Source organism: Delftia sp., from assembly GCF_059499305.1.
On the sequence record NZ_JCABYI010000031.1, the window covers coordinates 1 to 55,782 of the forward strand.

General features: G+C 65.4%; 55 protein-coding genes (1 of these 55 only partly in view). 29 read left to right on the plus strand and 26 right to left on the minus strand.

Annotated features, from left to right (window positions below):
- Positions 1–169 precede the first annotated feature (169 nt).
- The 17 genes from AC5I49_RS21100 to AC5I49_RS21180 form a co-directional block, all read right to left on the minus strand.
- Positions 170–1,102: a TadE/TadG family type IV pilus assembly protein gene (locus tag AC5I49_RS21100; RefSeq protein ID WP_277848877.1), complete on the minus strand. Its 933-nt coding sequence runs from the start codon at positions 1,100–1,102 to the stop codon at positions 170–172.
- A 59-nt stretch (positions 1,103–1,161) separates the two neighbouring features.
- Positions 1,162–2,325, minus strand: coding sequence for a hypothetical protein (locus tag AC5I49_RS21105; RefSeq protein ID WP_392450005.1), 1,164 nt, complete (start codon positions 2,323–2,325; stop codon positions 1,162–1,164).
- Between the two features lie 157 nt (positions 2,326–2,482).
- Positions 2,483–2,863 (minus strand): DUF192 domain-containing protein, encoded by a 381-nt coding sequence (locus tag AC5I49_RS21110; protein WP_227468440.1) that lies wholly within the window; start codon positions 2,861–2,863, stop codon positions 2,483–2,485.
- Positions 2,864–2,868: 5 nt separating this feature from the next.
- Complete coding sequence (locus AC5I49_RS21115; protein ID WP_495789847.1) at positions 2,869–3,801, minus strand: type II secretion system F family protein; 933 nt, start codon at positions 3,799–3,801, stop codon at positions 2,869–2,871.
- Between the two features lie 10 nt (positions 3,802–3,811).
- Positions 3,812–4,681, minus strand: coding sequence for a type II secretion system F family protein (locus AC5I49_RS21120; protein WP_016451158.1), 870 nt, complete (start codon positions 4,679–4,681; stop codon positions 3,812–3,814).
- Positions 4,678–6,435 (minus strand): TadA family conjugal transfer-associated ATPase, encoded by a 1,758-nt coding sequence (locus tag AC5I49_RS21125; protein ID WP_495789848.1) that lies wholly within the window; start codon positions 6,433–6,435, stop codon positions 4,678–4,680. Before AC5I49_RS21125 ends, AC5I49_RS21120 begins: the two co-directional genes overlap by 4 nt.
- A complete protein-coding gene (locus tag AC5I49_RS21130) occupies positions 6,432–8,471 on the minus strand; it encodes a secretin GspD/PilQ domain-containing protein (protein ID WP_495789849.1) in 2,040 nt (679 codons plus the stop codon). The genes AC5I49_RS21125 and AC5I49_RS21130 overlap by 4 nt, the downstream gene beginning before the upstream one ends.
- Positions 8,472–8,711: 240 nt before the next feature.
- Positions 8,712–9,728: a Flp pilus assembly protein CpaB gene (gene cpaB, locus AC5I49_RS21135; protein ID WP_495789850.1), complete on the minus strand. Its 1,017-nt coding sequence runs from the start codon at positions 9,726–9,728 to the stop codon at positions 8,712–8,714.
- Between the two features lie 10 nt (positions 9,729–9,738).
- The gene (locus AC5I49_RS21140) at positions 9,739–9,918 is read right to left on the minus strand and encodes a hypothetical protein (RefSeq protein WP_016447814.1); all 180 of its coding nucleotides are present in this window, start codon (positions 9,916–9,918) and stop codon (positions 9,739–9,741) included.
- A complete protein-coding gene (locus tag AC5I49_RS21145) occupies positions 9,915–10,646 on the minus strand; it encodes a hypothetical protein (protein ID WP_254787843.1) in 732 nt (243 codons plus the stop codon). The genes AC5I49_RS21140 and AC5I49_RS21145 overlap by 4 nt, the downstream gene beginning before the upstream one ends.
- 14 nt (positions 10,647–10,660) lie before the next feature.
- Entirely contained in the window at positions 10,661–11,473 is an 813-nt protein-coding gene (locus AC5I49_RS21150; RefSeq protein ID WP_479931596.1) for a TadE/TadG family type IV pilus assembly protein, read from the minus strand.
- Positions 11,470–12,951 carry a pilus assembly protein TadG-related protein gene (locus tag AC5I49_RS21155; RefSeq protein ID WP_495789851.1) on the minus strand — a complete coding sequence of 494 codons (1,482 nt, stop codon included), beginning with the start codon at positions 12,949–12,951 and terminating at the stop codon, positions 11,470–11,472. Before AC5I49_RS21155 ends, AC5I49_RS21150 begins: the two co-directional genes overlap by 4 nt.
- 12 nt (positions 12,952–12,963) lie before the next feature.
- Positions 12,964–13,230 carry a Flp family type IVb pilin gene (locus tag AC5I49_RS21160; protein WP_016447810.1) on the minus strand — a complete coding sequence of 89 codons (267 nt, stop codon included), beginning with the start codon at positions 13,228–13,230 and terminating at the stop codon, positions 12,964–12,966.
- A 748-nt stretch (positions 13,231–13,978) separates the two neighbouring features.
- Complete coding sequence (gene queF, locus AC5I49_RS21165; RefSeq protein ID WP_495789852.1) at positions 13,979–14,827, minus strand: NADPH-dependent 7-cyano-7-deazaguanine reductase QueF; 849 nt, start codon at positions 14,825–14,827, stop codon at positions 13,979–13,981.
- A 155-nt stretch (positions 14,828–14,982) separates the two neighbouring features.
- Positions 14,983–15,867, minus strand: a complete 885-nt coding sequence (locus AC5I49_RS21170; protein WP_016447807.1) for a 2OG-Fe(II) oxygenase — start codon at positions 15,865–15,867, stop codon at positions 14,983–14,985.
- Between the two features lie 78 nt (positions 15,868–15,945).
- Complete coding sequence (gene yaaA, locus AC5I49_RS21175) at positions 15,946–16,731, minus strand: peroxide stress protein YaaA (protein WP_016447806.1); 786 nt, start codon at positions 16,729–16,731, stop codon at positions 15,946–15,948.
- A 107-nt stretch (positions 16,732–16,838) separates the two neighbouring features.
- Positions 16,839–19,970 carry an Rne/Rng family ribonuclease gene (locus AC5I49_RS21180; protein ID WP_495789853.1) on the minus strand — a complete coding sequence of 1,044 codons (3,132 nt, stop codon included), beginning with the start codon at positions 19,968–19,970 and terminating at the stop codon, positions 16,839–16,841.
- 535 nt (positions 19,971–20,505) lie between these two features.
- On the opposite strand from AC5I49_RS21180, the gene AC5I49_RS21185 reads away from it, so the two are divergent.
- From AC5I49_RS21185 to AC5I49_RS21200, 4 genes are read left to right on the plus strand one after another with little or no spacing between them, the layout of a single operon-like run.
- Positions 20,506–21,567 carry an RluA family pseudouridine synthase gene (locus tag AC5I49_RS21185; protein WP_016447804.1) on the plus strand — a complete coding sequence of 354 codons (1,062 nt, stop codon included), beginning with the start codon at positions 20,506–20,508 and terminating at the stop codon, positions 21,565–21,567.
- A gap of 24 nt (positions 21,568–21,591) precedes the next feature.
- The gene (locus AC5I49_RS21190) at positions 21,592–22,278 is read left to right on the plus strand and encodes an HAD family hydrolase (protein ID WP_016451169.1); all 687 of its coding nucleotides are present in this window, start codon (positions 21,592–21,594) and stop codon (positions 22,276–22,278) included.
- Between the two features lie 49 nt (positions 22,279–22,327).
- The gene (locus AC5I49_RS21195) at positions 22,328–22,696 is read left to right on the plus strand and encodes a Rieske (2Fe-2S) protein (protein WP_495789854.1); all 369 of its coding nucleotides are present in this window, start codon (positions 22,328–22,330) and stop codon (positions 22,694–22,696) included.
- A gap of 1 nt (position 22,697) precedes the next feature.
- Positions 22,698–23,744, plus strand: coding sequence for a S49 family peptidase (locus tag AC5I49_RS21200; protein ID WP_016451171.1), 1,047 nt, complete (start codon positions 22,698–22,700; stop codon positions 23,742–23,744).
- 81 nt (positions 23,745–23,825) lie between these two features.
- Here the strand turns inward: AC5I49_RS21200 and AC5I49_RS21205 are convergent, their stop codons facing one another.
- On the minus strand, positions 23,826–24,617 hold the full coding sequence (locus AC5I49_RS21205; RefSeq protein ID WP_046985932.1) for an SAM-dependent methyltransferase: 792 nt from the start codon (positions 24,615–24,617) through the stop codon (positions 23,826–23,828).
- On the minus strand, positions 24,614–25,234 hold the full coding sequence (locus AC5I49_RS21210; RefSeq protein ID WP_046985931.1) for a Maf family nucleotide pyrophosphatase: 621 nt from the start codon (positions 25,232–25,234) through the stop codon (positions 24,614–24,616). Before AC5I49_RS21210 ends, AC5I49_RS21205 begins: the two co-directional genes overlap by 4 nt.
- 25 nt (positions 25,235–25,259) lie before the next feature.
- On the opposite strand from AC5I49_RS21210, the gene AC5I49_RS21215 reads away from it, so the two are divergent.
- The 24 genes from AC5I49_RS21215 to purT all read left to right on the plus strand — a co-directional run bounded on the left by AC5I49_RS21215 (position 25,260) and on the right by purT (position 47,897).
- Positions 25,260–25,817: a YceD family protein gene (locus AC5I49_RS21215; protein WP_495789855.1), complete on the plus strand. Its 558-nt coding sequence runs from the start codon at positions 25,260–25,262 to the stop codon at positions 25,815–25,817.
- A gap of 137 nt (positions 25,818–25,954) precedes the next feature.
- Complete coding sequence (gene rpmF, locus AC5I49_RS21220) at positions 25,955–26,137, plus strand: 50S ribosomal protein L32 (protein ID WP_012207072.1); 183 nt, start codon at positions 25,955–25,957, stop codon at positions 26,135–26,137.
- A 113-nt stretch (positions 26,138–26,250) separates the two neighbouring features.
- Positions 26,251–27,291, plus strand: coding sequence for a phosphate acyltransferase PlsX (gene plsX / locus AC5I49_RS21225; RefSeq protein ID WP_016447797.1), 1,041 nt, complete (start codon positions 26,251–26,253; stop codon positions 27,289–27,291).
- A gap of 5 nt (positions 27,292–27,296) precedes the next feature.
- Positions 27,297–28,274: a beta-ketoacyl-ACP synthase III gene (locus AC5I49_RS21230; RefSeq protein ID WP_016447796.1), complete on the plus strand. Its 978-nt coding sequence runs from the start codon at positions 27,297–27,299 to the stop codon at positions 28,272–28,274.
- 57 nt (positions 28,275–28,331) lie between these two features.
- Positions 28,332–29,276 carry an ACP S-malonyltransferase gene (gene fabD, locus AC5I49_RS21235; RefSeq protein ID WP_026062373.1) on the plus strand — a complete coding sequence of 315 codons (945 nt, stop codon included), beginning with the start codon at positions 28,332–28,334 and terminating at the stop codon, positions 29,274–29,276.
- Positions 29,273–30,019, plus strand: coding sequence for a 3-oxoacyl-ACP reductase FabG (gene fabG, locus AC5I49_RS21240; RefSeq protein ID WP_016447794.1), 747 nt, complete (start codon positions 29,273–29,275; stop codon positions 30,017–30,019). The genes fabD and fabG overlap by 4 nt, the downstream gene beginning before the upstream one ends.
- A gap of 149 nt (positions 30,020–30,168) precedes the next feature.
- Positions 30,169–30,408, plus strand: a complete 240-nt coding sequence (gene acpP / locus AC5I49_RS21245) for an acyl carrier protein (RefSeq protein WP_003058049.1) — start codon at positions 30,169–30,171, stop codon at positions 30,406–30,408.
- Positions 30,409–30,447: 39 nt separating this feature from the next.
- Positions 30,448–31,692 carry a beta-ketoacyl-ACP synthase II gene (gene fabF, locus AC5I49_RS21250; protein ID WP_016447793.1) on the plus strand — a complete coding sequence of 415 codons (1,245 nt, stop codon included), beginning with the start codon at positions 30,448–30,450 and terminating at the stop codon, positions 31,690–31,692.
- Positions 31,693–32,336: 644 nt separating this feature from the next.
- A complete protein-coding gene (rpoE, locus tag AC5I49_RS21255) occupies positions 32,337–32,966 on the plus strand; it encodes an RNA polymerase sigma factor RpoE (RefSeq protein WP_016447792.1) in 630 nt (209 codons plus the stop codon).
- 73 nt (positions 32,967–33,039) lie between these two features.
- Complete coding sequence (locus tag AC5I49_RS21260) at positions 33,040–33,753, plus strand: sigma-E factor negative regulatory protein (RefSeq protein WP_495789856.1); 714 nt, start codon at positions 33,040–33,042, stop codon at positions 33,751–33,753.
- 305 nt (positions 33,754–34,058) lie between these two features.
- A complete protein-coding gene (locus AC5I49_RS21265) occupies positions 34,059–35,528 on the plus strand; it encodes a DegQ family serine endoprotease (RefSeq protein WP_016447790.1) in 1,470 nt (489 codons plus the stop codon).
- 429 nt (positions 35,529–35,957) lie between these two features.
- On the plus strand, positions 35,958–37,766 hold the full coding sequence (lepA, locus tag AC5I49_RS21270) for a translation elongation factor 4 (RefSeq protein WP_016447789.1): 1,809 nt from the start codon (positions 35,958–35,960) through the stop codon (positions 37,764–37,766).
- Positions 37,766–38,743: a signal peptidase I gene (gene lepB / locus AC5I49_RS21275; protein WP_495789857.1), complete on the plus strand. Its 978-nt coding sequence runs from the start codon at positions 37,766–37,768 to the stop codon at positions 38,741–38,743. Before lepA ends, lepB begins: the two co-directional genes overlap by 1 nt.
- A gap of 68 nt (positions 38,744–38,811) precedes the next feature.
- Positions 38,812–39,174, plus strand: coding sequence for a DUF4845 domain-containing protein (locus AC5I49_RS21280; RefSeq protein WP_209672512.1), 363 nt, complete (start codon positions 38,812–38,814; stop codon positions 39,172–39,174).
- Positions 39,175–39,858, plus strand: a complete 684-nt coding sequence (gene rnc, locus AC5I49_RS21285) for a ribonuclease III (RefSeq protein ID WP_012207060.1) — start codon at positions 39,175–39,177, stop codon at positions 39,856–39,858. It begins immediately after the preceding gene.
- On the plus strand, positions 39,855–40,889 hold the full coding sequence (gene era, locus AC5I49_RS21290) for a GTPase Era (RefSeq protein WP_495789858.1): 1,035 nt from the start codon (positions 39,855–39,857) through the stop codon (positions 40,887–40,889). Before rnc ends, era begins: the two co-directional genes overlap by 4 nt.
- A 27-nt stretch (positions 40,890–40,916) precedes the next feature.
- Complete coding sequence (recO, locus tag AC5I49_RS21295) at positions 40,917–41,687, plus strand: DNA repair protein RecO (protein WP_016451180.1); 771 nt, start codon at positions 40,917–40,919, stop codon at positions 41,685–41,687.
- Positions 41,684–42,457, plus strand: a complete 774-nt coding sequence (locus AC5I49_RS21300) for a pyridoxine 5'-phosphate synthase (protein WP_016447784.1) — start codon at positions 41,684–41,686, stop codon at positions 42,455–42,457. The genes recO and AC5I49_RS21300 overlap by 4 nt, the downstream gene beginning before the upstream one ends.
- Positions 42,458–42,477: 20 nt before the next feature.
- Positions 42,478–42,873: a holo-ACP synthase gene (acpS, locus tag AC5I49_RS21305; protein ID WP_016447783.1), complete on the plus strand. Its 396-nt coding sequence runs from the start codon at positions 42,478–42,480 to the stop codon at positions 42,871–42,873.
- Positions 42,874–42,922: 49 nt separating this feature from the next.
- Complete coding sequence (gene nagZ / locus AC5I49_RS21310) at positions 42,923–44,014, plus strand: beta-N-acetylhexosaminidase (RefSeq protein ID WP_495789859.1); 1,092 nt, start codon at positions 42,923–42,925, stop codon at positions 44,012–44,014.
- Between the two features lie 109 nt (positions 44,015–44,123).
- The gene (locus tag AC5I49_RS21315; RefSeq protein WP_252651906.1) at positions 44,124–45,221 is read left to right on the plus strand and encodes a 6-phosphofructokinase; all 1,098 of its coding nucleotides are present in this window, start codon (positions 44,124–44,126) and stop codon (positions 45,219–45,221) included.
- Between the two features lie 7 nt (positions 45,222–45,228).
- Entirely contained in the window at positions 45,229–45,888 is a 660-nt protein-coding gene (locus AC5I49_RS21320; RefSeq protein WP_016451183.1) for a DUF1294 domain-containing protein, read from the plus strand.
- A gap of 18 nt (positions 45,889–45,906) precedes the next feature.
- Positions 45,907–46,569 (plus strand): HD domain-containing protein, encoded by a 663-nt coding sequence (locus AC5I49_RS21325; RefSeq protein ID WP_495789860.1) that lies wholly within the window; start codon positions 45,907–45,909, stop codon positions 46,567–46,569.
- Between the two features lie 110 nt (positions 46,570–46,679).
- Complete coding sequence (gene purT / locus AC5I49_RS21330; protein WP_495789861.1) at positions 46,680–47,897, plus strand: formate-dependent phosphoribosylglycinamide formyltransferase; 1,218 nt, start codon at positions 46,680–46,682, stop codon at positions 47,895–47,897.
- Between the two features lie 66 nt (positions 47,898–47,963).
- Here the strand turns inward: purT and AC5I49_RS21335 are convergent, their stop codons facing one another.
- The 5 genes from AC5I49_RS21335 to AC5I49_RS21355 all read right to left on the minus strand — a co-directional run bounded on the left by AC5I49_RS21335 (position 47,964) and on the right by AC5I49_RS21355 (position 53,521).
- Positions 47,964–48,632 carry a mechanosensitive ion channel family protein gene (locus AC5I49_RS21335; RefSeq protein ID WP_392414755.1) on the minus strand — a complete coding sequence of 223 codons (669 nt, stop codon included), beginning with the start codon at positions 48,630–48,632 and terminating at the stop codon, positions 47,964–47,966.
- A 108-nt stretch (positions 48,633–48,740) separates the two neighbouring features.
- Entirely contained in the window at positions 48,741–49,814 is a 1,074-nt protein-coding gene (locus AC5I49_RS21340) for a GGDEF domain-containing response regulator (protein ID WP_016447776.1), read from the minus strand.
- A 119-nt stretch (positions 49,815–49,933) separates the two neighbouring features.
- Positions 49,934–50,950, minus strand: coding sequence for a hypothetical protein (locus AC5I49_RS21345; RefSeq protein WP_126310807.1), 1,017 nt, complete (start codon positions 50,948–50,950; stop codon positions 49,934–49,936).
- A 91-nt stretch (positions 50,951–51,041) separates the two neighbouring features.
- A complete protein-coding gene (gene lysS / locus AC5I49_RS21350) occupies positions 51,042–52,601 on the minus strand; it encodes a lysine--tRNA ligase (protein WP_016447774.1) in 1,560 nt (519 codons plus the stop codon).
- Between the two features lie 245 nt (positions 52,602–52,846).
- A complete protein-coding gene (locus AC5I49_RS21355) occupies positions 52,847–53,521 on the minus strand; it encodes an LON peptidase substrate-binding domain-containing protein (protein ID WP_495789862.1) in 675 nt (224 codons plus the stop codon).
- A gap of 90 nt (positions 53,522–53,611) precedes the next feature.
- Between AC5I49_RS21355 and AC5I49_RS21360 the strand changes: the two genes are divergently transcribed.
- On the plus strand, positions 53,612–54,169 hold the full coding sequence (locus tag AC5I49_RS21360; RefSeq protein ID WP_016451188.1) for a YggT family protein: 558 nt from the start codon (positions 53,612–53,614) through the stop codon (positions 54,167–54,169).
- A gap of 77 nt (positions 54,170–54,246) precedes the next feature.
- Here AC5I49_RS21360 and accD read toward each other — a convergent pair whose 3' ends face one another.
- Positions 54,247–55,122 (minus strand): acetyl-CoA carboxylase, carboxyltransferase subunit beta, encoded by an 876-nt coding sequence (accD, locus tag AC5I49_RS21365; RefSeq protein ID WP_016447771.1) that lies wholly within the window; start codon positions 55,120–55,122, stop codon positions 54,247–54,249.
- Positions 55,123–55,187: 65 nt separating this feature from the next.
- On the minus strand, positions 55,188–55,782 hold the 3' portion of the coding sequence (trpA, locus tag AC5I49_RS21370; protein WP_016447770.1) for a tryptophan synthase subunit alpha. 215 nt of this gene lie beyond the right edge of the window; 595 of the gene's 810 nt are visible here — the last part of the coding sequence; its start codon lies off the right edge, out of view; its stop codon occupies positions 55,188–55,190.

The following is a 55,782-nucleotide window of genomic DNA, read 5'->3' on the forward strand; positions in this document are numbered from 1 at the left end:
TCGATGCCGCCGCCCGCGCCGGGGGCGCAGCTTTGCACGGTGGGGTCGCATTTGCTGGAGCCGCCGCCCAGGTTGGGGGCGGCGGCTGCGGGGGAGGCCTGGGCCAGCAGTGAGGCGATGCACAGCAGGGCGCTGCCCAGCAGGGGGGTGAGATGGGGTCTATTCAACATCATGCGTCTCCCGTGCAGTTGGGGCAGTCAGCCCCTTTACAGTCGTTGTCGTTTCCATCTCCATTGCCTCCATCTCCATTTCCATCTCCTCCATCTCCGGTGCCATCGCCGCCGTCGTCTTCATCGCCCTCATCGCCCGGCCCCGGCGGCCCGACCGTGGTGCAGCCCACGGTTTCGCAATCGGGCGGTTCACCGGGTTCCGATGTATCGGGCTGGCCTGGGTCCTGCGGATTGCCCTTGTTGCCTGTGTCGGGGATGGATACCGTGGCATCGCTTTCCATAGCGTCGCTTTGCATGTGCAAGGTGGCCTGCGCGACGATGGGCAGTCGACCGTGCTGGATGAGTTCGGTGTGGAAGGGGTCGCTGCCGTCGTCCAGCCAGCGCAGGTAGTGCTGGTAGATGCCGCGCACCAGCGGGATCTTGAGTTCGTAGCCGTGGGTGACGCGGATCTTGAGCAGGTTGGCGTCCTGCACGCTCTGGCCCGACTTGCTGCCAATGTCTTTTTTGTCCCGGTGCGCCAGGCCGGCGTTGGGGATGGCGGGCACGCCATATTTCTCTTTCAGGTGGGGCTCGCTCCAGTCCTCGAAGCTCTCGCGCGTGGGGTTGATGAGGTCGATGCGCAGGTGGTCTTTAAGGTCGGCCTTGGCCTTGGCCTTGGCATCCGCCAGTTCGGTGCTGTTGCTGCCACCGCCATACAGCGGAACCATGGCGCGCAGATAGGCGTCACGGATATCGTCCATGCGCGCATGGGCCATGGTGCCCGCGCGGGCGGCCATGAAGCTGGCGTGATTGATCTGGTTCTTGTTGAAGAAAACCAGGCCGTACTGCAGCAGGGCCAGCCCCAGCAGGGTGATGATGGGGCCGACCACGGTGAACTCGACCATGGCGCTGCCGCGCTGGCGCGGCCTGCGGAATGAGGTGCTCTGGCGCATGAGGATGCCTGCAGGTTTGCGGCCAGCGGACGGGCTTGTATCCACCCGCTGGCCATGCTTCAGGGCCTGTTTGGGTGTGGCAGGGGGATGTGGATGGGCACGTCCGGTCCGGCCTTGTCCTTGCGCATCAGCATCAATTGCATGGTGCCCTGGGGGCCGGCGCCGAGGATGTGGATGATCTCGGCCTGCTTGCCGGTGATTTCGCCTTCGAGGCCATCGAGGGTGTAGTCCTGCCGGGTGAGGGGTGTGTCGGGCCGTGGAGCATCTGCGCGGACGTCGCTCGCAGGGCCTTCCAGCACGACGTTGATGCGTTGGCTGCGCGAGTCAGGGATCAACTGCGAGTTCACAAACGTCAGCTCTGGCACTTCCATCACTGTGCGCCTCTGGCTTTTGGGGTCTGTGTAGTCGATCTTTACGCCAGTGAGCTTGCCCGTGGCCGTATTGAATTCCGCCTCGTAGTTGACGCCGGTGTCCAGTATGTCGGTGGTGTACGGGTCCAGCCGTTGTGCCGTGCCGGCCAGCGTGCTGACACTGCCGATATAGGTCACGGTCGGCTCGCTCGGCGCCTGGCTCTGGTCGGTGAGCAGTCTGATGGCGGAAATCCAGTTGGTGTTTTCGCTGCGCATGTTGGGCATGCGGCCGACCATGCTGAGGTTCTGGCCTTCCGAGAAGGTGGTGCCCCAGATGCCTTCCTCGTGCTGGTCCGGTGGTCCTACGAGGAAGATGACGCCTGCATCGCCGCTGATGTTCTTGTAGTGGCTCTGGCCCGCCTCCGGGTAGTGCGTGACTTGCGGGTACTGCCTGCCCTGCACGATGAAGGTGTTGCGCCCTACCTGGAAGTCGCGCCTTGCCATGCCGTAGGAGCTGTAGATGAAACTGCTTTCGATGGCCTGGCCCGGCTGCTGGCTATAGGTGAGTGTGGTGTTGTGGATCACACCCATGCCGCTGAAATCGATCAACGACGTTTGTGCATCGGGATCGGTGATGAGTTTGATCAGGTCAGACTCCTCAATGGCCGATGAGGTGGGTTGCAGACAGCTGCCCGTGCTGCTGAGTTTGGTGCACAGCGGGCCTGAGGGGGCGATGAAGACGCCGGAACTGGCGGTGCCTCCGGGGCCTGGGTCTCCCGCGCCGCCTTCGTTGCCGGAGCTGCCACCGCAGGCGGTCAGGGCCAGGCCAGCGGCGCAGGCCAGTAGCCAGGATGAAGGGTGTGTCAGCCGCATGTGCGTGGCACCGTGGTCTGTGGGAGAGGTGATGGATGGATGGTGCATGTCCGTCGGTTTTTCAATGCGTAGTGGAGGAGGGCCGGCAGGGCCGGCTGGCAATTCACTTTGGTGTGTTCTGGGCAATGCGTTGTGTGGGCACCTCCGCGGCGTTGCATTAGGAGTTGGACCCGTCAGGGGTGAAGGCGCAGACGTTCAGCGCAGCCCCGGCACCTTCGATGGGCCAGGGCTGCAACTGCATGCCCGGCACCAGGCCCTGGCAGGCGATGGCACCTGCACGCATCTCCAGCACATGCCTGCTGCCGCGTTCGCCCCGGCTGAGGCGCCAGGGCGCAACGCCTGGACGCAGGCCGGTGATGCGGCCCTGCCGATCGAGGTAGACGATGTCGATGGCCTGCCGCATGAAGCAGGTGTGCACGCTGGTGCAGCGCGCGATGAGCAATGCGCAGCGGGCGGCGGGTTGGGCCTGGCCCATGAGGCCGGCAAGGCGCTGCCAGAAGCCGCAGGCCTGGCGCACCAGGAAGGGGGAGGGCGGCATCTGCATCACAGTCCCGAGTTCAGCAGCTTCATCGCTATGGGGAACAGCAAGACGATGAAGGTGCAGGGAAAGATGAAGGCGATCAGCGGAAACAGCATCTTCACGGGCGCTTCCATCGCGAGTTTTTCCGCGCGCATGAAGCGTTCGGAGCGGCGCTGATCGGCCTGTGCCCGCAGCACGGGGCCGAGGTTCATGCCCATGCTCTCTGCCTGGATCACGGCGGAGGTGAAGTTGGCGACGCTCGGTTCGTTCAGGCGCTCGGCCATGCCGCGCAGTGCTTCGGCACGCGCCTTGCCGGCGCGTATATCGCGCAGCACGCGCTGGAATTCGTCACGCACCAGTCCCTGGGGGCCTTTGGCCACGGCCTGGGTCATGGCGCCCTGCATGTTCAGGCCGGCTTCCACGCACAGCGTGATGATGTCCAGGAAGAAGGGCAGCATGCGCAGCAGTTCGCGCCGGCGCACGGCGATGCGATCCCTGAGCCAGATGGCGGGGTAGGCCCAGCCCAGCAGTGCGCCTGCGGCCATGGCCTGCAGATAGATGGGCAGGGCGATGTGGCGTACACCGCCATCGGCGCCCCGGGGCAGGCCGTCGAAGCTGGAGACGAGCCACCAGGCCGCCAGCGCGGCCATCCCGGCGCCGACGATGCGGCTGGCGATGAACTGCGCAGGACTGAGCGCGTAGTCCAGTCCCGCCTGTCGCAACCGCAGTTGCACGGCTTGCGCGGTTCTGCCCGTTCCGAGCCGGGGCGACAGGTGGTGGCTGATCCACTGGATGGGCCACCAGACCATGCGCAGGGCCAGTGGCGGCGGATCCTTGTAGCTGCGGTCCTCGGCGGGAACGCTGCTCATCGAGTGGCCCAGGAGCCAGGCCACCAGGGCAGCACTGAGTCCGGCTGCCACAGCGATCAGGGCGAGTATCACGGTGTTGGAGTCCATGGTGCGGCCTTCAGACGTCGATGGCGACGATCTTTCGGATGACATAGATGCCCATGGCCTCGAAGCAGGCGATCACGGCCAGCGCCCCCCAGCCCACGCGGGAGTGCCAGAGCATGGACATGGCTTCAGGCTCCATCCGGTCGAGGATGAGCATGAGGACGAGGGGCAGGGCGCCGACGACCCAGGCCTGCAGTTTTCCCTGGGCGGTGAGGGAGCCGATCTTGGCTTCCATCTGCAGGCGGCTGCGCACGGTGGAGGCCGTGCGTTCCATGGTCTCGGCCAGGCCGCCTCCGGTTTCGCTGGCGATGCGCATGGCCGAGGTGATGAGCACGGTGCTTTGGGTGGGCACGCGCAGGCTCAGGTGATTGAGTGCCTGTTCCAGGGATACGCCCAGGCGCTGCTCGCGCAGCATCAGCGAGAACTCCTGGCTCAGCGGCGGGCGGGACTCGGCCACAAGCTGGGCGATGGCGCTGCTCAGGCCAATGCCGGCGCGCAGGCCGCCGCTGAGCATCATCAGCGCATCGGGCAACTGCTCTTCAAACTTGCGCAGCCGGCGCTTGCGCATGTGCCGGTACAGCAGCCGGGGCAGCAGCCCCAGCGCGAAGAAGGCGGGCACAGCCAGCAGATGGCTGCCGCTGACCAGCCACACCAGCACGCCGCCCAGCGACATGACTGCCAGGTTGGCCAGGAAGAGTTTGCGCGGGTCGATGAAGAGGAAGAATTCCGCGGCCTGAAAGCCGGCGCGCTCCGTGAAGCCGGCCCGGTAGCGCCTGAGCGTGGAGCCTCCCAGGTCCAAGGCCAGCCATGTCAGCAGACCGACGCAGAGGGCGACCACGGCCGTGATCAGGGCCAGGACGGTGTCTGGCGAGAGCCCGCTCATGGCCGCTCTCCGGCATGCAGGTCCGCGCTCTCGGAGCCCGGACGGAAGATATCCAGGTCCAGCGCATGGCCGCTGGCGCGCAGTTCGTCGTAGAAGTGGGGAACGACGTCGCAGCCGGTGAACAGGCCCTGCACCTTGGCCAGGCCGTTGGCCTGGGCGGCGTAGCCTTTGTTGGCAAAGCGGAACAGCTCCTGCAGCTGGATCTTTCCGCTTTCCATGCCGCTGACTTCGCAGATGTGGGTGACCAGGCGTGTGCCGCAGGCAAAGCGGGTCTGCTGCACGATGATGTCCACGGCGCTGGCGATCTGCTCGCGTATGGCCGCCAAGGGCAGTTCCATGCCGGCCATCAGCACCATGGTCTCCAGCCGGGCGAGCCCGTCTCGCGGGGTGTTGGCGTGCAGCGTGGTCAGAGATCCCTCATGGCCCGTGTTCATGGCCTGGAGCATGTCCAGCGCCTCGGCGCCGCGGCATTCGCCGACCACGATGCGGTCCGGGCGCATGCGCAGGGTGTTGCGCACCAGTTCTCGGATGGGCACGCCGCCCTTGCCTTCGACATTCGCGGGGCGCGACTCCAGGCTGATCAAATGCTCGTGGGCCAGCTTGAGTTCGGCGGCGTCCTCGACGGTGATCACGCGTTCGCCGGACGGGATGAAGTTGGACAGGATGTTGAGCAGCGTGGTCTTGCCAGACCCCGTGCCGCCCGAGACGATGATGTTCTTGCGGGCCTCCACGCAGATGCGCAGGAAGTCGGCCATGGCCGGGCTGAGCGCGCCGAACTGCACAAGGTCGGCGGCATTGAGCTTGCGCCTGGCGAACTTGCGGATGGTCAGCGTGGAGCCCTTGAGCGCCAGCGGCGCGATGATGGCGTTGACGCGCGAGCCGTCCTTGAGCCGTGCATCGACCATGGGCGAGGATTCGTCGATGCGCCGGCCCAGCGGTGCCACGATGCGCTCGATCACGCCCATGACGGCGCGATCGCTGGTGAAGCTCAGGGCATGCTTTTGCAGGCGCCCCGCGCGCTCGACATAGATTTCGTCGAAGCGGTTGACCATGATTTCGCTGACCGTTTCGTCGGCCAGCAATTCCTCCAGCGGCCCCAGCCCCACGGCCTCGTCCAGAACCTGCCTGCGCAGCGCGTTGCGGTCCAGCTGGGCCGGTATCTCGTCGTCCATGTCCTGCAGCGTTCTGGCGATGAGCCGGTCCGCCTCGGCGCGCAGGTGTTCGTCGGACATGCTGGAGACGTCATGGCGGCGCAGGTCCATGGTGTCGATGAGCTTGGTGTGCAGGCGCTTGCGCCATTCGAATTGCAGCGCCTGCAAGTGGGCGTCCCCGGGCTCGGCTGCCGCAGGCTCGGGCGCGTCGGCAGGCACTGCCAGCGGCGTGTCCTGTGTGCTCTGCATGGGCGCTGTGGTGGCGGCATGCGCTGCGGCCGGTACAGGAAAAGGCGCGGCTTGCGGCTCTTCACCGCTGTTCAGGATGCGCAACTGGAACGGGCCAATGCCGATGAGGTCGCCGTTTTGCAGCGGGCCGTATTGGGCGGTGATGCGCTGACCGTTGACCAGCACGCCGCCGAAGCTGCCTGCGTCGTCGATCAGCACGCCCGAGGGGCTGGTGAAAAGGCGTGCATGCTCCTTGGCAAGGCGCCAGTTGTCCAGGCGGACTTCGCACTGGGAGCCTTTGCCGATGGAGCACATATCGGGCACGCTCAACGGCTGGTGCCGGCCGTCGGGGTGGATGATTTCAAGGTCGATCATGGGGGGCTGCCGGTTGCGGAGGTCAGGGGAGAAAGCCACTGGGTCTCGGCCCAGCCCAGCCGGTCATTGATGCGCACGGCCGAGAACTGGGCCTGCGGGGCCTGGGGCAGCACTTGCACAAGGCTGCCCACGGGCAGGTTCTGGAGGACGGGGGCGTTGATGTCGGGGGACACGCGAAGGGCAAGCCGATCAAGGCCCACACGGTAGGTGCCTGGTGCGGAGTGGCCCGTGGTGGCGCCGGATTCATGGGGCGTGAGAGCCCGGCCTTGCCGCGCCTGGCGCGCATGGGGTCCGTCGGGTGCGGGCTTCATGCCGGGGACGTGCGCGACGGGCTGCAGGCTTTCATCGCGCACCCAGCCCGTCAGGGCTGCGACCGCCACCGCGCGCCAGCCGGAGTGCGGGTTGTGGGCGGCAGATGAACCGGGTGCGGCACGCACGAAACTGCCTTGGCCCAGTTGCAGCAGGGTGTCGCTTTGCGCCCGAGGTTCGGCATGCAAGGCCAGCCCGTCATGCACCACGCGCCAGTGGTTGACCAGCGGCTGGTCCGCTGCTGCCGCGGAGGCCAGCGGGTTGCCGGTGTGCGGCAGGGCGGGCCAGTGTTCGGGCAGGGTCGCGGTGGCCGGTGCGGGCAGGGGCCGCACTGGCGCGGGGAGTTCCTGCACAGGCGCCGCGATGCTGGCGCTTGCGCTGGCCACAGGCAGGGGCGCCAGCCGGGGAGGATGCTCGGGCGCAGGGCCGGGTTCGGTCAGGTAGGGCTGGGGACCGTAGCGCTGGCCCAGGCGCGCACCGGCGTCTTCCACGCGCTGCAGCAGGCCCGGCGATCGGCTGTTGATCACCGTGGGCGTGACGAAGACCACCAATTCGGTCTCTTCGTTCTGGAATCGCTGGGACCGGAACAGGGCACCCAGCACGGGCAGGTCTCCCAGGAAGGGAACCTTGTCGACGTTGTCGCCACCCTTGCGCGACAGCAAGCCGGCCAGCACCATGGTCTCGCCGTCCTGGACGTTGAATTCGGTGAAGGTGCGCCGAGTGCTCAACCCGGGCCCCGAGGGCGTGGAGAACGACGGGTCGATGTTGCTGACCTCGCTGTCGATCTCGGCCCTGATGACGCCGTTGCGGTCCACGCGCGGCGTGATGCGCAGCTTGACGCCGTAGGGCTTGAACATGACCACGGGGCCGTAGATCGTGGCCACGGAGTACGGATATTCGCCACCGGCCAGGAACTCGGCCTTGGAGCCGTTGCGCGCCGACAGCTGGGGCTGGGCAAGAATGCTGGCCTTTCCGTCGCGGGCCAGCAGGTCCAGCTTTGCGGTCAGGCCCATGTTGACGGCGGTGAGGATGTTCAGGCCTTGGGGCAGCGGGCCTTTGTCACCGCTGTCCGGGGTGATTGGCGGGTTCTGGACGCCGATGACCAGACCGGGCTGATGGCCGCGCCGCGCCGGCGCCCAGATGCCTCCCACGCTGGCCCCGCCCTGGGAGGTCCAGCGCAAGCCGAATTCGCGCAGTTCATTGACCGGGAATTCGACCACCTTCACGTCCATGAGCACCATCTGCTCCCAGCCGATCTGGTTGGTGAAGTTGATGATCTGCGGGTAGTGCTTTCTGAGGTCTTCGATCTTCTTGAGATCGACATCGCTGAGATGGTCCCCTTCGACCACGACCTTGTCACCGATGATGGAGGCCCGCGCGTTGGGGATGGTGCTGAGAAAGGCTGCGATCTCGCGCGCATGGCGGCTTGTGTCGCCGCGCACCACATGGATCTTGACGCGCTGATATCGGCCGTCGGCGTTCCACACGAACAGCGAGGAGGTGCCGATCTCGTTGGCGAAGATGATGACCTCGCGCTCGTCCAGCGCGGCGGCCGTCAGCACCCGGCCATTGCCCACGGCAATGCGCGCCACGCCGGGGCTGGGGAAGACGCGCGATTCGCCCACGAACATTTCTATTTCCGGCACCTGAGCCTGGTCGTCCGGTTTCTGTATGGGGCGGTACGGCTGGCCCGCCGCTGCCTCGCGGCTGGGCACTCCCTGCAGCATGGGGGCGAATCCACCCGGCATGCCGAGGGACTGTTCAGAGCCCGCTGCACCCTCTGACGTCTGGGCTGTTGCGGCGCCGGCCAGACCCCAGCCCAGGGCCAGCACGAAGCCGCAGCGCAGGGCATGCAGAAAGGGCGTTGGACTGGAGCGGGCGGACAGGGATGCAGTGGGGGCTGAACGGATGGACATTGGGATCAGGCGCATGGAGCGAAGAAAAAGGCAGGAGCAGGTGAGGTGCCGTCAGCGAGGCAACGCGCCTGGCTGGATCGGGAAGGACGCGGGAAAAAGGGGAGCCTGGCCTGGTTGCAATGCGGCTTGCGGGGCTGGCTGCACAGGCGTGGGGGCTGCGGCTGCCTCAGGCGGGCCTTCGCCGGCATCGGGGGCCTTGTCCTGGCGCAGCAGCAGGTCTTCGGGCTTGAAGTCCAGGCGGCGCCCGCCATAGAGCACGGGAACGGTTCGGCCCGGCGATTGCGCTGCGCCCGCTGTCTGAATCAGGGACTGCACGTCGCCTGCCAGGCCCAGCAGGGCGGCCATGGCAGCGCTGTCTTCTTCGACAACCTCCGAGTCCTTGGGATTGCGCAGCAAGGCGGTGATCTTTCCCGCCTCGCGCGCGATGATCACGCTGCGGGCCTGCGCCTTGGAGGTGTCCAGCGTGACCGTGGAGTACTGGCGCCGCTCACCGCTTCTGGGGTCATCCACGGACCGCTGGCCGGTGGCCATGACCTGGACGTTCTGCAGCAGTGGAAAGGTGGTCTTGCGGCCTTTCTGATCCAGGGTGAGCATCAGGTCGATGGCATCCCCCGGCTCCAGCAGGCCGGAGATGGAGTTGATCTCGTCCACATGCACGGTGATGGCGCGCCGTCCGACCTCGATGCGGGCCGAGAAGGTCGGCACCTTGTCGCCTTCGAGCAGGTTCCACAGCAGGATGTCGCCGTGCTGCATGCCATGCTCCAGCGCGCGGCCTGCAATGCGGGAAAAATCCTCGGGGCCGATGGCCAGCGAGTGCGCGTAGTCATGGGGAACGTCGCGCACGGCAATGGTCTCCTTGGAGATGGGATCGCCTTTGCTGAGATTGCGCTTGGCAACGATCAGCGGCCGGGTTTTGCTTTTTCCGCGCGCTTCTATGGCCTCCATCTGGCGATGCAGGTAACTGCGTGCAATGACGGCTGCGCCCAGGCCGATGGCCAGGGCCATGGCAAGAGCGACCCAGGTTTTGTTGGGACGCAGGGCGGTGATTCGGGCGAGTGCGGAGTTCATGGCTGACGGGTCAAATGGGCAGGGAGAGGGCGAAGCTGAACTTCTGGTAGGCAGCCTGCAGGGCGAGCAGCAACTGGTGCAGCACGCTGTTGCTGTCCACCATGCCGACGCCCAGCGCGAAGGCCAGGGCCGCGCAGACCACGGCGTACTCCACCGAGGACTGGCCGCGCAGGCGATGGGCAAGCTTCATGGCGCGGTCTCCACCGCCACGCTGGTGACGAGAACGATGCTGGTGAGGCCCAGCGCATTGCGGGAAATGACGGCCGTCGCCTCTTTGCCCGGGCCGCGCATCAGCACCGTGATGGCGCCGGTCTCAGAGCCGAACGCGTGGGCCTTGGTGTCTGTGGCGGCGTCGAAGCGGCGTTCCAGCGCATAGCCCTGCTCCTGCAGCGCCGCAGTGAGGCGTTGCGCATTGAGCGCCTCGCCGTGCCTGTTCGTGGCAACGAGATGGGTGGACAGCTGGCCACCGTCCTGGGTGTTCAGCAGGCTGGCGATCTCGGTTCCCGCTGGCAGCAGGCGCCGCCATCGGGCTCTTTCCCCCTGGCTGCGGGCCTTGCCGCTCAAGGCTGCGCGCAGGTGGGTGACAGCGACAAGGCCACGCGTGCCGCCGTCGGGGGCGGGTTCCAGTCGGATGGTGAGGTAGTGCTCGCCCTGGGCGCGGCCCAGAATGCGCTGGCCATCGCGCTGGTCGTCCATCAGGGGCTGGCCCAGGGTGCGCACAAACCAGTCGCCGGTCTGCCTGGGTGTGCTGCGGGTGGCGAAGCCGGTCAGCCGCATGGGCAGGCCGTCCAGGTCCATCTGCTGGCCGATGTGGTAGCTCCTGGCGTGTTCGGGCAGCGGGATCTCGGGCCAGTTGGCCTGGGCCAAGGCATGGGTGAGCCCTGGCGTCAGCAGGCCCAGGCAGATGGAGCGGAGCATGCGGGCCGTTGTCATCATTCGGCCCTCAGCCTGTCTGCCGGAACGATGTCCTGCCACCGGTCCAGGCGTCCGAACTTGGGGGCCGGCACTTCCATCAACTCGAAGACCGGTATGGCCACATCCAGCAGTGTCTCCACCGGGGAGAACAGGCTGTTGAGCGGCGCCAGCCGGCCGAACCGATCCATGGTCTGCTCCACGGAGCGCGAGGCCCAGGGCTCGATAAGCACGCTGGTGTGGCGTGTGACGCGCAGGTTCAGTTGGTCGAAGGGGGTGTAGCTTTGGATGCCTGCGGGCAGGTTGGCCAGGGGCACGGAGATGTTGGCGCGGTATATGCCCTGGGCGCGCAGGTCAAGCTGTGTGTGGCTGGCCAGGGGGACTATGCGAAATGGCACGCCGTCCCTGCTGGCCTTGAAGGCATTGCTGTGCGCTGTGGACTGGCTTTCGCCAAAGCTGACCGAGATGGTTGAAAAACGCGGGATCAGCGGATTGCCTGCAGGGTCCGTCCACAGCGGATTGCGGTGCGCGTCGAAATCACCTGCCGTGTCGCCCGTCTTGATGGGGGCATCGGGGCGGCTGAAGTAGCGCCTGCGCACTTCGGCTGCCAGTTGGTCAGGCTGCTTGGAGCTGCCTGCCGCGTCGTTGTGCACCGTGGCATCGAAGGCCGCATAGCGGCTGGCCATCTGGGTGGCATGGGCAATGTCCTGGTACTTGCCGATCATGGGCATCAGCAGGAACAGGCCCAGCAGGGGCGCTGCCATGGCCAGGAATTCGACCAGGGCCTGGCCTGCCTGCCGCCTTGGGTAGCGGGCGCGGTTCAGGAGGTTCATGGGATCTGCCCTCCCTGGCGTATCTGCTGGCCAAGTACATCGGTTTGGGAGTGGATAAGGCGTACCTGCCAGTAGGGGTTGAACAGGCTGGGCAGCTCCAGCGGGAGCCCCTGGCTTGCGCCATAGCGGTTATGACGCTGTGCCAAAGGGCGTTCGAAGAACACTTCGGACGTGGCAACGGCCACCATTTCGCCTTGGGCGACCTGGCTCTGATAGGCGTTGATGCGGCTGTCTGAAGTGCTGGTTATCTGGCTGGCGCTATCGGAGGTGCGCAATTGGCTGTGCGCCCGCGACAGGCGCACGCTGAACCGCAGCGTGGGGTCGTTCTTGTCCAGTTGCGGCTGGCTCAGGTCGTAGTAGCTGGGCAGGCCGGTGTATTGGCGCCACTTGTTGGATGAGGCCTGGCTGGACGCCTTTGCGTTGGTGCGCGCACCTCCCAACCAGGCGCCTGAATCATCCTGATCCTCGGGATGGGCCTGCTGTTCGCCCCAGGCAATGGGCTCCTCCCTGAGCCGGCAGCGTGGGATGAGTCCACCCCTTCGCTGGGCGCGCCAGAAGGACTCAGTGTCTTCGGCGATCCACTCGTCGTAGTTGACCAGTTCGGTGCCGCCGCGTCGGCGCACCTCGCTTTTGCGCTCTCTCGCAATGCAGATCTCGTCTGGGCCGGGCACTTCTGCCTCGGCCGTCCAGACGCGTTCCTTGGTGAATCTGTCGCTGTGGGCCGCATACACGGCCAGCTCTGCCATGCGGCCCCGGTCCTTGCCGGTATAGCTTTGGGTAAATCCATCCAGGTCGTCAGTCAGCGCCACGGCGATGCCAGGGCCCAGGGGCAGCACCTTCACGCTGCCGTCGCCCGCGTAGTTGGCCTGGGCCACGTCCTGCATAACGCTGCGGCGAATGCTCTGCAGGTAGGAGCGGGCGTGCAGCAGGTTGTGCGCCTTCTGTATTGCCTGTTTGTTGGCCTCCACGGCTGTGACCGTATCGAATGCCAGCGACGGCACCATCTTGGCCATCTGCTGGATGTACTGGCCCGCGTACTGCACGGTGGCGTAGCACATGATCGCGTACATCTCGTTGTAGTGGAATGCAGCACCGATCAATGCGCCCCAACCGGTGTAGTCAGCACATTCGGGGAACTGCGTGGGCAGGTTCTCCGCGTGGGTCTGTGCGTATTGCGCCCACGAGGACAGGCTCACCATCTGCGCCACCAGCACCTCGTTGGCGATCAGGGCGCGATTGCCGTAGGCCGTGAAATTCAGCGCCCGCGCGTGCATCACGCCGGCGCTGTAGGCCACGGCATCGGCCGTGCTGACGAGCTTGGTTTTTTCCTGGGAGAGCTGGCCGGTGTTGAACAGAAAGAACAGCGAGGCCAGTGCGCCGATCAGGACAAAGATGCCGTAGATCAGTGCCTGCCCGCGTTGCCCGTCCCGCCTCCGTATCCGTATCCGACCGCCGCGCAGGGTGGTGATGGTGTGCATGGGCAGGCCCGCTTACTTGTTCTCGTAGGCGTCGAGGCCCTTTTCCTTGCGCTCTCCATCAGCCTTGCCGGCGGCAGCTTCTGCCGCCTGGATGGCCTTCTTGGCTGACTTGCCGGCCACTTCATTGGCAATGCCGGAAGTCTGGGCGCGGATGGTTTCGCCAAAGTACTGGTAGACGGCAATGGCGGCCACGCCAATCAGGGCCACGATGATGATGTACTCGGTCATGCCCTGGCCGCGTTGCTTGCGAGATTGAAGTGAGGTATTGAAGGTGGTCATGCAAAAGCTCCTGTGCTGGTGGAAGAATCTGTAGGGACGTAAGCAGGCGGACGCAGGGCTGCAGCCGTGCATCACGGAAACGGGAAAAAGGGAAAACGCAATTCAGGAATAAGCGGGCACCAGGGCGGTGGCTGGCGGTTCTTCCGAATTGCGCATGTGCAGGGAATCAGCCGTGCCCAGGCACAGGGCCTTGGCGTCAGCGCACTGCGTCAAGGCGCTGAATGAAAGCGATGCATGGATGGTCTCTCCCTCAAGGTTGGCGGTGGACTGCCGCTTTGGCGCTGCGCGCCAGGACAGTTCTGCGTGGGGCATTGGCAGGAAAAAGGCACCTGCCTATGCCTGACTTTCCGGCGGCGATTCATTGCTGCCTGAAGTCATTTCTTGTGCCGCCAAGCCTATGAACTTTTTTCTCGCTTGTCTCTAAGACAACTCCTGACGATGTTTCTGAATGCATCGACGGAGATTTTTGCTGTCATTTCAATAGCAAGCTATTTAGTGAATTCCGTGTTTTCGACGATCCATCCGTGGCAGATAAATCGAGGCGAAATAGGCTCAAATAGGGTGATCTGAAAAGTCAATCTGAATCGATGCAGGACGATTCCTGTTTTTCAGAATTCAGGTGCGGGCCGCCGACAGGAGCCTGGGCGCGGGGCTCGATGGGCAGGAGTGCGGGCATGCCGCTGCGGCGTCGGCATGCCGGTGAAAAGCTTGAAATGACGGCCGGCTTGAGGATGGCCGGCCGCCTCTTTTACTGCCGTGCAGAGCGCACGTTGGCCGGCAGCGCGCCAGGATGGCTGGTGCGGAATGGGTTGATGTCCAGGCCGCCACGGCGCGTGTAGCGTGCGTACACCGAGAGCTTGATGGGGCGGCAGCGGGTCCAGATGTCCATGAAGATGCGTTCCACGCATTGCTCATGGAATTCGTTGTGGTTGCGGAAGCTCACCAGGTATTGCAGCAGGCCTTCCTGGTCGATCTGCGCGCCGCTGTAGCGGATCTGCACGCTGCCCCAGTCGGGCTGGCCTGTGACCAGGCAGTTGCTCTTGAGCAGGTGGCTGACGAGGGTCTCGGTGACGGGCGCTTCCTCGTGGTTGGCGTGCAGCAGCTCTGGGGCGGGCTGGTACTGCGTGCATTCCACGTCCAGGCGGTCCAGCAGCAGGCCGTCCAGTTCCTGCACCATTTCCTGGTCGAAGCGGTCCAGGCCGATGATCTTCACGCCGATGCTGCCCTTTTGCTCGCTGCCTCGCCATAGTGCTTCGGCCAGGTCGGTGCGAAGGCGTGCCTGGACTTCGGCAGCGTCGGCCAGGCGGGTGTTGTTGAAGCTGTTGAGGTAGAGCTTGAACGACTTGCTTTCGATGAGATTGGGGGTCTCGCAGGGAATCGTGAAATGCACGAGCGCCACCTGCGGCTTGCCGCGCAGGTTGAGCCAGGACAGTTCGAACGCCGTCCACAGGTCGGCGCCGAAGAAGGGCATCTGGCTGCCCTGAATGCCGATTTCCTCGCGCTTGGGCGCGCGGGGCAGGGGGAACAGCAGCGAGGGGGCGTACTGGTCGACGTAGGCAGAGCTTTTGCCCAGCTGGGATTGGTCGGGAGTGTTCATGGAAAAAGGGCCGGCCGTGCCGGCGCTGGTCAGGCCTGGACGGTCCGCGCGGAGCGCGTGGACCCAGGCTTTGAAGCTAACTGAATTTCCATGCCCGCAGGCATGGGCGGCCATATAAGGTCAATAAGGGTTGGTGCGCCCGGGTTCGATGGTGCTCAGTGGAATTCGCGTTCGCGCAGCCATTTGGTGGCGATCCATTTTTCGCCGGCCAGCACGGGCGCGCCGCCGTGCAGGGTGCGCGTGGAGGGATCGGGGCGTTCGTAGCTGAAGAAGACGGCGTTGCCCCGGCGCGGCACCACTTGCAGCGGCACTTCTGGGAAGATGGTTGCGCCGCCTCGCTCGGGCTCGTTCAGGTAGATGACCAGGGTGCCCACGCGCTGGCCGCCGCGCTTGAGGATGGTAGGCGTGCCGGGTTCGCCGGGCGCGAAGTAGTCGTGGTGGGGCTTGTACTCGGCGCCCGGGCCGTAGTGCAGCACCTGCAGGCCTTCGCCGTGGTCCAGCGGCCAGCGCAGCAGGCGGGCGATGCGTTCTTCCAGCTGGCGGACGATGCCGGTTTCCCCGCGCTGGAAGAACATGCCGTTGCTGGTGCGGTCGTCATTGATCTCTTCACCGCCGCTTTGCGTGGCCACGGTGAGCGAGCGCGCCATGCGCGGACGCGCGGCGGCGATGATGGCGTCGCACTCCTCATGCGAGAGCAGGTTGCCGAAGACCACGATGCGCGGGTTGCGCATGCTGACCAGTACCTGGACCTTGCGGTCGCCGACATCGATGCTGGTGGGGTCCTGGGAGAGGTCCGGCTCGGGCAGCGAGGAGGCCGAGACGACGACGGCCGGTGGCGCCGCTTCGCCTTGGTGGGGCAGGTCCAACGCCCGCCGGGCCAGTTCTTCGCTCCAGCCCACGTCGCGCATGGAGCGCAGCAGGGCCGCAGGCCCTATGCCCGATGCGCGCTGGTCGCGTACCCATTGCATGAGTTCAGGCGTGAGACCCGCCGGCAGGTCCTGCGCGGTGCTCGGGGAATCTGGTGAGGATTTGAGGCTCATGGCGTGCAGTGCGGCCCTTGCCGCAGTGAATGGACTCCAAAGGCATCGAGGCCGGGGCCGGCCGGTGGCCGGCGAGGCTCAGTCAGCGGTCTTGCGGCGGAACACCAGGCGCGCAGGCGTCGAGGAAGCTGGCGCCAGTGCGTAGCCTTCCAGATCGAAGGCTTCGAGTTCAGCCGCGCTGCGAGCGCGTTGCTGTATGGCAAATCGTGCCATCAGCCCGCGCGCGCGTTTGGCATGGAAGCTGATGATCTTGTAGGCGCCGTTCTTGTAATCCTCGAACGCGCATTCCACCACCGGGGGCTTGAGGTGCTTCAAGTCTACCGATTTGAAGTATTCCTGCGAAGCCAGGTTGACGACGACGCGCTCGCCCGCCGGCTGCCGGGCCGCGCGCTGGTTCAGGTACTCGGCAATGCGGCTGCCCCAGAACTGGTAGAGGTTGCTGCCATGCGCGGTCTCCAGCCGGGTGCCCATTTCCAGGCGGTAGGGCTGCATGCGGTCCAGCGGACGCAGCACGCCGTACAGGCCGCTGAGGATGGCGATGTGCTGCTGCGCCCAGTCCAGGTCTTCGGCGTCCAGGCTGCGCGCCTGCAGGCCTTCATAGACATCACCGTTGAAGGCCAGCAGCGCCTGGCGGGCATTGGTGGCCGTGAAGCGAGGGCTGAAGGCCTCGTAGCGCGCCACGTTGAGCGCAGCCAGCTTGTCGCTGATGCCCATGAGTTCCGACAGTTGCTGCGGCGATTGGCGGCGCAGCACTTCGATCAGCTCCAGCGGCTGTTCGGAGAAGACGGGAAGCGTGTGTGGCAGCTTCGGCGGCAGCGGTGTGTCGTAGTCCAGCGATTTGGCGGGAGAGAGCAGCAACAGCATGGCGGGACGCAAGCTCCAGGATAGAGAGGGAGGAAAGACAGATGGACGGGGGTGGCGGCAGAAACAAACAGGGGCCGCGAGGGCCCCTGTGTCTTCACTGTCTGTGGTCAGACATGGGCCACGCCCTGCGGTTGCTGCTCGAATGGCAGCTGCAGGTCGCTCAGGTCCTTGCGTGTTTCCACGAGGATCAGAGGACCGTCATCCAGCACGACCATGGGCGGGCGCTCGCGCACGACGCGCTCGGGCTGCGGTTCGGCCGCGATGGCTGCCTGCGCAGCGGCCACCTTGTCGGCATCGGAGCCCACCCATTGCAGGCCCGAGGCGGCGGCCAGCGCCTGCAGCTCGGACACGGGCAACTGGTAGGCCTGGACCTTGGGCAGGCCGCGTTCTGCGGTTGCCTCAGCGGCCTTGGCTGCAGCGGGCTCGGCTGCGGCAGAAGCAGCAGAAGCGGCAGGTGCAGCAGGTGCTGGCACGTCTGCCGTCACGGCAGGGGCCGCCACGGGGGCCGGTGCGACCGGCGCGAAGGCCGCGCTCTGCTGCTCGGGCACCGCGACGGGTTGCTGCACTTCCACAACTGCCGCAGGCTGTGCGGCCACTGGGGCTTCGGCCACGGCTTCGGGGGCCTGGACTTCGGCAGCAGAGTTGGCGGCGTTGAAGTAGCTGCGACGGGCTGGCTGCTGATCCTGCTCGGGCACGGAGGCCTCGAAGGACTGCACGGCTTCGCCTTCGGCTTCACGCGGTGCGCGCTCTGCACGGTCACCGCGATCGCCACGCTCGCGGCGGTCACGGCCGTAGCGGTCGCGCGAACGACGCTGGCGCGGCTGCTCTTCGCCGGAGGCGGGAGCAGCGTTGTCCAGGGACTGGTCCTGCTGCTGGGCCTGGTTGTCCAGCTTTTCTTCGGACTCGGGCGCGACTTCGAACTGACGGGGCTGGCGCTCGCTGCGTTCACCGCGTTCGGCGCGATCTCCACGCTCGCCTCGTTCACCGCGCTCGCCTCGTTCACCGCGCTCGCGGCGGCCTTCGCTGCGTTCCTGGCGGTCGCCACGCGGCGCGCGCTCGGGACGCTGCTCGAGGGCGCTGCCATCTGCCGCCAGGGCTGCGGAGGCGTTCACGGCCTCCAGCGGCTGGCGGTTTTCGCCGTCGCGGCTGCGCTCGCCACGGCCGCGGCGTTCGCCGCGGTCGGTGCGTTCACCGCGCTCGCCACGATCCGGGCGCTCACCACGTTCACCGCGTTCTGTGCGCTCGCCACGCTCGGCATTGCGGCGGTTGCGATCGCCAACGCCAGCCTGGCGCTCGGCGTTGGGGGCGCCGGCGCGCTCACCGCTGCGCTCGGTGCGCTCACCACCACGCTCGCCATTGCGTTCGTTGCGGCGGCCACGGCTGTCGTTGCGGCCGTCACGGCGACCTTCGCGTGCGGGGGCTTCGGCAGCCGGCACGGGCGCTGCGACCGGCGCAGGTGCCGCGCCAAAGCCGAACAGGCTCTTGAGCCAGGCAAAGAAGCCTTGTTCGCGGACCACGACGGGGGCGGCGGCCGGTGCGGGCGCTGCCGCCGTGGCTGCAGGCTTGGCGTCGCGCTGCTGGCCGTTGGCCGGGCGGTTGCGGCTGCCTTCGGGGCGAGGCTCGGCAATGGGAGCCGGCATGTCCGGCAGCACACCCTTGATCATGGGTGTCTGCTTGTTGGTGGGCTCCTGCGAGCGGCGTGTCACCGTGGTTTCGGTGTCCAGCTCTTCGGCCAGCTTGTAGCTGGCTTCCATGCTTTCCAGGCGCGCATCGTCGTGCTTGAGGCGCTCGAGCTTGTAGTGCGGCGTGTCCATGGACTTGTTGGGGACCATGATCACGTTGACGCGCTGCTTGAGTTCGATCTTGGTGATCTCGCCGCGCTTTTCGTTGAGCAGGAAGCTGGCCACTTCCACGGGCACCTGGCAGTGCACGGCGGCCGTGTTGTCCTTCATGGACTCTTCCTGGATGATGCGCAGGATCTGCAGCGCAGAGCTTTCCGTATCGCGGATATGACCGGAGCCGCCGCAGCGCGGGCAGTTGATGTGCGCGCCTTCGGACAGGGCGGGCTTGAGGCGCTGGCGGCTCATTTCCATGAGGCCAAACTTGCTGATGGTGCCGAACTGCACGCGCGCACGGTCCTGGCGCAGCGCGTCGCGCAGGCGATTCTCGACTTCGCGGCGGTTCTTGCTCTCCTCCATGTCGATGAAGTCGATGACGATCAGGCCGCCCAGGTCGCGCAGGCGCATCTGGCGCGCGACTTCGTCGGCGGCTTCCAGATTGGTGCGGGTGGCGGTTTCCTCGATGTCGCCGCCCTTGATGGCGCGGGCCGAGTTCACGTCGATGGAGACCAGGGCCTCGGTGTGATCGATGACGATGGCGCCGCCCGAGGGCAGGGTCACGGTGCGCGCGTAGGCCGATTCGATCTGGTGCTCGATCTGGAAACGGCTGAACAGGGGGGCATCGTCGCGGTAGCGTTTGACGCGGGCGGCATGCTCGGGCATGACGTGCTGCATGAACTGCTGCGCCTGCTCGTAGATGTCGTCGGTGTCGATGAGGATGTCGCCGATGTCGCCGTTGAAGTAGTCGCGGATGGCGCGGATCACCAGGCTCGATTCCTGGTAGATCAGGAAGGCGCCCTTGGCCGACTTGGCTGCGCCATCGATGGCGTTCCACAGCTTGAGCAGGTAGTTCAGGTCCCACTGCAGCTCGGGCGCGGTGCGGCCGATGCCGGCGGTGCGCGCAATGATGGACATGCCCTTGGGGTACTCGAGCTGGTCCATCGCCTCCTTGAGTTCGGCACGGTCCTCGCCCTCGATGCGGCGCGAGACGCCACCGCCGCGCGGGTTGTTGGGCATCAGCACCACATAGCGGCCGGCCAGCGAGATGAAGGTGGTCAGGGCCGCGCCCTTGTTGCCGCGCTCTTCCTTCTCGACCTGGACGATCAGTTCCTGGCCTTCACGGATGACTTCGTTGATGCGGGCCTGGCTGGGCGAGACGCCTTCGGCGAAATACTGCTTGGAGATTTCCTTGAAGGGCAGGAAGCCGTGGCGGTCTTCGCCGTAGTCGACGAAGCAGGCCTCAAGGCTGGGCTCCACGCGCGTGACCACGGCCTTGTAGATGTTGCCCTTGCGCTGCTCGCGTCCTTCGATCTCGATCTCGTAGTCGAGGAGCTTTTGTCCATCGACGATGGCAAGGCGCCGCTCTTCCGACTGCGTGGCGTTGATGAGCATCCGTTTCATGATGCGTTTCCTTTATTCGTTTTCTCTGGGGCGCGCCGGGGTGCAGCCTCTGCTGCCAGACCGTCACGCCTTTGACTTGTAATCAAAGACAGGCTCGCGAGGGAGCCGAGATGCCGGACTGACGCATTGAAACGAAAGGAATCGCCGAATGCCTTGCTTCTTGAGACCTGGCTCAAGTCAGCAATGGGGGCAAGGGCAGGGGGACGAGAGCGATGAGAGAGGCACGCCGTCCAGCTTCAAGCGAAGCTGCTGCACGTGCAGGGCAGGCGGGAGGCTTGGGGGCGGCAATGATCCTGGGCGCAGGCGTTTTCCTGCTCCACAGCGTGACCATCCATGCCCAAAAGATCCACATGCTCGCTTTTGATCCGCTGGCAGCGGCGGACGCCGGGTCCGACCCCTTCTGCCAGCTTGAGATTCCGTATCAGTGTTTCAATTCGTCAGCCACAACCGATGCAACGACGAACTTCGCAGGCCATCTTTTCCTGCTGTTTCGCGTGCATGACACCGGATGGCATCGACCTGCCTGTGCGGGGAAATGGTTGTTTGGACTAAACTCCATGAGAATCAACCACTTATAAATAGTTCGGCACAGGTGAAACACATTATAGAGGGCAAACCGGCAGACGACCGTTCCCTGAACGCAGCCACTGCCGCAGTGCGGCTGATCGAAGTCGATGACGATTCGGCCGGACAGCGGTTGGACAACTTTCTCATACGCCATCTCAAGGGCGTTCCCAAAACCCATGTCTATCGCATCATCCGCAGTGGAGAAGTGCGCATCAACAAGGGGCGCGTCAGTGCGGAAACCCGCGTCTCGACCGGCGATGTCGTTCGCGTGCCGCCCGTGCGCATTTCCGAAAAAGTCGCCGAAAAGGCCGAGCGGCCTGCACCCGCCAGGGATTTCCCCAGTCTGCTGGAAGACGAGCATCTGATTGCCATCGACAAGCCTGCCGGTGTGGCCGTGCACGGAGGCTCGGGCGTGAGTTTTGGCGTCATCGAGCAATTGCGCCAGGCGCGGCCGCAAAGCCGCTTTCTGGAGTTGGTGCATCGGCTCGACCGCGAGACATCCGGCATCTTGCTGGTGGCCAAGAAGCGCTCGGCGCTGACGCATCTGCAGGACCAGTTCCGCGAGCGCGAAACCGGCAAGACCTATCTGGCGCTGGTCCAGGGCACCTGGCCTGCCAACCGCAAGGTGATTGATCTGCCGCTGCACAAATACCTGCAGGCCGACGGCGAGCGCCGCGTGCGGGTGACCACGGCCGATGATCCTGACGGCATGCGCTCCGTCACGCTGGTGCGCGTTCGCAGCACGCTGGCGCCCCAGCCCCTGCTGGGTCTGCCGGCCATGAGCCTGCTGGAGGTGACCATCAAGACCGGGCGCACGCACCAGATCCGCGTGCACCTGTCCAGCCAGGGGCACCCGATTGCGGGGGATGACAAGTACGGGGACTTCGACCTGAACCGCCGGTTGCAGAAACAGGGGCTCAAACGCATGTTCCTGCACGCATGGCGGCTACAGTTCACACACCCGTCCAGTGGTGAGCGGGTGGAATTGCGCGCCGAGCTTCCCGAGGAGCTGGCCCGTTTCGCCGGCTGACGCCGGATTTGACTCCTTGCAGACATGACAACTCCTGGTTCTTCCGAGATCTACCGTGCGCGCCGCTTCGACCTCATTGCCTTCGACTGGGATGGGACGCTGTCGGATTCCACCGCGGTGATCGTCAAGTGCATTCAGGCGGCCGTGGCCGATGTGGGAGGCACGCCCCCCAGCAATGAGGCGGCCTCCTATGTGATCGGCATGGCGCTGATGCCGGCATTGGCGCGTGCGGCGCCCGATGTGTCGCCCGAGAAATACCCGGAGCTGGGCAACCGCTATCGCCACCATTTCATCAAGCACCAGGACGACATCAGCCTGTTCGCCGGCGTGCTGCCCATGCTGGCGGCGCTGCGCGAGCGCGGCCACCTGCTGGCCGTGGCCACGGGCAAAAGCCGGCGCGGTCTGAACGATGCGCTGCAGGACCCGCAACTGCGCGGCATGTTCGACAGCTCGCGCACGGCGGACGAAACCGCCGGCAAGCCCAACCCGCTGATGCTGCAGGAGCTGATGGCCGAATTCGGCGTGGAGCCTGGCCGCGTGCTGATGATCGGCGACACCACGCACGACCTGGAACTGGCCCGCAATGCAGGCTGTGCCAGCGTGGGCGTGGGCTATGGCGCGCATCCCACTGACGGCTTTGGCGTGCTGCAGCCGTTGCATGTGGCGCAGAGTGTTGCGGATTTGCATCAGTGGCTGCTGGCCCATGGTTGAGTCGTCATGCCCGCGTCAGCGCGGGAATCCATGCTTGTGAGGTGCGCTGGTGACCGTTGATCGCATCGTTTTGTGTGCCAGCGAGGCCTTGCAGGAAGGTGCGAATGCCGTGCCTTTCGACGTGGTCTACGCGGGGAATGCCTGCCGCGCATTCGCCATCCGCTTCGAGGGACAGGCGCATGCCTATCTGAACCGCTGCACGCACGTGGCCATGGAGATGGACTACCAGCCAGACCGCTTTTTCGATGATTCCGGGCGTTGGTTGCTGTGCGCAACCCATGGTGCGGTCTATGCGCCGGACAGCGGCGCCTGCGCTGGCGGCCCCTGCCGTGGCGGCCTGGTGAAAATCTCCCTGAGCGAAAGCGCGGGGGTGGTGCACTGGCATACTGCCGATAACCTGAAACCCGTCGAGTTCTGACATGACTTCCCCCATACCCCCGGAAAATCCTGGCTCCGCATCGCACCCTTCCCCGGGTGCGGACCTGTGGGCCCGGGCCACGCCCGCCGCGGCGGCTGCCGATGCGCGAACGGCGGCATCGAGCGGCTGGGAGCGGGACGTGCTGGAAAAGCTGGTCTTCGCCACCATCAACGAGCAGCGCGCCTCGCGCCGCTGGCGCCTCTTCGGCCGCCTGCTGTGGACGGCACTCATCCTGGTGGTCCTGTGGGTGCTGTTTGCCAAGGACACGGCGACCACGACCAGCTCCTCTCCGCATACCGCAGTGGTCGAGGTCAAGGGCGAGATCGCTGCAGGCGCCGACGCCAGCGCGGAATTCGTGGTGGCCGCCATGCGCAGCGCCTTCGAGGACTCGGGCTCGCGTGCCGTCGTGCTGCTGATCAACTCGCCAGGCGGCAGCCCGGTGCAGGCCGGCATCATCAATGACGAAATCGTGCGGCTCAAGGGCAAGTACGACAAGCCCCTGTATGCCGTGGTGGAGGAAACCTGCGCTTCGGCTGCTTATTACATTGCTGCGGCGGCCGACGAGATCTTTGTCGACAAGGCCAGCATCGTGGGCAGCATCGGCGTGCTCATGGATGGCTTCGGCTTCACGGGCGCCATGGAAAAGCTGGGCGTGGAGCGCCGCCTGCTGACGGCTGGCGAGAACAAGGGCTTCCTGGACCCGTTCAGTCCCATGTCCGAAGCACAGCGCGCCCATGCCCATCAGATGCTGGGCCAGATCCACTCGCAGTTCATCAATGTGGTCAAGGCCGGCCGTGGCGATCGCCTGCATGAGACGCCCGAGACGTTCAGCGGCCTGTTCTGGACGGGTCAGCAGGCCGTGGAGATGGGCCTGGCCGACAAGCTGGGCAGTCTTGACTATGTGGCCCGTGAAGTGGTCAAGGCGGAAGAGGTGGTGGATTACACGCGCCGCGACAACGTGGCCGAGCGCCTGGCCAAGCGTTTTGGCGCGGCCTTCGGTGGAGGTGCCGTTCAGGCGCTGCGCTCCAGCCTTCCGTCTCTGCGCTGATTTCCCTGGCGTCTGCCAAGATGCAAAAAGCCCGCCTTCTTGTGGAAGGCGGGCTTTTTTTGCTCATCGAGGAAGACAGTCTCAGCGACCGATGGAAAATACCACCGGTGTGCGGTTGTCCGGCACTTCCTTGTGCTGGCGCCATTCGCGCACCAGACGGCTTTCGATGCGGGCGCTCTCCAGTGTCAGGCCGCAGGCCAACGCCAAACGGGTATGGGGTTGCAGCGTCTGCAGCAGGGCCTGCCACAGCGCGGCGTTGCGGTAGGGCGTCTCTATGAACTGCTGGGTCTGGCCTTGGCGCAATGCCAGGGTTTCAAGCTCCTTGATGCGCTGAACCCGCCCGCCAGCGTCCTGCGGCAGGTACCCCACAAAGGCATAGTTCTGTCCGTTGAGTCCGCTGGCGGCCAGAGCCAGCAGCAACGACACCGGACCGATCAGGGGCACGACCCGTATGCCCAGATCATGCGCGGCGCGCACGATGGAGCTGCCGGGGTCGGCCACGGCAGGCATTCCGGCCTCGCTGACCAGTCCCATGTCGTGGCCCAGCAGCAAGGGGGCGAGCAGTGGCTTGGCATCGAAGACCGCTGCGCCTTTGTCGCCGTGGTCGCCCTTCTTGTGGGCCTCGCGCGGCAGTTCTGTGATCTGCTGGGCTTGCAAGGGTTGGGCCAGGGCGTGCAGTGCGTCAATGCGCTTCAGGTAGGCGCGCGTGCTTTTGGCGTTTTCGCAGATCCAGTGGGTCAGGCGTGCAGCGGTGCGCAGTGTTCCATCGGGCAGGACCTGCGTCAGCGGCATTTGCTCGTCGCAGCCGAAGTCCAGCGGCGCGGGCACCAGATAGAGCGTTCCTTTGGTGGGTTGGGTTGCAGCATCGTTCATGGCAGCACGGCTCCTGCGGCGCGCAGCAGCTGGCAGGTGCGGATCAGCGGCAGGCCGATCAGCGCCGTGGGGTCGTCGCTGACGATGGCATCCAGCAGCGCGATGCCCAGTCCTTCGCTCTTGGCGCTGCCTGCGCAGTCATAGGGCTGTTCGGCGCGCAGGTAGCGTTCGATCTCCGCGTCGTTGAGATCACGAAACCGGACCTGGACGGTGACCGCATCGGTCTCGGCAAAGCCGCTTTCCCGGCAGACCACGCTCACGGCGGTGTGGAAATTCATCTGGCGCCCGCTCATCTGGCGCAGTTGTTCGGTGGCGCGCTCGTGGGTGCCGGGCTTGGACAGCGGCATGCCATCCAACTCGGGTACCTGGTCGGAGCCGATGACGACGGCGCCCGGGTGCAGCGCCGCCACGGCCTGTGCCTTGGCCAGGGCCAGTCGCAACGAAAGTGCATGCGGTGTTTCGCCGGTCAGCGGTGTCTCATCGACTTCCGGGGACACGGTCTGGAATGGTAGTTGCAGCCGCTCCAGAAGTTCGCGGCGGTAGCGTGAGGTGGAACCAAGGATCAGGGGGCGTGCCAGGCCGGGAGCCTGGGCTAAGGCGAGGTGGGAAGCTTGCATGCCCGGATTCTCTTACACTGCCCGCATGAGCAAGGAATTTTCTGCGGTCCGTCTCGATGTTCGCGCTTTTGCGCAATCGGCGGGCCATCTCCAGGGTCAGTCGGCGCTTTCGGCCTTTCCTCGTCTGGCCGAGGATGCGCAGCCGGATGCCGCTGATGGGCACGGCGAGGTGCACTGGCAGGCTGACGGCGAACTGGTCGAGCAAACCGGCGGTTCGGGCCAGGTCTGGCTGCATCTGCAGGCCGATGCTGTCGTTACGATGGTGTGCCAACGCTGCCTCACTGTGGCACCCATCTCCCTCCAGGTCGATAGGTCTTTCCGCTTTGTTGCGGACGAGACCACGGCCGAGTCCGAGGATGACGAGAGCGACGAGGACCTGCTGGTGCTCAGCCGCGAATTCAACCTGCTTGAACTCATAGAGGATGAGCTGCTCATGGAGTTGCCCGTGGTGCCACGCCACGACAGCTGCCCCGAGCCGGTGAGCATGCAGTCCAGTGACGCAGACTTCGAGCAGGCCAGCGAGGACAAGCCCAATCCATTTGCCGTGCTGCGCGGGCTGGATGTGGGCAAGTCAGCCGACTGATTGCGATGTCCGGAAAAAAGGCCGAGGCCGGGAAAAGCGATTGCGCTATAATCAAGGGCTTCGCGCGAAACCCCCTCGTGTCTTTAATGGGCTGATCGCGTTTTTTACCAACCCTTTTCAGATACACAGGAGCCATCATGGCTGTTCAGCAGAACAAGAAGTCCCCCTCCAAGCGCGGTATGCACCGTTCGCACAACGCACTGAATGTGCCTGGCATTGCCGTGGAACCCACCACCGGTGAAACCCATCTGCGTCACCACATCAGCCCCAACGGCGTGTACCGCGGCCGTCAAGTGCTGAAGAACAAGTCCGAAGCCTGATCTTCGACCGTTCCCGCAGGGCCCGCGGCTACAGTTTTCGTAGCGCGGGCTTTTGTTTTTTCTGATGGTTGCTCCTATCTTTCCAGGCCTTGCAACAGGCTTGCCAGTCGCACATGATCACTTTGGCCGTTGACTGCATGGGGGGTGATCACGGCCCCCGCGTCACGCTTGCGGCGTGCCGCCAGTTCCTCGATTCCCACCCCGATGCCCGGCTGCTGCTGGTTGGTCAGCCCGAGGCGCTGGCTGGCTTTGCGCATGAGCGCGCCAGTGTGGTGCCGGCCTCGGAAGTGGTCGGCATGGATGATCCGATCGAGATGGCGCTGCGCAGGAAGAAGGATTCCTCCATGCGCATCGCCATCCAGCAAGTCAAGGATGGCGCGGCTGCCGCTGCTGTGTCGGCTGGAAACACGGGTGCGCTGATGGCCATCTCGCGCTACCTGCTCAAGACACTCGATGGCATTGATCGCCCTGCCATCGCGCCCCAGTTGCCCAATGCCAAGGGCGAGGCCACCACGGTGCTGGACCTGGGTGCCAATGTGGACTGCTCGGCCGAGCATCTGCTGCAGTTCGCCGTCATGGGCTCGGCCCTGGTGTCTGCCCTGAACAACGAAGAGGCACCCTCGGTGGGTTTGCTCAACATTGGCGAAGAGCAGATCAAGGGCAGCGAGGTCATCAAGCGCGCTGGCGAACTGCTGCGCGCGGCCGGCAAGGCCGGTCATCTGAATTTCTACGGCAACGTCGAAGGCAACGACATCTTCAAGGGCACGACCCAGGTCGTGGTCTGTGATGGCTTTGTGGGCAACGTGGCTCTCAAGTCTTCCGAGGGCGTGGCGTCCATGATCTCCAATGCCCTCAAGCAGGAGTTCAAGCGCAACATCTTCACCAAAATGGCAGCCATCGTTGCCTATCCGGTGCTAACTGCTTTGATGAGGCGCGTGGATCATCGCCGCTACAACGGCGCGGCGCTGCTGGGCCTTCGCGGGTTGGTCTTCAAAAGCCATGGATCGGCCGATGCCTTGGCTTTCGAGCACGCGCTGAAGCGCGCGTATGATGCGGCCCGCAACAACCTGCTCGACCGTGTCCGTACCCGTATCTCCGCAGCCCTGCCTCTGTTGCTGGCTGCGCAGTCGGAATCGGGACCGTCGGCGCCCTAATACAGATGAGACGCTACGCACGCATCACCGGCACGGGCAGTTACCTGCCACCCCGCCGACTCACCAATCACGATCTGGCAGCCGAACTGGCCCAGCGCGGCATCGAGACCTCGGACGAGTGGATCGTCGAGCGCACCGGCATCCATGCCCGACACTTTGCCGCGCCAGAAGTGGCCAGCAGCGATCTGGCCTTGGAGGCATCGAAGAAGGCGCTGGAAGCCGCCGGCTGCCAGCCGCAGGATATCGATCTGATCATCGTCGCCACATCGACGCCGGACATGGTCTTCCCGTCCACGGCATGCATCCTGCAAAACAAGCTCGGCGCCAATGGCTGTGCGGCCTTTGATGTGCAAGCCGTATGCAGCGGCTTTGTCTACGCCCTCACCGTGGCCGACGCCATGATCCAGTCCGGCGCTGCGAGCCGCGCGCTGGTGGTGGGCTCCGAAGTATTCAGCCGCATCCTGGACTTCAACGACCGGACGACCTGCGTGCTGTTCGGTGACGGTGCCGGAGCCGTGGTGCTGGAGGCGTCCGAGCAGCCAGGCATCCTGGCTTCCGACCTGCATGCCGACGGCAAGCATGTCGGCATCCTGTGCGTGCCAGGCAATGTCTCCGGTGGCCAGATCCTCGGTGATCCGCTGCTGAAGATGGATGGGCAGGCCGTGTTCAAGCTGGCGGTCGGCGTGCTGGAGAAGGCCGCTCGCGCCACGCTGGACAAGGCAGGGCTCACCGATGCCGACATCGACTGGCTGATCCCCCACCAGGCCAATATCCGCATCATGCAAAGCACGGCGCGCAAGCTCAAGCTGTCCATGGACAAGGTGGTGGTGACGGTGGACCAGCATGGCAACACGTCGGCTGCCTCGATCCCCCTGGCGCTGGACCACGGCGTGCGCAGTGGCCAGGTCAAGCCCGGTCAGACCGTGCTGCTGGAAGGTGTTGGCGGCGGCTTCACCTGGGGCGCGGTACTTCTCAAGATGTGATGCGGGATGCCTGCCTGAGGGCAGGCGCCCATGGCGCGGCCTTTTTTTTTGAAAATCATGAAGAAGTTTGCATTCGTCTTTCCTGGTCAGGGTTCGCAATCGGTAGGCATGCTCGACGGATGGGGTGACCATCCCGTCGTGGCCCAGACCTTGGTCGAAGCCTCCGATGCCCTCGGCGAAAACATCGGCCAGCTGATCCAGCAGGGGCCGAAGGAAGCTCTGGCGCTCACCACCAATACCCAGCCTGTGATGCTGGTGGCCGGTGTGGCTGCCTGGCGCGTCTGGCAGGCCGAAGGCGGCGCGCTGCCCGACGTTGTGGCGGGCCACTCGCTGGGTGAGTACTCGGCCCTGGTCGCGTCAGGTGTGCTGACCCTGGCCCAGGCTGCGCCGCTGGTGCGGCTGCGCGCGGCTGCCATGCAGGAGGCCGTTCCCGTGGGAACCGGTGCCATGGCTGCCATCCTGGGGCTGGATGCCGACAAGGTGCGCGCAGGCTGCGCAGAAGTCACGGCGGCATTGGGTGGTGCGGAAGTCGTCGAGGCCGTGAATTTCAACGACCCCTCGCAGACCGTGATTGCCGGCAGCAAGGCGGCTGTCGAGAAGGCCTGCGAGGCCCTCAAGGCCGCAGGCGCCAAGCGCGCGCTGCCGCTGCCGGTGTCGGCGCCTTTCCATTCCAGCCTGATGAAGCCTGCGGCCGAAAAGCTCAAGGCGGCGCTGGCTGCCACCGTGCTGGCTGCACCGCGCATCCCAGTGCTCAACAACATCGATGTGACTGTGCAGCAGGATGCCGACGCCATTCGCGATGCGCTGTATCGCCAGGCCTTCGGCCCGGTGCGCTGGGTGGAATGCGTTCAGGCCATGAAGGCCCGCGGCGTCGTCCACCTCGTCGAGTGCGGTCCCGGCAAGGTGCTGATGGGCCTGACCAAGCGGATTGACGCGGACCTGACGGCCGCTGCCCTCTATGACCCGGCCACGCTGGCTGACGTGAAAGAATCCCTCGCATGACTGACAACCAGAACAAGCCCCAGGTTGCCCTGGTGACGGGTGCCTCGCGCGGCATCGGTGCCGCCATTGCCCAGGAGCTGGCAGCACGCGGCTACCGCGTGATCGGCACGGCCACCACCGATGGTGGTGCCGAGAAGATCAGCCAGGCCCTGTCGGCCCATGAAGGCTGCCGTGGCGTGAACCTCAATGTCACGGACGTGACCGCCGTCGATGCCCTGATCGACAGCATCGTCAAGAATGACGGTGGCCTGCATGTGCTGGTCAACAATGCCGGCATCACACGCGACACCCTGGCCATGCGCATGAAGGACGATGACTGGGATGCGGTGATCGACACCAATCTCAAGGCGGTTTTCCGAGTCAGCCGTACGGCCATTCGGCCCATGATGAAGCAGCGCTTCGGACGCATCATCAACATCACCAGCGTCGTTGGTGCCTCCGGAAACCCCGGTCAAGCCAACTATGCAGCTGCCAAGGCCGGCGTTGCCGGCATGACGCGTGCGCTGGCCCGTGAACTGGGCAGCCGCGGCATCACGGTCAATTGCGTGGCTCCGGGCTTCATCGCCACCGACATGACGGCGGAGCTGCCTGAAGAGCAGAAAAATGCCCTGAAATCGCAGATCGCCATGGGTGATCTGGGCCAGCCCAGCGACATCGCCCATGCCGTGGCCTATCTCGCATCGGCGGGCGCAGGCTACGTCACCGGCCAGGAATTGCACGTCAACGGCGGCATGTACATGTAAGCGCTGCGGCGGCTGCGGGCAGATCCCTGCCAGAAGCCGCCGTTGCTTGCAACCGAAGAGGCCGTTTCCTCGCGACGGCCGGCTGAAGAGGGCGTAAGGTCCGAAACGGCTAGAATCGCGGGTTCATTCACAACCCCCAGAGGGAAACCATGAGCGATATCGAAGCACGTGTCAAAAAAATCATTGCCGAACAACTCGGCGTTGAAGAGTCTCAAGTCACCAACGAAAAGGCCTTCGTGGCTGATCTGGGTGCTGACTCCCTGGACACGGTGGAGCTGGTGATGGCCCTGGAAGATGAATTCGGCATCGAGATCCCCGACGAAGACGCGGAAAAGATCACGACGGTGCAAAACGCCATCGACTACGCCAACACCCACCAGAAGGCCTGACAGGGCCCTGACCCGAGCGATCAGCAGAAGGTTTTACGCATGAGCCGTCGTCGCGTTGTCGTGACCGGCCTGGGTTGCATCTCCCCCGTGGGTAACACGGTGGGCGACGCCTGGGCCAATCTTTTGGCCGGCCAGTCCGGCATTGACCTCATCACCAAGTTCGATGCCTCGAACTTTGCCTGCAAGATTGCGGGCGAGGTCAAGGGATTCGATGTGGAGTCGTACATGAGCGCCAAGGATGCGCGCTCCATGGACACCTTCATCCATTACGGCATCGCTGCTGCGGCGCAAGCCGTGCAGGACTCAGGTCTGCCCACGGGCGAGGCCTTGTCGGATGATCTGGCTACGCGCATCGGCTGTGTGATCGGTTCGGGCATCGGCGGCTTGCCGCTGATCGAGAACACCCACGCAGAACTGGCTGCGCGCGGACCGCGCCGCATCACGCCGTTCTTCGTGCCTGCCTCCATCATCAACATGGTGGCTGGCCATGTGTCCATGCGGTTTGGCTTCAAGGGGCCGAATCTCGCCGTGGTGACTGCCTGCACGACCGGGCTGCACTGCATAGGCGAAGCAGGACGCATGATCGAATACGGCGATGCCGATGTGGTGGTGGCTGGCGGCACGGAAGCCACGGTCTCCCCGCTGGGCGTCGGCGGCTTTGCCGCCATGCGCGCACTGTCCACGCGCAATGATGATCCCAAGGCCGCCTCGCGTCCCTGGGACAAGGACCGCGACGGCTTTGTGCTGGGTGAAGGTGCAGGCGTGCTGGTGCTGGAAGAGTACGAGCATGCCAAGGCCCGCGGTGCCAAGATCTATGCTGAACTGTGCGGCTACGGCATGAGTGCCGATGCCGGCCACATGACGGCGCCCAACATGGACGGCCCGCGCCGCGCCATGCTGTCAGCTCTGCGCAACGCCGGCATCAACGCCGACCAGATCGATTATCTGAATGCGCACGGCACATCCACGCCGCTGGGCGACCTCAACGAGACCAATGCCATCAAGGCGGCTCTGGGCGATCACGCCAAGAAAATCGTTGTCAGCTCGACCAAGTCCATGACCGGTCACCTGCTGGGTGGCGCTGGCGGCATCGAGAGCGTCTTCACCGTGCTGGCACTGCACGAGCAGAAGATTCCCCCGACCATCAATCTGGACAACCAGGATCCCGAGTGCGATCTCGACTACTGCGCCAACACGGCACGGGATGCGAAGATCGAAGTGGCAGTGAAAAACAACTTCGGGTTCGGCGGCACCAACGGAACGCTGGTGTTCAAGCGAATCTGAGGCCTGCACACCTCACCATGAAAAGCCCGCCCCGCAAGGGAGCGGGCTTTTTTATTTCTCCCATGGGTCAGGGCGCGTCCGGCAGGGGTGGAACGCATGTCAGACATGCTGCGGTTTTGCGACACTGCAGGCATGACGTCACGCCATGCTCCGCCCGCAGTCCGCCATCCGCTGAATCCACCACGTGGGTCGGTCGCATGCCTGTGCGCGCTTTGGCTGCTGGCGGCCATGCTTTTGCTGGCGTGGGCGCTTGATCTACAGTCCGGATGGGGGCCTGCCGTCGTGGCTGTCACGGGTTCTCTGGTTGCAGCTGCAGGCATGTGGCATGGATGGCGCGCTCTGGGCAGAGGCTTTGTTGCATGGGATGGCGCGCAGTGGTGGCTTGGTGAGGCAGCCGCTGCCCACGATGCGCAGCCGGTGCTGCTGCAGGTGCGCGCTGACGGTGGTCAATGGCTATGGGCGCAGGCCAGACCCGTTTCGACGGGGTCTTTGCGCTGGCGAAGCTCCCGCTGGCTGCTGCTGTCTTACAGGCAGAGTCCTGAAACCTGGGGTGATTTGCGGCGTGCTGTATATTTCCCGCCCAGACCTACAGAACGCGCGCAGTGACTGCGCCAGGGCCGCCACGGCCCGTCTTCACCGATTTCATGACGCCTCCCGAATTCCCGCCTTCTTCTGCCGACAGCGACCTGGCTCTGGTCGAGCGCACCAACGCAGGAGACATGCGGGCCTTCGAGCTGCTGGTCATCAAGTACCAGCGCCGCATCGAGCGCCTCATTGGCCGCATGGTGCGCGACGTGGACCTGGTGCCTGACATTGCGCAGGAAACCTTCATCCGGGCCTATCGGGCGCTGCACCAGTTCCGGGGTGATGCCCAGTTCTACACCTGGCTGTATCGCATCGCCGTGAATACTGCCAAGAAGGCGCTGCTGGACATGAAGCGCTCGCCGCTGATCACCGAAAGCGCGTTACACAACGGGGATGACGATGATGAAACTTCCCGGCTCAGCCAGGAACTAACCACCGAAGAAACACCCGAAACGATCCTGGCGGCCCAGGAAATTGCCCAGGCAGTCAACGCCGCCATGGAGGCCTTGCCCGAAGATCTCCGTCAAGCCGTCACGTTGCGGGAAATCGAAGGCCTGAGCTACGAGGAAATCTCGAACGCCATGGGTTGTCCCATAGGCACCGTGCGTTCACGCATCTTCCGTGCACGCGAAGCGATTTCAGCGAGAGTCAAGCCTTTGCTGGAGCGCCAGTCTGGCAAGCGGTGGTAGCAGCGGGTGATGGCCATCGGGTGGCGCATTTTTTGGGTACAGGGTCTCAGAGCAGACAGGCAGGTGATTGATCATGAATGACGATCTGACGAAGCGCGAACAATTGTCGGCATTGGCTGATGGCGAACTCTCTGCCGCGGAGCTGCAGGCCGCGCTGGCCTATGCGCAAAGCGATGCAGGCCAGCAGGAATGGCGCATGTACCACCTGGTGGGCGATGTGCTGCGCTCTCCTGAGCTGGCGCACCACAGCCGGCACGATCTGCTTTCCGGAATCCGCTCCCAGTTGGCCAACGAGCCGCGCCGCCCCCTGGTTTCCGTCGCCGCAGACGAGCTGGAGCAGGTCGCGCGCCCGGCGCACGGCAGGGCCGTCGTCAATGGCGCGCCGCTGCACAATGCAGCCAATGCGTCGGTATTCCGCTGGAAGATGGCTGCGGGTTTTGCGTCCGTGGCGGCCGTGGCTGCCATTGGCTGGAGCGTGATGCTCGGCGCGCCTGCAGGCCCCGGCGCGGCGCCGGGCCGGGCATTGGCCGCCCTTGAAACGGGGGCGCCTGCAGCGGCTGCTGTCGCTGGAAATGCCCAGGACTTCCCTCTCGGAGATACGGCCCAATCCTCTTCGGTGGTGGCTGTGGCAGGCCCTTACGGCCAAAGCGTCATGCTGCGTGATCCGCGCCTGGATGCGCTGCTGGCCTCCCATCCGCAATACAGTGGTCCGGCCACGTTGCAGATGCCGGCCAGCTTCCTGCGCAATGCCAACTTCGCCTCGGCACCGCGCGCGAACCAGCGCTGAATCCCGCAGGAGAGCATGGCTCTCCTGCCTTCTTTTGCACCCGCGTCCAGCCGTTCGGCATTGAAATGGACGCGGGTGCAGTCATTTGTGGCCCATGCACGGCGGTTCGCGCCGCATGCATGCTGCCGATTCGGGAACTAACAGCGTCTTTCAGGCTTCTGAGCCATCGTCTGGCCGGTGCATGCCGGGACTGCGCCAGAATGTGGCGTTCGTCCGAGATGCAAGTCGGCACCGCGTATCTGAACAGGCCGCCCGGGCGCAATGGGCACGGGGGCAACACAATGATTGAGAAGGAAAGGATCACCATGACCACAGTTCGATGGAAGACGCTGCAGTCCTGCACACTGGCAGGCGTTCTGGCGCTGGCTGCTGGCAGCGCCTCAATGCTGGTGCCGGTGAGTGCCGCTCATGCGCAAAGCGGTGCCGTGGTGCGGGGTCTGCCGGACTTCACCGACCTGGTCGAGCAGGTCGGGCCTTCCGTGGTCAACATCCGCACGTTGGAGAAGGCGTCGGCCAACTCTGCCGAGGCGCTGGGCATGGATGAGGACATGCTCGAGTTCTTCCGCCGCTTCGGCCTGCCCGTGCCCAATGTGCCGCGCCAACGCCCCCAGCCGCGTTCACAGCCTGACGAGGAACAGCCGCGTGGCGTGGGGTCGGGCTTCATCCTGACGGCGGACGGCTTTGTGATGACCAATGCCCACGTGGTCGAAGGTGCTGACGAGGTCATCGTCACGCTGACCGACAAGCGTGAGTTCAAGGCCAAGATCGTGGGCAGCGACAAGCGCACCGACGTGGCTGTGGTCAAGATCGATGCCACCGGACTGCCCGCCGTGAAGATCGGCGACGTGAACCGTCTCAAGGTCGGTGAGTGGGTGATGGCCATCGGATCACCCTTCGGCCTCGACAACTCGGTCACCGCAGGCATCGTCAGCGCCAAGCAGCGCGACACGGGAGACTATCTGCCCTTCATCCAGACCGATGTGGCCATCAATCCCGGCAACTCGGGCGGCCCGTTGCTGAACATGCGCGGCGAGGTCGTGGGCATCAACAGCCAGATCTATTCGCGTTCCGGCGGTTTCATGGGGATCAGCTTCGCGATTCCTATCGACGAGGCCGTGCGCGTCAGCGACCAGCTGCGCGCCACCGGCAAGGTCACGCGAGGGCGCATCGGCGTGCAAATCGGGCAGGTCACCAAGGACATTGCCGAATCCATCGGCCTGGGCAAGGCTCAGGGTGCGCTGGTCTCTGCCGTGGAACCCGATTCCCCAGCCGCCAAGGCTGGCGTCGAGGCGGGTGATGTGATCATCAAGTTCGATGGGAAGGCCATTGAGAAGGTCGCCGACCTGCCGCGTCTGGTGGGCAACACCAAGCCCGGAACGCGCAGCACCATCACCGTATTCCGCCGCGGAGCCGCCAAGGATCTGACCATGGTGATCGCCGAAGTCGAGCCCGATGGCGCTCCCCAGGCAAAGGCTGCAGGCAAGGGCAGCACCCTGGTCTCCCAGTCGCTGGGCCTGACGCTGGCCGAACTCACGGATGCCCAGAAAAGGGAATTGGGCATCAAGGGTGGTGTCCGCGTGACGGCCGCTGTCGAGGCAGCAGCACGCGCAGGCCTGCGCGAAGGTGATGTGATCCTGCAACTGGCCAATGTCGAGGTCACGGGGCTCAAGAGCTTCGAGGCCACGCTGGCCAAGGTGGACAAGAGCAAGCCGGTGAACCTTCTGGTGCGCCGCGGCGAATGGGCTCAGTACGTGCTTATCCGTCCTGCCCGCTGAGGGGTTGGGGCAGGCCGGTTTTTCGGGGTACTGGGGAATACCCTCGGAATCCGGATCAAGGCCTGCCCATGCCCCTTGGGGCATTGGGTAAAATGCCCCACCAAAGCGTGACGGCTCAAGGCGTCAGAAACCTGTTTTCAAAGAGGATTGTTGCGGTGCAAAAGCACCGCACTATCCGGTGATCGACGGGCTAGAAATGGCTTGTCGGGTCTGTTGATAAACTGTTGATAAATAATTGTGACAGATCAAGCCCGGAGCTTTGCAGGCCTTGTCAGGGCTTGGTTTCCAGCCCTTTTTGCCTACAATAAAGTCCCAACTATCGCAGTTGCCAGAGATTGTTGGTTCGGGGCGCGTCGTTCATGGACGCGCCCTTTTTTCTTGCGCGCCGACCCTGTCGTTTTCCACTTTCACTAGCAGTCCTTCTCGTTGATGAACCACATCAGAAATTTTTCCATCATTGCGCACATCGACCATGGCAAGTCGACGCTGGCCGACCGCCTGATCCAGCGTTGCGGAGGCCTGGCTGACCGTGACATGGAAGCCCAGGTGCTGGACTCGATGGATATCGAGAAAGAGCGCGGCATCACCATCAAGGCGCAGACGGCTGCCCTGCAGTACAAGGCCAAGGATGGTCAGGTCTACAACCTCAACCTCATCGACACGCCCGGCCACGTGGACTTCTCGTACGAAGTCTCGCGTTCCCTGTCGGCCTGCGAGGGAGCGCTGCTGGTGGTGGACGCCTCTCAGGGCGTAGAGGCACAGACCGTGGCCAACTGCTATACCGCGCTGGATCTCGGCGTGGAAGTGACGGCCGTTCTCAACAAGATGGATCTGCCGCAGGCTGACCCCGACAACGCCAAGGCAGAGATCGAGGACGTCATCGGCATCGATGCCAGCGATGCCATTCCCTGCTCGGCCAAGACCGGCATGGGCATCGACGAGATCCTGGAGGCCGTGGTTGCCAAGGTGCCACCGCCCAAGGGCAATCCCAATGGCCAACTGCGCGCCATGATCATCGACAGCTGGTTCGACACTTACGTGGGCGTCGTGATGCTGGTGCGCGTGGTCGATGGTGAACTCAAGCGTGGCGAGCGCTTCAAGATGATGGCTTCGGGCGCTGCCTACGAAGCCAACAACCTGGGCGTGTTCACTCCGGCCGACGTGCCGCGCGACGCGCTGCGCGCCGGCGAGGTGGGTTACATCATCGCCGGCATCAAGGAGCTCAAGGCAGCCAAGGTGGGCGACACCATCACGCTGGAAAAGAAGCTTCCCAACAATCTGGGCCCTGCCACCGAGGCCCTGCCCGGCTTCAAGGAAATCAAGCCCCAGGTGTTCGCGGGTCTGTACCCCACCGAAGCCAGCGAATATGACCAGCTGCGCGATGCGCTGGAAAAGCTGCAGCTCAACGATTCGTCCCTGCAGTTCGAGCCTGAAGTCTCTCAGGCGCTGGGCTTCGGCTTTCGCTGCGGCTTCCTGGGCCTGCTGCACATGGAAATCGTGCAGGAGCGCCTGGAGCGCGAATTCGACCAGGACCTGATCACCACCGCGCCCAGCGTGGTCTACGAAGTGGTCAAGGGCGATGGCGAGGTCATCCAGGTCGAGAACCCGTCCAAGATGCCCGATGCCGGCCGTATCGAGGAGGTGCGCGAGCCCATCGTGACCGTGCACCTGTACATGCCCCAGGACTATGTGGGCCCGGTGATGACGCTGGCCAACCAGAAGCGTGGCGTGCAGATCAACATGCAGTACCACGGCCGCCAGGTGATGCTCACCTATGAGATGCCGCTGGGCGAGATCGTGCTGGACTTCTTCGACAAGCTCAAGTCGGTCTCGCGCGGCTATGCCTCCATGGACTACGAGTTCAAGGAGTACCGCGCCTCCGACGTGGTCAAGGTGGACATCCTGCTCAACGGCGAGAAGGTCGATGCGCTGTCCATCATCGTGCACCGCTCCCAGGCCACGTACCGCGGCCGGGCCGTGGTGGCGAAGATGCGCGAGATCATCAGCCGCCAGATGTTCGACGTGGCCATCCAGGCCGCCATCGGCGCCAACATCATTGCTCGGGAAACCGTCAAGGCCATGCGCAAGAACGTGCTGGCCAAGTGCTATGGCGGCGACATCACCCGCAAGCGCAAGCTGCTGGAGAAGCAAAAGGCCGGCAAGAAGCGCATGAAGCAGATCGGTTCGGTGGAAGTGCCTCAGGAGGCCTTCCTGGCCATCTTGCAAGTGGAGGATTGATGCAAGCCATGCAATGGATTACGGCCGTCGTGCTGGCGGCTTTCGTGGGCTATATCGGCGCCTGGTACACGGGCTTCATCGAGGGCAACTTCGCGTTGCTGCTGTTCCTGGCCACCGTGGTCACTGGCCTGTACTGGGTGGCCGAACGGCTGTATTTCCTGCCCCGCCGCCGCCGCGCCGCCGTGGCCATCGAGGAGGCTGCCGTGGCGCGCCGCGCAGAACTCGACCGCATGGGCATCGCCAAGACCGACATCGAGGTGTCGGAAGAGGCCAAGGGCCGCATCCTCATGCAGCCCTGGTGGCTTGACTGGACCGCGGGCCTGTTCCCCGTGATCGCCATCGTCTTTGTCCTGCGCTCGTTCCTGTTCGAGCCGTTCAAGATTCCCTCGGGCTCCATGATCCCCACGCTGCTCGTGGGCGACCTGATCCTGGTGAACAAGTTCACCTACGGCGTGCGCCTGCCGGTGATCAACACCAAGATCACCCAGGGCCAGCCGCTGCAGCGCGGCGATGTGGTGGTGTTCCGCTATCCTCCGCAACCCAGCCTGGACTACATCAAGCGCGTGGTGGGCCTGCCGGGTGACGAGATCTCCTATCTGAACAAGCGGCTGACGGTCAATGGCAAGGAAGTCCCGGTCAGCGAACTGCCGGACTTCTTCGACAAGGACGCGATGCGCTACTTCAAGCAGTACGAGGAGTCGCTGGGCGACAAGCCGCACCGCATGATCGTGAACCAGGACGTGCCCGCATTCATCCAGGGTGCCAGCGGCTTCGAGTTCCGCGAGAACTGCCGCTACAGCGTCGAAGGCATCACCTGCAAGGTGCCCGAGGGCCAGTACTTCATGATGGGCGACAACCGCGACAATTCGCTGGATTCCCGATACTGGGGCTTTGTGCCCGACAAGAACATCGTGGGCCGGGCTTTCTTTGTCTGGATGAACTTCGGGGATTTCAAGCGCATCGGCAGCTTCCATTGATCAGGTGCATGCCTGGGACCGGATCGGACCGGGCATGCGCGAGGGATTCGAATCGGAGGAGGAAAAGCATGTTGACATCGAACAACCGGCGTTCGCGCCAGCGCGGCCTGTCCTTTCTGGGACTGGTGTTTGTGGTAGCTCTGGGGGTGGGGGTGGTCGCAGTCGCTGCACAATCCATTCCTGTGTTCTTGGAATATCAGGCAATCGCCAAAGCAGCCAACAAGGCGGCTCTCGAGGGGCGCTCGGTCGCTGAAGTGAAGTCGAATTTCGATCGCTCGGCGCTCATTGATGACTTCAAGTCAGTGACGAGCTCGGACCTCGAGGTGACCAAAATCAATGACCGTGTGGTGGTGGGGTTCGAATATTCGCGCGAGATCCATCTCGTGGGCCCCGCCTACCTGACTTACCGTTTTAAGAAGCAGACCCAATAGGTGCCTCCCTTACTGAATGCGCTGCAGCTGAGGCTGCAGCATCAATTTGCCGAGCCTGCATTGCTGCAGCGTGCCGTCACGCACCGCAGTTTCTCGGCAGACAACAACGAGCGCCTGGAATTCCTCGGTGACTCGGTGCTGAATCTTGCCATTTCCAGCCTGCTCTACCAGCGGCTCAGTTCCATGCCCGAGGGCGATCTGTCCCGCGTGCGCGCCAACCTGGTCAAGGAAGGCACGCTGCACCAGATCGCGCTGAGGCTGCAGTTGCCCGATCTGCTGCGCCTGGGCGAAGGCGAATCCAAGTCGGGCGGCAAGCAACGCCCCTCCATCCTGGCCGATGCGGTCGAGGCCCTGATCGGCGCAGTGTATCTGGACGCCGGCTACGCTGCGGGCGAGAAGGTGGTACACCATCTCTTCGAGGGCGTGGACATCAACCCCCACATGCGCGCAGCCGAAAAGGATGCGAAGACGGCCCTGCAGGAATGGCTGCAGGGGCGGCGCATGAAGCTGCCGCAGTACGAAGTGGTTGCCACCACGGGCGCCGCCCATCGCCAGACCTTCGAGGTGGCCTGCGCGATTGCCGAGTTGCAACTGCAGGCCCGGGGAACGGGTGCCTCGCGCAGGGCCGCCGAGCAGACGGCTGCCACAGCCATGCTGGAACTATTGAAAGCAAGACACGCATGAACCAAGACAAACCCCCGGCGCCGGCACAGACCGCCGCCGAACTCGACGCCCTGCTGGCTGCGGCCAAGCCCGGCGCTGGCGCAGCTCGCACGGCATCCGCTGCTGATGACGCCCCGGCACCCGAGGTGCCGGCCGGCCCGCAGCGCTGCGGCCTGATCGCCATCGTCGGCAAGCCCAATGTGGGCAAGTCCACGCTGATGAATGCGCTGGTGGGCCAGAAGATCAGCATCACCTCGCGCAAGGCGCAGACCACGCGCCACCGCATCACGGGCATTCGCACGCGCGCCGCGACGCAGTTCATCTTTGTCGATACGCCGGGTTTCCAGACCAAGCACAGCACGGCACTGAACAAGTCGCTCAACAAGACCGTGATGGGCGCCATCGGCGACGTGGACCTGATCCTGTTCGTCGTGGAAGCCGGCCAGTTCACGCTGGCCGATGCCAAGGTGCTGTCGCTGTTCAAGCCCGGCATCCCCACGCTGCTGATTGCCAACAAGCTGGACACCGTGGGCCGCCGTGCCGAGATCGCCCCCTGGCTCAAGGGCATGCAGGAGCGCCATCCGTTCGCCGAGTTCGTGCCCATGTCGGCCAAGAACAAGGGAGACATCGAGCGCCTGTTCGGCATCTGCGAGAAGTACCTGCCCGAGCAGGACTGGATGTACGCCGCCGACGAGCTGACCGACCGCAGCGAGAAGTTCCTCGCCTCGGAGACCGTGCGCGAGAAGCTGTTCCGATTCACGGGCGACGAGCTGCCCTACACCTCCACGGTGGTCATCGACAAGTTCGAGGAAGAGGCCAGCAAGCAGCACAAGCGTTTCATCCGCGTGGCGGCCACCATCGTGGTCGAGCGCGACGGCCACAAGGCCATGATCATCGGAGAGAAGGGCGAGCGCCTCAAGCGCATCAGCACCGAGGCGCGCCAGGAGCTGGAAAAGCTCATGGATGCCAAGGTCTTCCTCGAAGTCTGGGTCAAGGTCCGCTCCGGCTGGGCCGACGACGAAGCCCGCGTGCGTTCGTTCGGCTACGAGTGAGCACCCTTACCGCAAGGCCCTGCGTCCATGGCTAGCGCAAAGCGTGTCTCGGACGAGCCGGCCTTCGTCCTGCACAGCTACGACTGGAGCGAGTCCAGCCTGATCCTTGAGGTCTTCACGCGTCACCGGGGCCGCGTGGCGCTGGCGGCCAAGGGCGTCAAGCGGCCGACCTCGAACTTTCGCCCCGTGCTGCTGCCGCTGCAGCCGCTGAGCCTGAGCTACAGCCTGGGCGGCGAGGGCAATGGCGAGATCCATACCCTCAAGGGCGCAGAGTGGGTGGGCGGGCATGTCATGCCCCAGGGTGACGCCCTGCTGTCGGGCCTGTACCTCAACGAGCTGCTGATGCGCCTGCTGGCGCGCGACGATCCCTACGCGGCGCTGTTCGACATCTATGCCGGCGTGGTGCGCGTGCTGGCAGGCCAGCATGGCGATGCCATCGAGCCCGTGCTGCGCACCTTCGAGCTGCTGCTGCTGCGCGAATTGGGCCATCTGCCTGCCTTGAATGAGGAAAGCGCCACGCTGGCGCCGCTGGCCGAGGGGCGTCGCTATGCGCTGGTGGCCGAAGGCGGCCTGCGCCCGGCGCTGCAGGGCGAGCGCGCCGTGCTGGGCGCTGCGCAATGGCAGGCCATTGAGAGCGCGCTGCAGGCACGGCAGGCCTTCAACGCCACACTGCATGTGGTGGCCCAGCCCGAGGCGGCGCTGGCCCTCAAGCCCCAACTGAGGGCCTTGCTGCAATACCATTGCGGCAGTCCCATGCTGCGCACCCGCCAGCTGATGATGGATCTGCAATCGCTATGAATCTTTCCCACGCTTCGCAGCGCACGGCGCTGTCGGTCAATGTCAACAAGGTTGCGCTGCTGCGCAACACGCGCCATCTGGGCATTCCCAGCGTGACGCGCGCCGCGCGCATCTGCCTGGAGGCCGGTGCCCAGGGCATCACCATCCATCCGCGTCCCGACCAGCGCCATATCCGCAGCGAAGATGTCTATGAACTGCATGCGCTGATGAAGCATTGGCCGCAGGCGGAGTTCAACATCGAGGGCAACCCGACGCAGAACCTGATGGACTTCATCCGGGCCACGCGCCCGCACCAGGCCACCTTCGTGCCCGACAGCGAGGACCAGTTCACCAGCGACCATGGCTGGAACTTCCCGCAGGATGCCGAGCGCCTGAAGCCGCTGATCGCCGAATGCCGCCAACTCGGCGTGCGCGTCAGCCTGTTCATGGACCCGGTTCCCGCACAGATGGCCGCTGCGCGCGCCGCGGGCGCCGACCGGGTCGAGCTGTACACCGAGCCCTATGCGGCCGCCTGGGGCACGGCAGACCAGGAAGTTCAACTGCAGGCCTACGCGGCGGCGGCCCAGGCTGCGCTGGACGCCGGGCTGGGCATCAATGCCGGCCATGACCTCAGCCGCGACAACCTGGCCGCCTTCGTGGCGCGCGTGCCGGGCCTGCTCGAAGTCTCCATCGGCCATGCGCTGATCGCCGACGCGCTGGAGCTGGGCTACGCCCAAACCGTGCGCGCCTACCAGCAGTGCATAGACCAGGGCATGGCGGCGCGCGCCTGAAGCTTTCGCGGAGCGAATCCATGATCTACGGCATCGGTACCGACATCTGCGACGTGCGCCGCATCCGCGCCAGCCTGGAGCGCCACGGCGACCGTTTCGCCGAGAAGGTGCTGGCCGAAGGCGAACTGTCCACCTGGCGAGCCCGCCGCGCGCGCTGGCCCGAGCGCGGCATCCGCTTCGTCGCCACGCGCTTTTCCGCCAAGGAGGCCTTTTCCAAGGCCATAGGCATGGGCATGGTCATGCCCATGACCTGGCGCAGCTGCGAGGTCGTCAAGCTGCCCAGTGGCCAGCCAGCCATCGTGCTGCACGGCGCGCTCAAGGAATGGTTCGAGGCACGGAACCTGCAGGTGCACCTGTCCGTGACCGACGAGAGCGACTACGCGGCCAGCTTCTGCGTGGTCGAGCGCCGCGCCTGACACCCGGCCGGCGCAGCGCTGGCTTTTTTGACTCCACAGGATTCATAGCATGACCGAGCACGCACCCCTGATCATCGACATCGCCGGCAAGGCGCTCACCGACGCGGACCGCCGGCGTCTTGCGCATTCGCTGGTCGGCGGCATCATCCTCTTCGCCCGCAACTGGGAAAGCCGCGAGCAACTGGTGCAGCTGTGCGCCGATATCAAGGGCGTCAAAGCCGACCTGCTGATCTGCGTGGACCACGAGGGCGGGCGCGTGCAGCGTTTTCGTGCCGACGGATTCACGCATCTGCCGCCCATGCGCGCCTTCGGCCAGATGTGGATGGACGACGGCAAGGGCAGCAAGCAGCGCGAAGGCAGCGGCGCCCTGGCTGCCATGAACGCCGCCACGGCGGCCGGCTACGTGCTGGGCACCGAACTGCGTGCCTGCGGCGTGGATTTCAGCTTCACCCCGGTGCTGGACCTTGACTACGGTGCCAGCAGCGTCATCGGCGACCGCAGCTTCCACCGCGACCCGCGCGTGGTGGCGGCGCTGGCCCGCAGCCTCATGCACGGCCTGCTGCAGGCCGGCATGGGCAACTGCGGCAAGCACTTTCCCGGCCACGGCTTCGTCAAGGCCGATTCGCATGTGGACATTCCGGTCGATGGCCGCAGCCTGACCGCCATCCTGGGCGAGGATGCCGCGCCCTATCCCTGGCTGTCCAGCGTGCTCACGGCCGTGATGCCGGCCCATGTGATCTACCCCAAGGTGGACAAGCGCCCGGCCGGTTTTTCCGCCAAGTGGCTCAAGGATATCCTGCGCAGCCGTCTGCGCTACGACGGCGCCATCTTCAGCGACGACCTGAGCATGGAGGGCGCGCGCCGCATCGACGGGCAACTCATCGGCTACACCGACGCAGCCCTGGCCGCGCTGGAGGCCGGCTGTGACATGGTGCTGCTGTGCAACCAGAGCCTGGGCCTGGGCGAGCATGTGGACGAGCTGCTGGCCGGCATGGAGGCCGCGCAGCGCAGTGGCCGCTGGCAGCCCGATGCCGACAGCGAATCGCGCCGCCTGGCCCTGCTGCCGGAGACCGTGCCCCAGCCCTGGGACGATCTCATGCGCCAGCCGGCCTACCTCCAGGCGCTGGACCTGCTGCCTTGATGGATTGACGAGCGCAGCGGCTGGCCGGCTGAGGGCTGGCGGGCCTTGCAAAGGCTGTGCGGGCCATGGAGGACGCGCACGCCAAGTGTTTTCACAGGAGAGTTTTCCCATGCGCGTTGGCGTGCTGACCGGAGGTGGCGACTGCCCCGGCCTGAATGCGGTGATCCGTGCGGTCACCAAGTCCCTGATCAACCACGGCCAGTGCGAGGTGCTGGGCATTGCCGATGGCTTCGAGGGCCTGATGCTCGACCCGCCCGGCGTCAAGCCCCTGGGCTGGGACGAGGTCTCGGGCATCCTGCATGTGGGCGGCACCATCCTGGGCACCAGCAACAGCGCCAATCCCCTGCGCGATGAGGCCACGCTGGAGCATGTGGGTCGCAATGTCCGGGCGCTGGGACTGGACGTGGTGGTGGCCATCGGCGGTGACGGCACCATGAGCCTGGCGCATGGCCTGGCCGGACAGGTGGGCCTGACCTGCGTGGGCGTGCCCAAGACCATCGACAACGACATTGCCAATTGCGAGCGCAGCTTTGGCTTCGACACCGCCGTGGCCACGGCCACCGAGGCGCTGCGCCGCATCGAGAGCACGGCCAACAGCCACCACCGCGTGATGATCGTCGAGACCATGGGGCGCCATGCCGGATGGCTGGCGCTGGAGGCCGGCATTGCCGGTGCGGCCGACGTCATCCTGCTGCCCGAGATCGACTACGACCTGCAGGCCATCGTGGATTTCTGCCGCATGCGCGAGCAGCGCCAGCGCTACACCATCATCTGCATCGGCGAGGGCGCCAAGGAAAGCGGTGCCAGCCTCACGGTGCGTGAGCGCATAGAGCAAAGCCCGGACCCCGTACGCCTGGGCGGCGTCGGCCATGTGCTGCGCGAGCGCCTGCAGCCCCATCTCAGGAGCGAGGTGCGCACCACGGTGCTGGGCCATGTGCAACGCGGCGGCGACCCCACTCCCTTTGACCGCGTGCTGGCCACCCAGTACGGCCACCATGCGGCGCAGCTGGTGCTGTCCGGCGGCTTTGGGCGCATGGTCACGCTGCAGGGCGGGCAGATCGGCAGCGTGGAAATCTCACGCGTGGCCAACACCCAGCGCACCGTGCCGCTGGACCACGGCCTGCTCACCATGGCGCGCGACATAGGCATTTGCCTGGGCGAGCCCCGCAAGCCTGCTGCGTCGCCGGCCGCCGCTGGCCGCCACTGAGCCCGCCATGCGGCAACAGGGGCGCATCACCGGCTGGAAGGACGAGCAGGGCTTCGGCTTCATCGAGCCCGATGGCGGCGGGGCGCCGGTCTTTGTCCACATCAAGTCCTTCACCGATCGCCGCCGCAGGCCCGAGGGGGGCGAGCGCGTCAGCTACGTGCCCGGCCGCAACGCCCAGGGGAAATGGCGCGCGCAGGATGTCGCCTTCATTGGCGAGTCCAGGAGCGGCCATCCGCAGCCTGCGCGGCGACGCCGTGCCGGCATGTCCTCGCGGCCTCAGTCAACTGTGCGAGGCCAGGTGGCAGTGGGGCTGGCCGCTGCCTTCTTCTGCGTGCTGATGGCCGTTGCCTGGATTGGCCGCATGCCCTGGGCACTGGTCGGCCTGTATGCGGCGGCAAGCCTGGTGACCTTCATGGTCTACGGATTCGACAAGTCCGCCGCCGTGCACGACCGCTGGCGTACCAGCGAAGGCCGCCTGCACCTGCTGGCGCTGCTGGGCGGCTGGCCTGGCGCGCTGCTCGCGCAAGGGCTGCTGCGGCACAAGTCCAGCAAGGCCTCGTTCCAGTTGGTATTCTGGATCACTGTGGGGATCAACTGCGGCCTGCTGGCCTGGCTGCTGTCACCGGCGGGTGCGCCGTTGCGGGCTCTGGCACCCGGCATCTTCTGAAGACCCAAGGAGCAGGCGATGACCCAGGCTGGACCAGGGGCCGAAATGCCCAGCGCAAACGATGCATCGCTGCAGACCTGGCAGGCATCTTGGCAGCATGCCTGGTCCGCACTGGGCGCCAGCGCGCCGCAGCCTGTGCTGGCCGAGCTGCTGCAAAGCTACAGCGAGCCCCAGCGCCACTACCACACGCTGCAGCATCTAGGCGAGGCCATGGGCCTGCTGCAGCCGGCGCTGGGCCTGGCCGCGCACCCCGGCGAGGTGGCGCTGGCGCTGTGGTTCCATGATGCCGTCTACGAAACCCAGGCCAAGGACAACGAGGCGCGCAGCGCCGACTGGGCCGTGGCCGTGGTGCGCGGGCAGGGCCTGCCGGCGGAGGTGGCCGGGCGCGTGCACGGCCTGATCATGGCGACCTGCCACGCGGCACAGCCGTCCGGGATCGACGCCCAACTGCTGGTGGATGCCGACCTGGGCATTCTCGCGGCCGACCCTCTGCGGTTTGCCGAGTACGAGGTACAGGTGCGGGCCGAGTACGAATGGGTGCCCTTGCCGCTGTACCGCGCCAAGCGCCGCGAGGTGCTGCAGGGCTTCATGCAGCGCGAGGCCATCTACTGCACTGACTGGTTCCGGCAACGGCTGGAGGCGCGGGCGCGGTGCAACCTCGCGCAGGCGCTGGGTTTGTAGGCGGCGCCTGCGTCGGCGTCCTATGATCGGGGGCTGCTGCGGGCCGTGCAGGCCTGCCTCCCTTTCTTTCTTATCTTGCCCAGGCTCTGCCTGGCTCACCGGACGCGCAGATGACCACCCTTGGAACCCCTTACTCCCCCCATGCCACCAAAGTCATGCTGCTGGGCAGCGGCGAACTCGGCAAGGAAGTGCTGATCGCGCTGCAGCGCCTGGGCGTGGAAACCATTGCCGTGGACCGCTACGAGAACGCGCCCGGTCAGCAGGTGGCCCACCACGCACGCACCATCACCATGAGCGATCCGGCCCAGCTCAAGGCCTTGATCGAGGCCGAGAAACCCCACCTGGTCGTGCCCGAGATCGAGGCCATTGCCACGCCCATGCTCGAAGAGCTGGAAGCGGCAGGCGTGGTCACCGTGATCCCCACGGCCCGCGCCGCGCGCCTGACCATGGACCGCGAAGGCATTCGCCGCCTGGCCGCCGAGACGCTGGGCCTGGCCACCAGCCCTTACCGCTTCTGTGATTCGCAGCAGGAACTGCAGGCTGCCATCGACGGCACGGATGGCCAGCCCGCCATCGGTTTCCCCTGCGTGGTCAAGCCCGTGATGAGCAGCTCGGGCAAGGGCCAGAGCAAGCTGGACGGCCCGGACGACGTGACCAAGGCCTGGGACTACGCCATGGCCGGCGGCCGCGTGAGCCATGGCCGTGTGATCGTCGAAGGCTTCATCGACTTCGACTACGAAATCACCCAGCTCACGGTGCGCGCCAAGGGTGCGGACGGCCAGGTGCAGACGCATTTCTGCCATCCTATCGGCCACATCCAGCAGTCCGGCGACTATGTGGAAAGCTGGCAGCCCCATCCCATGCACCCGGCGGCGCTGCAGAAGTCGCGCGACATCGCCAAGGCGGTGACCGATGACCTGGGCGGCCTGGGCCTGTTTGGCGTGGAGCTGTTCGTCAAGGGCGAGCAGGTCTGGTTCAGCGAAGTCTCGCCGCGCCCGCACGACACGGGGCTGGTCACGCTGGCCACGCAGTGGCAAAGCGAGTTCGAGCTGCATGCGCGCGCCATCCTGGGCCTGCCCGTGGATGCCTCGCTGCGCAATCCCGGCGCCAGCGCCGTGATCTATGGCGGGCAGGATGCCGAAGGCCTGGTGTTCGACGGCGTGGACGAGGCCCTGGCCGTGCCGGGCACGGACCTGCGCCTGTTTGGCAAGCCAGAGAGCTTCGTCAAGCGCCGCATGGGCGTGGCCCTGGCGCGCGCCCAGGATGTAGAGCAGGCGCGCACCAACGCCAAGCTGGCCGCCAGCAAGGTCCGGCCGCGCAAGCCCTGAGGCGCTGCCCAATGACAAAGCCGCCGTCCCTTTGCCGGGCGGCGGCTTTTTCATGGGGTGCCGGCCTTAGTTGGTCGTGTACATGGGAGGCTGCGAGGGCTGGGCATCATGCGGCGTGGTCAGCCGGATGGCGCGCTCCTCCTCGCCATGGCTGGCATGCTCGCCATCCGCGCCCAGGCCCCCCTTCCAGCGCCGGACCACGCGCTGGAAGATCAGCGAGTTGGGGATCTGCAGCAGATTGGGTGAGCCATCGGGCGCATGGGCGTCCTGCAAGGTGGTGTAGAGCATGTTGATGTCGATCACGCGGCCCTTGGCACCGGGCTTTTCGGCCGTGTCCAGCACCTCGATGTAGTCGCCCAGGCGAAAGGGCCCGACGATGACGATGAGCAGGGCGCAGAACAGGTTGGACAGCACGCTCCAGGCCGCAAAGAAGGCCACGGCGCCCACGGTGGCAAAACCGGTGAAGGCCGTCCACAGCACGGTGGCCGAGACGCCCAGGCGCTCCAGTACCAGCGGCACGGTGGCGGCGATGAGAATCCAGCGGAACACGCCGCGCAGCGGCACCAGCAGCTCCGGCGGCAGGCCGTAGTGCCTGCCCGCGCGTGCGATCAGTCGGCGAACCAGGCGATTGAGCAGCCAGGCCGCACCGATGATCAGCAGGATCTGGGCACCGGGGATGATGAACTCCAGCCAATCCTGCATCCAGGCGGGCAGGTGCGCTTGAAAACGACGCATAACTTCAAACATTCAGGAAACAGCAATCCGCATTCAGGACCCGGATGCGCGGCTTGCGCGCGCCCGGCATTGAGCTGCGATCGTAAGCGCAGGCGCAAGGCCCGGCAGTCAGGTGCGGCGCTGCTCCACCGTGTCCATCTGCATCTCGAAGCTGAAGAAGCGGTCGCGCCCCTGCGCCTTGGCCGCGTACAGGGCCTGGTCGGCGCGCATGAGCATGGCTTCGGCGCTGGTGTATTCGTCGGGGACGCAGGTGGTGATGCCGCCCGACAGCGTGAGGCCCGATTCATGGGGTGAGTCGGGGTGGCGTATGCGCAGCACGCGCAGCATCTGGCCCACGGCACGCGCGAACGTCATGGCCCCCGAGCGTGGCGTGCGCGGCAGGATGAGCGCGAATTCCTCGCCGCCATAGCGCGCCGCCACGTCACGCGGGCGCACGCAGACCTCGCGCAGCAGGCGGCCTATCTGTTTCAGGCATTCATCGCCATGCACGTGGCCATAGGTGTCGTTGTAGCGCTTGAAATGGTCCAGGTCGCAGAGCATCAGCGTCAGCGGCTGGCCCTCGCGGCGGGCCGAGGCGATCTCGGCATGCAGGATGCGGTCGAAGCCTCGGCGGTTGACCAGGCCCGTGAGCTGGTCGAGCTCGACCATTTCGTTGAGCTTCTGGTTGGCCTCATGCAGCTCGGCCGACAGCGATACCAGGCGCCGGCGCATGTCCAGCAGGCGGCGCATGGCGCGCAGCTTGGCCACGAGCACGATGGGCTTGACGGGCTTGACCAGGTAGTCGTCGCCTCCGGCCTCGATGCCGCGCCACACGTCCAGGTCATTGTCCAGTCCGGACAGGAAGATGACGGGCGTCCACTCGCCCGGCTCGGCCTCGCGCAGCTGGCGGGCCACCCAGTAGCCGTCCTCGCCCGGCAAACGGATGTCGAGCAGCACGAGGTCGGGGCGCTGCTCGCGGAACAGTGCCAGGGCGCTGGGGCCATCGGCAGCCTCCAGCACGCGGGTCACGCCCGCATGCAGCAGCTCGCTGACCAGACTGGTGCGTACCGAGGCCTGGTCTTCCACGACCAGCACGCAAAACGGCGATGCCTCGTCCGTCGGCTTGGCGAAGCGCGCTCCGGTGGGCTCGATGGCGGGAGAGTCGGTGCTGTCGGTGGGCGAAGGTGGTGGGGCAGCGGGCATGGCCTTCAGGGTTGTGAGACCAGAAATGGGTCAGGGGGCTGCGCAGTACGCGGCATGGGGGTGGCGCCAGTGTAAGTCGGTCGTTGTATTCGTGTGCGATTGTGGATGCCCGGCTTTCTTCAGGCCAGGGGCAGGTCCGTGCGGGCCCGGCTGGCTTCGTCGTGCCATTGCACGAAGGCGTCGGCGGCCGCACACAGGCGTGGGTTGCCCAGTTGCTGCAGCAGCCTGCAAGCTGCAAAGCCCTGGGCTTTTTCGTCATAGGCAAGCGCCCACTGGCGGCGCTCTTGCCGCGTCTGCTCGGGCTGGGGCCAGCGGCGCAGCGAGGTGGACAGTCCGGTCAGGCCCATGCGCCAGGGCTTGCCCGATACGCGGGCGCGAAAGCACTGCTGGCGCTCGCACAGCAGGGCATAGAGCGGGTCCACCTGCAAGGCGTCGAACAACTGCGCGACGGCAGGGTCGTCGGGTGCGAAATCGGTATGCGTGACGATGACACGCAGGCCCTTGGGCGTTTCATAGACGCGCAGCCCCCAGTCGGCATGGCTTTGGTGGAAGGCCTGTACGCGCTCCATGGCGCGTGCGGACGGCGAGTCCGTGGCCGCGCGCCGGCGCGCCTGCCGCGCCTCCCACCAGCGCTGCACGCGCCGCATGGCCAGGAACAGCAGCAGCACGACCAGCGCCGTGGCCACCATCCTCGAATTGTTCTTGTGCGGTGCCAGCCGGGCCAGCCAGGTGGCGGCCGAAGCCAGCAAAAGCAGGGTCACGACGGGAAAGCGCACAGCGCTGGGCGGCTCGGGCAGGTCGATATCGGCGATGGCCACGCGCTCGGTGTTCAGGCAGTGGGCGCCGTAGCTGTTGCGCGTCATCACCGTGCCGTCGCGGCGCTGCAGGACTTCTTCGCGTATGGGGGTGGTGACGCCGTCGAGCGCGTACTCGTTCTTCCATTCCATGCGCGGCTCGCCTGGGGGTAGCGCCGCATTGCGGGCGTCTTGCAGGGCCTTGGCGGCACGCTCCTGGGCGTGGGCCTGGGCAGCCTCCTGGCTGGTGTCGGACCATCCCCAGCGCTGGACGGTGATGCCGTGGGTGGGGCGGCTTTCATGCCGCAGGCGCGCCTGCGCCCAGTAGGTGGGGATGTGCATGGCGAGCCAGTATAGGGAAAAGCCGCCTGGCTCCCAAGGGAACGCAGGCGGCTTCAGTTGGCCATGCGCGCAGGCGCTGGATGCCGGGGGTTTATTGTTCGCGGCGCAGGGCGGGGAACAGGATCACGTCGCGGATGCTGGCGCTGTCGGTCAGCAGCATCATCAGGCGGTCGATGCCGATGCCGCAGCCGCCCGTGGGGGGCATGCCGTACTCGAGGGCACGCACGAAGTCGTGGTCGAAGTACATGGCTTCGTCGTCGCCGCCGTCCTTGGCCTGGACCTGGGCGTTGAAGCGCGCGGCCTGGTCCTCGGCGTCGTTGAGTTCGGAGAAGCCGTTGCCGAATTCACGGCCCGTGATGTACAGCTCGAAGCGCTCGGTGACTTCGGGGCGCTCGTCATTGGCGCGTGCCAGCGGCGAGATCTCGGTGGGGTGCTCCATGATGAAGGTGGGCTGCCAGAGCTTTTCCTCGACCACTTCCTCGAAGTACAGCACCTGCAGGCTGGCCAGGGTACGGGTGGACAGGCGGTCCTTTTCTTCCGTCATGCCCAGCTTGCGCAGGGCATTGGTCAGCCATTCGCGGTCGGCCACCTTGTCACCGGCTTCGGTGAACTTGACGATGGCCTCGGGAATGGTCAGGCGCTGGAAGGGCTGGGACAGGTCCACGGGCTTGCCGCCGTAGGTCAGCTGCAGCGTGCCCACGGCCTTTTGCGCGGCGTCGCGCACCAGTGCCTCGGTGTAGTCCATCAGGTCGCGGTAGTTCCAGTAGGCCGCGTAGAACTCCATCATGGTGAACTCGGGGTTGTGGCGCACCGAGATGCCTTCGTTGCGGAAGTTGCGATTGATCTCGAACACGCGCTCGAAGCCGCCGACCACCAGGCGCTTGAGGTACAGCTCGGGCGCGATGCGCAGGTACATCTCCTGGTCCAGCGCGTTGTGGTGGGTGACGAAGGGCTTGGCGTTGGCGCCGCCGGGAATGGGATGCAGCATGGGCGTCTCCACTTCCAGGAAGCCATGCTCCACCATGAATTCGCGGATGCCCGAGACGGCCTTGCTGCGCGCGATGAAGCGGCGGCGGGCCTGCTCGTCCATCATCAGGTCCACGTAGCGCTGGCGCACCTTCTGCTCCAGATCGGCCATGCCGTGGAACTTGTCGGGCATGGGGCGCAGGCTCTTGGTGAGCAGGCGCAGCGTCTGCACCTTGACCGACAGCTCGCCGGTCTTGGTCTTCATCAGCGTGCCTTCGGCGCCCAGGATGTCGCCCAGGTCCCAGCGCTTGAAGGCCGCATAGACCTCCTCGCCCACGGTGTCGCGCGTGATGTACAGCTGGATGCGGCCGTGCGTGGGGCCCAGCGATCCGTCCTGGATGGTGGCGAAGCTGGCCTTGCCCATGACGCGCTTGAGCATCATGCGGCCGCCCAGGCTGACCTGCACGGATTCGGCGTCGAGCTGCTCGGCGCTCTTGTCGGCATGGGCCTGCTGCAGGGCCTCGGCGCGGTCGGCCGGCTTGAAGTCGTTGGGGAAGGCCACGCCGCCCTGTTCACGCACCTGTTCGCGCAGGGCCTTGAGTTTTTCGCGGCGCTCGGCGATGAGTTGGTTTTCGTCCTGGGGAGCGGTCTGGTCCGCTGCAGATGGTGTGTTGTGTTCGGTCATGACAATGAGCGCCAGCGCAAAACGCCGAGGGGCCGGAAAAAAGCCGGAGGGGGAAATCGGGGAAAGCCGAAAAAAAGCCAGGCGGGAAGGGCTGGAAAATGCAGCGGCAGCAGCAAATGCCACCGGCAGGCCCCGCAGCTGGCGGGCTGAATCCGCGATTTTAAGTTTTTTGCCGCGCTTCGGTGCGTGGTGCCGTCAATGTGCCGGACCTTGCTGCGGTATGACGCCGCAGGACCGCCAATTCGTCAGTGCGCAGCGGGCGGGGGGCCGGGCGCCGTCCCCTGTGAATTGCCTATGCCGCTGCGTTCCAGCACATCCGCCACCAGCTCCAGCCGCACCAGCGGGCTGTCCAAGGCCATCAGTTGCTGCTTGATGGACACGGGCAGGGGCAGCAGCTCGGTCCAGCGGTTGGCCACCCAGCCGCAGTCGCCCATCTGTTCGGCGCTGGGCAGCCGGGCATGGTCGGCGTCGGTGGATCGTGCGTGCAGCTGCATCAGCACCTGGGACAGGGCCTGGGCCGTGGCGAGCAGGTGATCGGGGACGGGGACGGCGGTGTCGGCAGGCAGCAACTGCACATCGGCCACCCACAGGCCGTGGGGCAGCTGCCGGTGATCCTGCATGCGAAAGCGCTGCGTGCCCTCGCACTGCAGGTGCAGCAGGCCGGGCTGGGGCTGCTGCAGCTGGACGATGCGTGCCAGCGTGCCCACGGCATGCAGCTGCTCGGCGGCCGCACCGGCCTTGCGCACTTCGCTGCCGGCCTGCAATGCCACCACGCCGAAGGGGGCTCCCGTGCGCTCGCACTTGCGGATCATGTCGAGGTAGCGGACCTCGAAGACGCGAAGGCTCAGCAGGCCTTGGGGAAAAAGGACGCTGCCCAGGGGGAAAAGCGGCAGGGAGTGCAGTGCGGTATGGGCGGTCATGTGATGGGCGGGATGCGGCAGCTATCATCCCATGCTGTGCCAAGGCCGGCTGGCCGTGGTCCGATCTTCCTCTCGCAGTCCTACAACGCCATGCTTTTTCAGATCGTTTCCTTTTTGCTCGATGTGGTCGTTGGCCTGCTGACCGGCGTCTGCCTGTTGCGCATGTACATGCAGGCCCAGCGCATTCCCTTCGGCAACCCGGTCGGCCAACTGGTGTTTGCGCTGTCCGACTGGATCGTGATGCCGCTGCGCCGCGTCATCAAGCCGGCCGGGCGCTGGGACATGTCCAGCCTGATCGCGGCCTTCCTGCTGCAGATGCTGCAGTTCGTGCTGCTGTGGCTGCTGATGGGCGGGCAGTCCAATGTGGTCGCCTTGCCGTGGCTGGCCCTGTGCGGCCTGGCGCGCGTGGCGCTGTCGGGCATGGTGGGCGTGCTGCTGATCTATGTCATCTTGTCGTGGGTGCAGCCGCAGTCGCCGATGTACGGCGTGCTGCAGCGCCTGTCCGAGCCCATGCTGCGGCCCATTCGCCGCATCGTGCCCCTGATCGGCGGTATCGATCTGTCGGCACTGGTGGCCCTGGTGCTGCTGCAGATTGCGCTGATGGTGCTGGGCTATATCCAGGGCTCTGGCCTGATGCTGCTGGCCTGATTTCCCCAGTTTCCCGGACGTGAAAAAGCCGCCGCAGGCACCCACCTGCGGCGGCTTTTCTGTGTCTGCGCGAGGCTTTACTGAACAGCGTCGGCCGGCAGGCGCTGCAGCATGGCAAGCGATGCGGCGATGCGGTCGCGCAGTTCGCGGCGGTCCACGATCATGTCCACGGCGCCCTTGTCCTGCAGGAACTCGGCGCGCTGGAAGCCTTCGGGCAGCTTCACGCGCACCGTGGTTTCGATCACGCGCGGGCCGGCGAAGCCGACCAGGGTCTTGGGCTCGGCAATGACGATGTCTCCCACGAAGGCGAAGCTGGCGGAGACGCCGCCGAAGGTGGGGTCGGTCAGCACCGAGACGTAGGGCAGGCCCTTCTTGGCCAGGCGTGTGAGCGCGGCGTTGGCCTTGGCCATCTGCATCAGGCTCAGCAGGCCTTCCTGCATGCGCGCGCCGCCGGTGGCGGTGAAGCAGATGAAGGGGACCTTCTGCTCGATGGCGGTCTCGACGCCACGCACGAAGCGCTCGCCGACCACGGAGCCCATGGAGCCGCCCATGAATTCGAACTCGAAGCAGGCTGCGACCACGTTGACGCTCTTGATGGCGCCGCCCATGACGACCAGGGCATCGGTCTCGCCGGTGTTCTCCAGCGCTTCCTTGAGGCGCTCGGGGTACTTGCGGCTGTCCTTGAACTTCAGGGCGTCGACAGGAATGACTTCCTGGCCGATCTCATAGCGGCCTTCGGCATCCAGGAAATGGTTCAGGCGGGCGCGCGCGCCGATGCGGTGATGGTGGCTGCAGCTGGGGCAGACGTTCTGGTTTTTCTCCAGATCGGCCTTGTAGAGCACGGTCTCGCAGCTCGGGCACTTGATCCACAGACCTTCGGGGATCTGCTGGAGGCGATCCGTAGGGTTGGTTTGCTGGATTTTGGCAGGCAGGAGTTTTTCAAGCCAGGACATGGTGTTTCCTTTTCAGGCGCAGGGCATGCGGCACCGGGCCGCATGCAAGGGCTGCATTATGCGACCTACGCGTCGAGTGCCTTGCGCACGCCGCGCAGGAAGTCGATGGTCAGGGGGACGATCTTTTCGTGGGGCTGGCCGTCCAGCATCTCGATGATGCGGCTGCCGATCACCACCGCATCGGCCACGCGGCCGATGGCCTGTGCCGTGGCCGCGTCGCGGATGCCGAAGCCCACGCCCACGGGAATGCTCACATGCTCGCGGATGCGCGGCAGCATGGCTTCCACGGCTGCCGTGTCGAGCGCGCCCGAGCCGGTCACGCCCTTGAGCGAGACGTAGTAGACATAGCCGCTGGCCACGCGCGCCACCTGCTGCATGCGCTCGGTGGTGGACGTGGGTGCCAGCAGGAAGATGAGGTCCATGTCGCGCGCACGCAGTTGCGCGGCGAATGCCTCGCACTCCTCGGGCGGGTAGTCCACGATGAGCAGGCCGTCGACGCCGGCTTCGGCCGCATCGTCCACGAAGCGGTCCTTGCCGTGGATCTGGTCGTAGCGCTCCACCGGGTTGGCATAGCCCATCAGCACCACGGGCGTGGTCTGGTTCTTCTGGCGGAACTCGCGCACATAGGCCAGCACCTGCACCAGGCCCACGCCGTTGGCG

Excerpts from the sequence above, each read along its gene's own strand:
- AC5I49_RS21100 (WP_277848877.1), bottom strand. The coding sequence starts at position 1,102 with ATGCGCCAGAGCACCTCATTCCGCAGGCCGCGCCAGCGCGGCAGCGCC.
- AC5I49_RS21105 (WP_392450005.1), bottom strand. The coding sequence starts at position 2,325 with ATGCGGCTGACACACCCTTCATCCTGGCTACTGGCCTGCGCCGCTGGC.
- AC5I49_RS21110 (WP_227468440.1), bottom strand. The coding sequence starts at position 2,863 with ATGCCGCCCTCCCCCTTCCTGGTGCGCCAGGCCTGCGGCTTCTGGCAG.
- AC5I49_RS21115 (WP_495789847.1), bottom strand. The coding sequence starts at position 3,801 with ATGGACTCCAACACCGTGATACTCGCCCTGATCGCTGTGGCAGCCGGA.
- AC5I49_RS21120 (WP_016451158.1), bottom strand. The coding sequence starts at position 4,681 with ATGAGCGGGCTCTCGCCAGACACCGTCCTGGCCCTGATCACGGCCGTG.
- AC5I49_RS21125 (WP_495789848.1), bottom strand. The coding sequence starts at position 6,435 with ATGATCGACCTTGAAATCATCCACCCCGACGGCCGGCACCAGCCGTTG.
- AC5I49_RS21130 (WP_495789849.1), bottom strand. The coding sequence starts at position 8,471 with ATGCTGCAGGGAGTGCCCAGCCGCGAGGCAGCGGCGGGCCAGCCGTAC.
- cpaB (WP_495789850.1), bottom strand. The coding sequence starts at position 9,728 with ATGAACTCCGCACTCGCCCGAATCACCGCCCTGCGTCCCAACAAAACC.
- AC5I49_RS21140 (WP_016447814.1), bottom strand. The coding sequence starts at position 9,918 with ATGAAGCTTGCCCATCGCCTGCGCGGCCAGTCCTCGGTGGAGTACGCC.
- AC5I49_RS21145 (WP_254787843.1), bottom strand. The coding sequence starts at position 10,646 with ATGCTCCGCTCCATCTGCCTGGGCCTGCTGACGCCAGGGCTCACCCAT.
- AC5I49_RS21150 (WP_479931596.1), bottom strand. The coding sequence starts at position 11,473 with ATGAACCTCCTGAACCGCGCCCGCTACCCAAGGCGGCAGGCAGGCCAG.
- AC5I49_RS21155 (WP_495789851.1), bottom strand. The coding sequence starts at position 12,951 with ATGCACACCATCACCACCCTGCGCGGCGGTCGGATACGGATACGGAGG.
- AC5I49_RS21160 (WP_016447810.1), bottom strand. The coding sequence starts at position 13,230 with ATGACCACCTTCAATACCTCACTTCAATCTCGCAAGCAACGCGGCCAG.
- queF (WP_495789852.1), bottom strand. The coding sequence starts at position 14,827 with ATGAACACTCCCGACCAATCCCAGCTGGGCAAAAGCTCTGCCTACGTC.
- AC5I49_RS21170 (WP_016447807.1), bottom strand. The coding sequence starts at position 15,867 with ATGAGCCTCAAATCCTCACCAGATTCCCCGAGCACCGCGCAGGACCTG.
- yaaA (WP_016447806.1), bottom strand. The coding sequence starts at position 16,731 with ATGCTGTTGCTGCTCTCTCCCGCCAAATCGCTGGACTACGACACACCG.
- AC5I49_RS21180 (WP_495789853.1), bottom strand. The coding sequence starts at position 19,970 with ATGAAACGGATGCTCATCAACGCCACGCAGTCGGAAGAGCGGCGCCTT.
- AC5I49_RS21185 (WP_016447804.1), top strand. The coding sequence starts at position 20,506 with ATGGTTGTTTGGACTAAACTCCATGAGAATCAACCACTTATAAATAGT.
- AC5I49_RS21190 (WP_016451169.1), top strand. The coding sequence starts at position 21,592 with ATGACAACTCCTGGTTCTTCCGAGATCTACCGTGCGCGCCGCTTCGAC.
- AC5I49_RS21200 (WP_016451171.1), top strand. The coding sequence starts at position 22,698 with ATGACTTCCCCCATACCCCCGGAAAATCCTGGCTCCGCATCGCACCCT.
- AC5I49_RS21205 (WP_046985932.1), bottom strand. The coding sequence starts at position 24,617 with ATGAACGATGCTGCAACCCAACCCACCAAAGGAACGCTCTATCTGGTG.
- AC5I49_RS21210 (WP_046985931.1), bottom strand. The coding sequence starts at position 25,234 with ATGCAAGCTTCCCACCTCGCCTTAGCCCAGGCTCCCGGCCTGGCACGC.
- AC5I49_RS21215 (WP_495789855.1), top strand. The coding sequence starts at position 25,260 with ATGAGCAAGGAATTTTCTGCGGTCCGTCTCGATGTTCGCGCTTTTGCG.
- rpmF (WP_012207072.1), top strand. The coding sequence starts at position 25,955 with ATGGCTGTTCAGCAGAACAAGAAGTCCCCCTCCAAGCGCGGTATGCAC.
- plsX (WP_016447797.1), top strand. The coding sequence starts at position 26,251 with ATGATCACTTTGGCCGTTGACTGCATGGGGGGTGATCACGGCCCCCGC.
- AC5I49_RS21230 (WP_016447796.1), top strand. The coding sequence starts at position 27,297 with ATGAGACGCTACGCACGCATCACCGGCACGGGCAGTTACCTGCCACCC.
- fabD (WP_026062373.1), top strand. The coding sequence starts at position 28,332 with ATGAAGAAGTTTGCATTCGTCTTTCCTGGTCAGGGTTCGCAATCGGTA.
- fabG (WP_016447794.1), top strand. The coding sequence starts at position 29,273 with ATGACTGACAACCAGAACAAGCCCCAGGTTGCCCTGGTGACGGGTGCC.
- acpP (WP_003058049.1), top strand. The coding sequence starts at position 30,169 with ATGAGCGATATCGAAGCACGTGTCAAAAAAATCATTGCCGAACAACTC.
- fabF (WP_016447793.1), top strand. The coding sequence starts at position 30,448 with ATGAGCCGTCGTCGCGTTGTCGTGACCGGCCTGGGTTGCATCTCCCCC.
- rpoE (WP_016447792.1), top strand. The coding sequence starts at position 32,337 with ATGACGCCTCCCGAATTCCCGCCTTCTTCTGCCGACAGCGACCTGGCT.
- AC5I49_RS21260 (WP_495789856.1), top strand. The coding sequence starts at position 33,040 with ATGAATGACGATCTGACGAAGCGCGAACAATTGTCGGCATTGGCTGAT.
- AC5I49_RS21265 (WP_016447790.1), top strand. The coding sequence starts at position 34,059 with ATGACCACAGTTCGATGGAAGACGCTGCAGTCCTGCACACTGGCAGGC.
- lepA (WP_016447789.1), top strand. The coding sequence starts at position 35,958 with ATGAACCACATCAGAAATTTTTCCATCATTGCGCACATCGACCATGGC.
- lepB (WP_495789857.1), top strand. The coding sequence starts at position 37,766 with ATGCAAGCCATGCAATGGATTACGGCCGTCGTGCTGGCGGCTTTCGTG.
- AC5I49_RS21280 (WP_209672512.1), top strand. The coding sequence starts at position 38,812 with ATGTTGACATCGAACAACCGGCGTTCGCGCCAGCGCGGCCTGTCCTTT.
- era (WP_495789858.1), top strand. The coding sequence starts at position 39,855 with ATGAACCAAGACAAACCCCCGGCGCCGGCACAGACCGCCGCCGAACTC.
- recO (WP_016451180.1), top strand. The coding sequence starts at position 40,917 with ATGGCTAGCGCAAAGCGTGTCTCGGACGAGCCGGCCTTCGTCCTGCAC.
- AC5I49_RS21300 (WP_016447784.1), top strand. The coding sequence starts at position 41,684 with ATGAATCTTTCCCACGCTTCGCAGCGCACGGCGCTGTCGGTCAATGTC.
- acpS (WP_016447783.1), top strand. The coding sequence starts at position 42,478 with ATGATCTACGGCATCGGTACCGACATCTGCGACGTGCGCCGCATCCGC.
- nagZ (WP_495789859.1), top strand. The coding sequence starts at position 42,923 with ATGACCGAGCACGCACCCCTGATCATCGACATCGCCGGCAAGGCGCTC.
- AC5I49_RS21315 (WP_252651906.1), top strand. The coding sequence starts at position 44,124 with ATGCGCGTTGGCGTGCTGACCGGAGGTGGCGACTGCCCCGGCCTGAAT.
- AC5I49_RS21320 (WP_016451183.1), top strand. The coding sequence starts at position 45,229 with ATGCGGCAACAGGGGCGCATCACCGGCTGGAAGGACGAGCAGGGCTTC.
- AC5I49_RS21325 (WP_495789860.1), top strand. The coding sequence starts at position 45,907 with ATGACCCAGGCTGGACCAGGGGCCGAAATGCCCAGCGCAAACGATGCA.
- purT (WP_495789861.1), top strand. The coding sequence starts at position 46,680 with ATGACCACCCTTGGAACCCCTTACTCCCCCCATGCCACCAAAGTCATG.
- AC5I49_RS21335 (WP_392414755.1), bottom strand. The coding sequence starts at position 48,632 with ATGCGTCGTTTTCAAGCGCACCTGCCCGCCTGGATGCAGGATTGGCTG.
- AC5I49_RS21340 (WP_016447776.1), bottom strand. The coding sequence starts at position 49,814 with ATGCCCGCTGCCCCACCACCTTCGCCCACCGACAGCACCGACTCTCCC.
- AC5I49_RS21345 (WP_126310807.1), bottom strand. The coding sequence starts at position 50,950 with ATGCACATCCCCACCTACTGGGCGCAGGCGCGCCTGCGGCATGAAAGC.
- lysS (WP_016447774.1), bottom strand. The coding sequence starts at position 52,601 with ATGACCGAACACAACACACCATCTGCAGCGGACCAGACCGCTCCCCAG.
- AC5I49_RS21355 (WP_495789862.1), bottom strand. The coding sequence starts at position 53,521 with ATGACCGCCCATACCGCACTGCACTCCCTGCCGCTTTTCCCCCTGGGC.
- AC5I49_RS21360 (WP_016451188.1), top strand. The coding sequence starts at position 53,612 with ATGCTTTTTCAGATCGTTTCCTTTTTGCTCGATGTGGTCGTTGGCCTG.
- accD (WP_016447771.1), bottom strand. The coding sequence starts at position 55,122 with ATGTCCTGGCTTGAAAAACTCCTGCCTGCCAAAATCCAGCAAACCAAC.